General features: G+C 66.7%; 36 protein-coding genes and 2 pseudogenes (1 of these 38 running past the window's edge). 14 read left to right on the top strand and 24 right to left on the bottom strand.

Annotation, left to right across the window (positions count from 1 at the left end; genetic code table 11):
• From AVE30378_RS10710 to AVE30378_RS10685, 6 genes and pseudogenes are all read right to left on the bottom strand, one after another.
• Positions 1–353, bottom strand: a pseudogene (locus tag AVE30378_RS10710) (Vi polysaccharide biosynthesis UDP-N-acetylglucosamine C-6 dehydrogenase TviB); the annotation flags it as partial.
• Between the two features lie 33 nt (positions 354–386).
• Positions 387–1,472, bottom strand: coding sequence for a polysaccharide biosynthesis/export family protein (locus tag AVE30378_RS10705; protein ID WP_129240830.1), 1,086 nt, complete (start codon positions 1,470–1,472; stop codon positions 387–389).
• A gap of 37 nt (positions 1,473–1,509) precedes the next feature.
• Positions 1,510–3,600 carry a glycosyltransferase gene (locus tag AVE30378_RS10700; protein WP_129240829.1) on the bottom strand — a complete coding sequence of 697 codons (2,091 nt, stop codon included), beginning with the start codon at positions 3,598–3,600 and terminating at the stop codon, positions 1,510–1,512.
• Between the two features lie 29 nt (positions 3,601–3,629).
• Positions 3,630–4,802 carry a KpsE/RkpR family capsule polysaccharide export protein gene (locus AVE30378_RS10695; protein ID WP_129240828.1) on the bottom strand — a complete coding sequence of 391 codons (1,173 nt, stop codon included), beginning with the start codon at positions 4,800–4,802 and terminating at the stop codon, positions 3,630–3,632.
• Between the two features lie 49 nt (positions 4,803–4,851).
• Positions 4,852–5,535: an ABC transporter ATP-binding protein gene (locus AVE30378_RS10690; RefSeq protein WP_129240827.1), complete on the bottom strand. Its 684-nt coding sequence runs from the start codon at positions 5,533–5,535 to the stop codon at positions 4,852–4,854.
• Between the two features lie 13 nt (positions 5,536–5,548).
• Positions 5,549–6,322 carry an ABC transporter permease gene (locus tag AVE30378_RS10685; protein WP_129240826.1) on the bottom strand — a complete coding sequence of 258 codons (774 nt, stop codon included), beginning with the start codon at positions 6,320–6,322 and terminating at the stop codon, positions 5,549–5,551.
• A 306-nt stretch (positions 6,323–6,628) separates the two neighbouring features.
• Between AVE30378_RS10685 and AVE30378_RS10680 the strand changes: the two genes are divergently transcribed.
• The 3 genes from AVE30378_RS10680 to AVE30378_RS10670 all read left to right on the top strand — a co-directional run bounded on the left by AVE30378_RS10680 (position 6,629) and on the right by AVE30378_RS10670 (position 12,435).
• Positions 6,629–7,939, top strand: a complete 1,311-nt coding sequence (locus tag AVE30378_RS10680; protein WP_244235015.1) for a glycosyltransferase family 2 protein — start codon at positions 6,629–6,631, stop codon at positions 7,937–7,939.
• A 22-nt stretch (positions 7,940–7,961) separates the two neighbouring features.
• Positions 7,962–10,046, top strand: a complete 2,085-nt coding sequence (locus tag AVE30378_RS10675) for a glycosyltransferase family protein (protein ID WP_129240825.1) — start codon at positions 7,962–7,964, stop codon at positions 10,044–10,046.
• A 223-nt stretch (positions 10,047–10,269) separates the two neighbouring features.
• On the top strand, positions 10,270–12,435 hold the full coding sequence (locus tag AVE30378_RS10670) for a capsular biosynthesis protein (protein ID WP_129240824.1): 2,166 nt from the start codon (positions 10,270–10,272) through the stop codon (positions 12,433–12,435).
• Positions 12,436–12,499: 64 nt separating this feature from the next.
• On the opposite strand, the gene AVE30378_RS10665 is transcribed toward AVE30378_RS10670, so the two are convergent.
• From AVE30378_RS10665 to AVE30378_RS10645, 5 genes are all read right to left on the bottom strand, one after another.
• Positions 12,500–13,000, bottom strand: a complete 501-nt coding sequence (locus AVE30378_RS10665) for a Dps family protein (RefSeq protein WP_129240823.1) — start codon at positions 12,998–13,000, stop codon at positions 12,500–12,502.
• 122 nt (positions 13,001–13,122) lie between these two features.
• A complete protein-coding gene (locus AVE30378_RS10660) occupies positions 13,123–14,073 on the bottom strand; it encodes a LysR substrate-binding domain-containing protein (protein WP_129240822.1) in 951 nt (316 codons plus the stop codon).
• An 80-nt stretch (positions 14,074–14,153) separates the two neighbouring features.
• Positions 14,154–16,244 carry an ATP-dependent DNA helicase RecG gene (gene recG, locus AVE30378_RS10655; protein WP_129240821.1) on the bottom strand — a complete coding sequence of 697 codons (2,091 nt, stop codon included), beginning with the start codon at positions 16,242–16,244 and terminating at the stop codon, positions 14,154–14,156.
• A gap of 40 nt (positions 16,245–16,284) precedes the next feature.
• Positions 16,285–16,671 carry a Rid family detoxifying hydrolase gene (locus AVE30378_RS10650; protein WP_129240820.1) on the bottom strand — a complete coding sequence of 129 codons (387 nt, stop codon included), beginning with the start codon at positions 16,669–16,671 and terminating at the stop codon, positions 16,285–16,287.
• A gap of 193 nt (positions 16,672–16,864) precedes the next feature.
• Positions 16,865–17,641 carry a ferredoxin--NADP reductase gene (locus AVE30378_RS10645; RefSeq protein ID WP_129240819.1) on the bottom strand — a complete coding sequence of 259 codons (777 nt, stop codon included), beginning with the start codon at positions 17,639–17,641 and terminating at the stop codon, positions 16,865–16,867.
• Between the two features lie 353 nt (positions 17,642–17,994).
• On the opposite strand from AVE30378_RS10645, the gene AVE30378_RS10640 reads away from it, so the two are divergent.
• The 3 genes from AVE30378_RS10640 to AVE30378_RS10630 all read left to right on the top strand — a co-directional run bounded on the left by AVE30378_RS10640 (position 17,995) and on the right by AVE30378_RS10630 (position 21,635).
• Positions 17,995–19,038, top strand: coding sequence for a Fe(3+) ABC transporter substrate-binding protein (locus AVE30378_RS10640; RefSeq protein WP_129240818.1), 1,044 nt, complete (start codon positions 17,995–17,997; stop codon positions 19,036–19,038).
• A 147-nt stretch (positions 19,039–19,185) separates the two neighbouring features.
• A complete protein-coding gene (locus AVE30378_RS10635; protein WP_129240817.1) occupies positions 19,186–20,856 on the top strand; it encodes an ABC transporter permease in 1,671 nt (556 codons plus the stop codon).
• Between the two features lie 2 nt (positions 20,857–20,858).
• On the top strand, positions 20,859–21,635 hold the full coding sequence (locus tag AVE30378_RS10630; RefSeq protein ID WP_129240816.1) for an ABC transporter ATP-binding protein: 777 nt from the start codon (positions 20,859–20,861) through the stop codon (positions 21,633–21,635).
• A 117-nt stretch (positions 21,636–21,752) separates the two neighbouring features.
• Here the strand turns inward: AVE30378_RS10630 and AVE30378_RS10625 are convergent, their stop codons facing one another.
• The 3 genes from AVE30378_RS10625 to AVE30378_RS10615 all read right to left on the bottom strand — a co-directional run bounded on the left by AVE30378_RS10625 (position 21,753) and on the right by AVE30378_RS10615 (position 24,487).
• Complete coding sequence (locus tag AVE30378_RS10625) at positions 21,753–22,730, bottom strand: Bug family tripartite tricarboxylate transporter substrate binding protein (RefSeq protein WP_129240815.1); 978 nt, start codon at positions 22,728–22,730, stop codon at positions 21,753–21,755.
• 76 nt (positions 22,731–22,806) lie between these two features.
• Positions 22,807–23,712, bottom strand: coding sequence for a pirin family protein (locus AVE30378_RS10620; RefSeq protein ID WP_129240814.1), 906 nt, complete (start codon positions 23,710–23,712; stop codon positions 22,807–22,809).
• Positions 23,713–23,788: 76 nt separating this feature from the next.
• Positions 23,789–24,487, bottom strand: coding sequence for a pirin family protein (locus AVE30378_RS10615; protein WP_129240813.1), 699 nt, complete (start codon positions 24,485–24,487; stop codon positions 23,789–23,791).
• A 170-nt stretch (positions 24,488–24,657) separates the two neighbouring features.
• On the opposite strand from AVE30378_RS10615, the gene AVE30378_RS10610 reads away from it, so the two are divergent.
• Positions 24,658–25,572: a LysR family transcriptional regulator gene (locus tag AVE30378_RS10610; protein WP_129240812.1), complete on the top strand. Its 915-nt coding sequence runs from the start codon at positions 24,658–24,660 to the stop codon at positions 25,570–25,572.
• A gap of 805 nt (positions 25,573–26,377) precedes the next feature.
• Here AVE30378_RS10610 and ntrC read toward each other — a convergent pair.
• The 5 genes from ntrC to rdgB form a co-directional block, all read right to left on the bottom strand.
• Positions 26,378–27,868, bottom strand: a complete 1,491-nt coding sequence (ntrC, locus tag AVE30378_RS10605) for a nitrogen regulation protein NR(I) (protein ID WP_129240811.1) — start codon at positions 27,866–27,868, stop codon at positions 26,378–26,380.
• The gene (glnL, locus tag AVE30378_RS10600; RefSeq protein WP_129240810.1) at positions 27,868–28,932 is read right to left on the bottom strand and encodes a nitrogen regulation protein NR(II); all 1,065 of its coding nucleotides are present in this window, start codon (positions 28,930–28,932) and stop codon (positions 27,868–27,870) included. The genes ntrC and glnL overlap by 1 nt, the downstream gene beginning before the upstream one ends.
• Before the next feature lie 179 nt (positions 28,933–29,111).
• The gene (gene glnA / locus AVE30378_RS10595; protein ID WP_129240809.1) at positions 29,112–30,524 is read right to left on the bottom strand and encodes a type I glutamate--ammonia ligase; all 1,413 of its coding nucleotides are present in this window, start codon (positions 30,522–30,524) and stop codon (positions 29,112–29,114) included.
• A 184-nt stretch (positions 30,525–30,708) separates the two neighbouring features.
• Positions 30,709–31,932 (bottom strand): radical SAM family heme chaperone HemW, encoded by a 1,224-nt coding sequence (hemW, locus tag AVE30378_RS10590; RefSeq protein ID WP_129240808.1) that lies wholly within the window; start codon positions 31,930–31,932, stop codon positions 30,709–30,711.
• Positions 31,933–31,972: 40 nt separating this feature from the next.
• Entirely contained in the window at positions 31,973–32,596 is a 624-nt protein-coding gene (rdgB, locus tag AVE30378_RS10585) for an RdgB/HAM1 family non-canonical purine NTP pyrophosphatase (RefSeq protein WP_165360146.1), read from the bottom strand.
• Between the two features lie 204 nt (positions 32,597–32,800).
• On the opposite strand from rdgB, the gene AVE30378_RS10580 reads away from it, so the two are divergent.
• Complete coding sequence (locus tag AVE30378_RS10580; RefSeq protein WP_425265780.1) at positions 32,801–34,654, top strand: GGDEF domain-containing protein; 1,854 nt, start codon at positions 32,801–32,803, stop codon at positions 34,652–34,654.
• A gap of 150 nt (positions 34,655–34,804) precedes the next feature.
• Here the strand turns inward: AVE30378_RS10580 and AVE30378_RS10575 are convergent.
• A pseudogene (locus AVE30378_RS10575) lies at positions 34,805–36,238 on the bottom strand (methyl-accepting chemotaxis protein); the annotation flags it as partial.
• Positions 36,239–36,465: 227 nt separating this feature from the next.
• Between AVE30378_RS10575 and AVE30378_RS10570 the strand changes: the two are divergent.
• Complete coding sequence (locus tag AVE30378_RS10570; protein ID WP_129240806.1) at positions 36,466–37,626, top strand: acyl-CoA dehydrogenase family protein; 1,161 nt, start codon at positions 36,466–36,468, stop codon at positions 37,624–37,626.
• A gap of 14 nt (positions 37,627–37,640) precedes the next feature.
• The gene (locus AVE30378_RS10565) at positions 37,641–39,023 is read left to right on the top strand and encodes an MmgE/PrpD family protein (protein ID WP_129240805.1); all 1,383 of its coding nucleotides are present in this window, start codon (positions 37,641–37,643) and stop codon (positions 39,021–39,023) included.
• A 361-nt stretch (positions 39,024–39,384) separates the two neighbouring features.
• Here the strand turns inward: AVE30378_RS10565 and rph are convergent, their stop codons facing one another.
• Complete coding sequence (rph, locus tag AVE30378_RS10560) at positions 39,385–40,119, bottom strand: ribonuclease PH (protein ID WP_129240804.1); 735 nt, start codon at positions 40,117–40,119, stop codon at positions 39,385–39,387.
• A gap of 184 nt (positions 40,120–40,303) precedes the next feature.
• Between rph and AVE30378_RS10555 the strand changes: the two genes are divergently transcribed.
• The 4 genes from AVE30378_RS10555 to AVE30378_RS10540 all read left to right on the top strand — a co-directional run bounded on the left by AVE30378_RS10555 (position 40,304) and on the right by AVE30378_RS10540 (position 43,899).
• Complete coding sequence (locus tag AVE30378_RS10555; protein ID WP_129240803.1) at positions 40,304–41,233, top strand: YicC/YloC family endoribonuclease; 930 nt, start codon at positions 40,304–40,306, stop codon at positions 41,231–41,233.
• Positions 41,234–41,367: 134 nt separating this feature from the next.
• Complete coding sequence (locus AVE30378_RS10550; RefSeq protein ID WP_129240802.1) at positions 41,368–41,619, top strand: type II toxin-antitoxin system Phd/YefM family antitoxin; 252 nt, start codon at positions 41,368–41,370, stop codon at positions 41,617–41,619.
• Positions 41,616–42,029, top strand: coding sequence for a type II toxin-antitoxin system VapC family toxin (locus tag AVE30378_RS10545; RefSeq protein WP_129240801.1), 414 nt, complete (start codon positions 41,616–41,618; stop codon positions 42,027–42,029). Before AVE30378_RS10550 ends, AVE30378_RS10545 begins: the two co-directional genes overlap by 4 nt.
• A gap of 304 nt (positions 42,030–42,333) precedes the next feature.
• A complete protein-coding gene (locus AVE30378_RS10540) occupies positions 42,334–43,899 on the top strand; it encodes a Fic family protein (protein WP_129240800.1) in 1,566 nt (521 codons plus the stop codon).
• Positions 43,900–44,018: 119 nt separating this feature from the next.
• Here the strand turns inward: AVE30378_RS10540 and AVE30378_RS10535 are convergent, their stop codons facing one another.
• The 3 genes in view from AVE30378_RS10535 to AVE30378_RS10525 are tightly spaced (at most 37 nt apart) and all read right to left on the bottom strand, a layout consistent with a single transcriptional unit that may run on beyond the window.
• A complete protein-coding gene (locus AVE30378_RS10535) occupies positions 44,019–44,477 on the bottom strand; it encodes a hypothetical protein (RefSeq protein ID WP_129240799.1) in 459 nt (152 codons plus the stop codon).
• The gene (locus tag AVE30378_RS10530; protein WP_165360145.1) at positions 44,470–45,150 is read right to left on the bottom strand and encodes a S1 family peptidase; all 681 of its coding nucleotides are present in this window, start codon (positions 45,148–45,150) and stop codon (positions 44,470–44,472) included. The genes AVE30378_RS10535 and AVE30378_RS10530 overlap by 8 nt, the downstream gene beginning before the upstream one ends.
• A 37-nt stretch (positions 45,151–45,187) precedes the next feature.
• A protein-coding gene (locus AVE30378_RS10525) for an amino acid permease (RefSeq protein WP_165360148.1) crosses the window boundary here: on the bottom strand, positions 45,188–46,415 show its 3' portion. It continues 260 nt past the right edge of the window; the window shows 1,228 of its 1,488 coding nt (coding positions 261–1,488); its start codon lies off the right edge, out of view — the gene reads right to left on this strand; the stop codon is at positions 45,188–45,190.

The raw sequence follows: 46,415 nt of genomic DNA, 5'->3' as shown, positions 1-46,415 counted from the left end.
TAGATGACGATGTCGCCGCGCTTGAGCACCGCGCCGATGGTTTCGCTGGCCTTGACCAGCGGGGTCAGGTCCGGCTGTTTGTACTCGTCGATGGGAGTCGGCACGGTCACGATGAACACGTTGGCCTTGCCCAGCTCCGCGCGGTCGGCGGTGTACGTCAGTTGGGCGGCTTCGGCCAATTCGGCGGCGCTGACTTCCAGCGTCTGGTCGAAGCCCGATACCAGGCCGTCCACGCGGCGCCGGTTGATGTCGAAGCCGATCACCGGCAAGCGCTTGCCGAACTCCACGGCCAGCGGCAGGCCTACATAGCCCAGGCCGACGACGGCCAGCTTCACGTCCTGCAGGGTCCGCAGTTTCTGATTCACTTCATTTCTCCAGCAAACGAATTAATAAGTACCCACGCGCTGGCCCACGATCAGGACCTGCACGATCGGCGTAATGATCTTTTCCCATTCGTACATCGGCGCGTTGCTGACGTAGACGACGTCCTCGGGCAGCAGCTCGAACTGCTTGGCCAGGAACATGGATTCGGGATTGCGCATGTTCAGGCGGAACACGACGGGCTTGGGCGAGCCGTCCGCGGCCTTGCCGTCCAGGCGGAAGACGAACACTCCGGTGGCGTCGGCCGCGCGGTCGTTCAGGCCCCCGGCCACGCCCAGCGCGTCCAGCAGATTGGTCTGGTTGGACGGCAGCTCATGCAGGCCAGGCTTGCTCAATGCGCCCATGGCGACGAAACGCTTGAGGTTGGGCTCCACCACCAGTTCCGAGCGCGGCTCCACGGCCACGTTCCTGCCGTTGAGCAACTGGTAGTACGGAATCCGCCTCACGCTGCGGCCGTGGCGTATCACCACGTCGGCCTGATAGGACGGCAGCGTCGAGCCGCCGGCCAGCGTAATGGCGTCCAGCGCGGTCAAGGGCGCCTTGATGCCGCCGAAGCGGCCGGGCCGGGGCACGGCGCCCGCCACCAGCACGGAATTGCTGCGGTCGTCGGCCAGGTCCACCATCACCTGCGGTTGCACGGCGGCCGAGTGGCGCAAGCTGCCCTTGACCATCTCCTCGATCGCGGGCAAGGACTTGCCCTGCACCTTCAGCCGGCCGGCGTAGGGCAGCGAGATCGCGCCGTTGGCATCCACCCGCACCGCCTCGAAAACGGTGCCGCCGGCCGCCAGCGGCGCAAACAGGCCGCCTTCGACGCTATCGGCCACCAGGATGCGCAACACGTCGCCCGGCATCACCCGGATGTTGCCGGCATAGCCCTCGGAAGTGCCGCCGTCGTCCTTGCGGTTCTTGTCCAGCAAGTAGGGCGCAATGGTGCCGGCCTGGAGGTCCACCACGTCGTATTGCGCGGCGCTGCCGTCCGACGGCCCGCTGAGGATGGCCGAGCGCGTCGGGCCCGAGCCGGACAGCAGGCTGCAGCCCGACAGGAGGGCCAGCGCGCAGACCGCGGTAAAGCGTAAGACTCGTGTATTCATAACTCCGTTCCAGAATGCAGGCCGGGGCCCGGCGCCCTCAGGCGTTGACATAGCAATTGACGGTGGAGGCGATCATCTGGTCCAGCGAGAAACGCGCCGTCGCCCAGGTGCGCGCCCTGGCCCCGATGTCGGGGTTGTTCCGGCACATCTCGCGTATCGTCTCCATCGCCCGCACCACCTCGGGCGCCTCGATCTCGCCCGAGGGCAGCGTCACGCCGGTCACGCCCTCCTGCACCGCCTCGCCGGCGCCGCCGGCCAGTGTGGTCACCACCGGCACGCCCGAAAACTGCGCCTCGATCAGCACATTGGGCAGGCCCTCGAAACGCGACAGCAGCATGAAGGCGTCGAAATGCGACAGCCAGAAACCCACGCGCCGCGAAATCCCGGTGAACAGGATGCGGCCGTCCATGCCCAGCCGCTGCGCGAACTCCTTGACGGGCTCCAGCAGCGGGCCGCCGCCCACCATGACGAAGCGCGCCTCGGGATTGGCCTGGGCGTAGCGGTGCGCGGCCTCGACCCACAGGAACGGGCGCTTGTTGTCGTCCACCCGCATGACCGTGCCGATGGTGTAGGCGCCGGCGGGCGCCTGCGCCGCGAACGCCTCCCAGGTGCGCCGGCAGTCCTCGTCCTGCGCCGCGGGCAGCGGCGCCAGCCCGTTGTAGACCACCGGAATGCTGCGCTCGTCCAGGCCCAGCCAATCGGAATAGCGCCGGGCGGCGAAGCCGGAATTGGAGCTGAGCGCCACGCCGCGCATGCCCAGGAGCGCCCGGTAGATCGTGTCGTACTCGACGCGGTAGCGGTCCGGACGGTCCACCGGCGGCATGGTGCGCACCGACAGCACGATGCGCGGCACGCCCGCCAGCAGCGCGGCCAGCGCCGTCGCGAAGATCGACCCGTCCTGCCAGATGTGCACCACCGACGGCACCGACACCCGCATCACGTCGGTCAGCTTGGTGGTGCCCTCCACGATCTGCTTGGGCAGGAAGCGCAGGTAATCGCGATAGGGACTGAGCAGCGACGAAACCTCGCAGCCTCCCCATTCCGCCATGTCCGAATAGACCGACACCGGAACGCCGGCCTCCTTCAGCGTCGCGGCGAAGAAATCGGCGCCCTCCCGGCTGCGCAGCGACCGGCACACGACCTGCACCGGACCCAGCACGGGATAGCCCGCGATCGAGCGCCCCTGCTGGATGGCGGACTGCAGGGCGACCGCGGTATTGACGAACTGCCGCTCCGCGCCGCCCGCGCCCAGCGAGCCGTTGATCATCAGCACCGGCCCCACGAAGGACTCGTCGGCGGGTTCGTACTCGGCATTGCGGCGCCGGCCGATTTCCTCGAACAGTTTCTCCAGCACCAGGATGCTGACCGGCGTATCGCTGCCTTCGCCGTCCACGCCCAGGCGCCGCAAGGCGATCAGGTCGCCGTTCAGGTCCGCCAGGCGGCGCGACAGCCTGCGCGCGCCCTCTCCCAGGATTTCGATGCCCTGCTCCAGCACCTGCCGGGCGCGCCATGGGTAGCCGCGCCGCACCAGCGACTGCGACCAGGCCGCGTAGCCCGTCTCGAACTTCGGATGCGTCTGCGCCAGGCGTTCGAAACACGCCGCGCCCCGCTCGGCGTCGCCGAGTTCGTCCCAGCTCTTGGCTTCAAGCAGGATGTCCTTGGCCGCGGCGCTGCCGCCGGAAAAATACAGTTCCATTTCCTTGCGCCCGGCCTCGACGCCCAATTGGCGCTTGACGCCGCGCAGCATGAGAATGAACGCGTCGGACGAATCGGGAAACCGCTGGTGGATGCCCCGCCATACGATCAGGCTGTCGTCGGGGCGGTGGGCGGCTTCCAGGCAACGCGCCACCAGCACCTGGAACAACTCGGTCTGCGGATATTGCTGCACGTAGCCGAGCAGTTCGGGCACCGCGCCCAGCGGGTCGTTGGCCTTGATGCGGGACTCCAGCGCGTGGCGCGCCCGCTGCAGCAGATCGCGTTCGGGCTCCGCGCCCTCGTCGCCGGCCGCGGCCAGCGCCGCCGCCAGCAGCTCCGGCACGGCCGCGCGCTCTCGCGGTTTGCCGCCGGCGGCCTTTTCGCCGGTCTCGGCGCGCCTGGGGCGCCGCAATTTGGAAAGCAGGGAGAACATGGCTCGATTCCTCGTTGTGGCCGCCCCGGTCAGGCGTGATCCTTGATCGCGTAGGTCACCAGCACACCGACGATCCACAGGATGAACAGCGTCAGCACGCCCAGCGCGGTATCCACGAACCGGCGCGGATAGAGCGACTCATCGGCCAATTGCGGCTGCGAGGCGACCACCGTGTACAGCACCTGCCGCGAGGCCAGCGCGCGCGCGTCCTCCAGGGCCTTGAGCGCGCCGGTGTAATAGGCTTCGGCGAACTGCCGCTGCGTCTCGGCGCCTTCGTATTCGCGCAGCAGGCCGGACAGCGCGTTCTTGCCGTTGCGTTCGCCGCCGCCGCTGATCTGGTGATCGTTCAAGTCCGCCAACTGGCGCTTGAGCGCCTCGTGGCGCGCCTGCACCCGCTCATAGGCGGGGCCGCTCGTCAGCCCGCCGCGGCGCAGCGACTCCAGTTGCGCCGCCAGCGTGGCGATGTCGCCGCGCACCTTGGCGGCCAGCGCCAGATTGGCCTCGGCCTCCTTGAACGGATCCTGCACGCCGGTGCGGGCGCGCAGTTCCTGCACGCCCAGGCGGGCCTCGACCAGGCTCTTTTCGGCCAGCTTCACCTCGTCGGCGGCGAAGCGGACACTGTCCTCCCGCGATTTCGCCGACATCCGGTTCACCAGCTTCTCGCTGGAATCCAGGATGGCCTGGGCCAGCGCCAGCGATTCCTCGGGCGAGAACGCCCGCACCTTCAGGATGATGGCGCCCGTGGAAATGTCGAACTGGATGTCCACCATCCGGTTCCACTGCCGCCACAGGCCCTCTTCCGTGTCGTCCTTGTCCATGCCGTACCAGACGTCCAGCGCCGGGCGCGACCACATCTTGCGCAGGTCCAGCGTCTTGTCCAGTTCCTGCACGATCTGGCGCGATTTCACGTAGTCGACCACCGCGAAGGCGTCGACGAACAGCTCCGTGGTCATGCCGGCCGCGCCCGCCATGGGATGGCTTTGCGAACCCGCGCCCGCCACCTGCGTCTGGGAGCCCGCCCGCAGCCCGAACCGGGCCTCCGAGACGTACTGCCCCGCCGCGATGAAAAACAGGTAGATCGCCAGCAGGACCGCCGGCACGCCGATGACCAGGACCGCCGACCAGCGCAGGCGGCTCATCGTGGGCGGCGTGATGTTGTCGGGCAGCCGAGGCCCCGTATAGACTTTCTCCGTACTCGTCATTTCGCTACTCGTAGAATTTCAGCTTGCGGCGCCCGCGGGCGGCGTGGAATCAGGCGACCGCGGCGGTCTTGTCGGCCGTGCCGCTGTAGGCCGCGATGGTGTCGGGCAACGGCTTGAGCTCGCCGAGCTTGCCGTCCTTGAGGATCATGCCGGCGGAGCAGAACCGCGCCGGCGACGTGGTGACGCTGGACACGATCAGCACCGTCGCGTCCTTGGCACGTTCGGCGAACACCTCCAGGCATTTGCGCTTGAATGCCGGGTCGCCCACGGCGACCATCTCGTCGACCACGTACATATCGAACTTCAGCGCCATGGAAATGCCGTACGACAGGCGCGCGCGCATGCTGTTGGCGTAGGTCACCACCGGCAGGTCGTACGCCCTGCCGAGTTCCGAAAATTCATAGACGAACCGTTCCACCTGCCCGACGTCGGCGCCATAGACGCGCGCGACGAAGCGCACGTTGTCGCGCCCCGTCATGTTGGGGCTGATGGCGCCGGCGAAACCCAGCGGAAAGGACACCGTGCCTTCGCGCCGGATGCTGCCGGAGTCGGGCAGTTCCATGCCGCAGATCATCCGCACCAGGGTCGACTTTCCCGAACCGTTGCCGCCCAGGATGGCGATGTTCTCGCCGCGGCGGAACGTGAAGGAAATATCGTCGAGCACGCGTTTGATGCCCTTCTTGGAACGAAAGCCCTTCGAGATATGCCTGAGTTCGAGCAAATGGCCCTCCATGAACCGGCGCAGGTCAACGCGAATGCAGGCGGCGGCGGAACGCCCGCTCCATGCACAGGCCGAGCACCACGCTGGCGATCGACCATTTGATGAGATAGGACCTGTCCAGCGTCAGCGAGCTGAAGTTCGCGAAGTAGCCTTCGCGGAACCATTCGATCGCATGCACCAACGGGTTCCAGACCAGCACGCGCCGCGCCGGATCGGGCAGCGAATCCACCAGGTAGAACACGCCGGACAGCAGGTACAACGGCCGCGTGACCGCGCTGTAGATGCGCTCCCACGACTTGAACATCACGTTCAGCACGGCGTTGTTCAGGCCGAAGCCGAACCCCAGCAGGAACGTGAAGAACGCCGCCGCGCCGCACTCCTCCACGTGCTCGGGCAGCAACAGCTTGCCGCCGAGCATCACGATGAACAGCAGCGTGAAGAAAACGATGATCCAGGTCAGGCCCTGCAGCAGCGCCTTCGCGAACACGATGTCCATGTTCGTGATGGGAGGCAGCCGCAGCAGTTGCGCATTCGAGGAAATGGCCCGGGACAACTGCGAGGACGTGTGGCTGAACAGGAAGAACGGCATGATCCCCGTGATGAAGAACATCTGCAGGTTCCCCATGGGCGCGATGCGGCCCCATACGACGTAGATCGCCGACAGCACCGCGACGTGCAGGATCGGTTCGATCAGCGCCCACAGGTAGCCCAGCCGCGTTCCGCCGAACCGCACCCGCGTCTCGCGGAAGATCAGCGACAGCACGACCCTCAACTGCACTTGCAGCGCCGTCGCGCTCACCCGGCTGCTCCGCCTTGAATCATGTGGTCCTCTCCCGATAATCGGCCATTTTCCGGCCAGGGCCGCGAATATTCCTGGAACCGGACCGTCACAGGCCCGGATAATCGGAACGAATGATACGAGGGAGGCCGCGGGGCGCAGATTTCAATATTTATCAAATCCAATCAAACGTGGCCCGCGTCGGAACTGAAAAATAAATGCGGTATATGCGGTCCTATAATGAATGCGCCTCCTCCCTCAAATCCTGTTTTTTCAGGGACGGACCGGGTGCCGCGCCGCCCGCAGTCCGTCCCGGCGGATCAGCCATTGCTCAAGCACCTGTTCAATCTTTATCAGAAAAAAATACATCGGCTTACTCGCCGCATGCGGGTCGACGAGCTCTATGAAAAAGGGGCTGGCAACGCGGTAATCCTGAACAGGATTGGATTATTTCGGACAAGCCTTGAAACAAAGCCATCCGTTTTCCCCGAATTCGGCCTGGCGCGCCTGCGCGCGCGCCTGGAGCTGCACGGCCCGGAGGCGGCCGCCGATCCCCGGCGCTACCTGGGACGCGTTTCCGACTATGAACGGCGCCAGTACGCCCTGGCGCTCGCGCGCTGGGATCCCCGCGCGGCGGCACAGTGGCTGGCCCCCCGCGAATGGGCACTGAAGGCCGCGTTCGCGCTGGCCGAGGGCGACCTCGGCGCCGGCTTCGAGGCGGCCCGCCGGCTTGCCCAAGAATTTAGGAAATCAAAAGATTTGCATGTAATTCTTGCAGCATTGCACAGCCGGGCCGGCGAATTCGGGCAAGCCAGAAAACTATTGAACGATATTCTGACAAATACTCGCAACCCCGCCATCGACGCCGATGCCCCCCTGCGATTGGCCGATTTCATTGCGGAAAACGGGGACTCCCCGGCCTTTTCCGTTCACGAGCGGCCACTGATTTCGGTAATTATCTGCGCGTACAATGCCGCCCCCTACGTGGGCACCGCCCTGCGCTCCGTGCTGAACCAGACCTATCCTAATATTGAAATTATTTCCATAGATGACGGCTCGCACGATCACACATTCCAACATATGCGGCAGTTGGCGTCGGAAAATCCGCGTATAACTGCACTTCGCTTTCCGAATAATGGGGCCTACGCTTCCAGGAATATAGGTATGCGCCACGCCAAGGGCAGCTTCATAACCTTCCTGGACGCGGACGACATTATGTTGCCGCAGCGCATCGCGTCCCAGTTGCGCGCCCTCGAACGTTCAGGCGCGGCGGCCACGGTCAGCAGACTGATACGCATCTCGGAGGATGGACACCTTGCAGCACCACGGATCTTTCCCTTTGCACGCCACAACCCCTGCTCGCTCATGATGCGGCGCTCGGTCCTGCGCGATGTCGGCGCCTTCGACGAAACCCGCTTCGGCGCCGACGAGGAATACGAGCACCGCATCGCCCTGCGCCTGGGCAGGAACGCCCTGCTGCGCACCGCCGACGTCCAGACCCTGGCGCTGCACCGCGCCGGCTCGCTGACCCAGGCTCCCCAATCGGGCCTCGCGAGCGCCGAAGGCCGGCTTGCGCGCATCGCCTACCGCGAGTCGTGGGTGCGCCGCCACCGCCACGAAGCCGCTCAGGCCCGTTGAACACACACCTTTCAGAAGACTCATGCCTCCCAGCACCGCCATCGCGAACCCCGCCCCCACCGCCGACGCCGCCGCGCGGCGGGCGCCCGCGCAGCCAGACCGGACGCGCCAGCTCGCGCAGGAGAATGAACTGATGTACGCGCGCCTCGAACAGGAGCGCGCGGCGCGGCTCCAGGCCGAAAAGGACCTGGCCGGCGTCAAGGCCCTGCTGCGCGAATCGAACCAGCAACTGGCCCGGCAAGAGCGCACGCTGACCTGGCGCTTCGGCCAGGAAGTGACGCGCGCCCGCAGCCTTGCCGATTACGTCATGCTGCCCCTGCGGCTGTACAAGCTGTCCGGCGCCCACAAGCGCGAGCGGCGCCACGCGCCGCCGGCCAAGCGCCAGGCGCCGGCCGTGCTGCCCGCGGAAACGTCCAGCGCCATCAAGGAAGCGCTGGACTACGCGCGCCGCGTCCGGGACGCCGAGGTCATTCTGTGGATCTCGAAGCAGCCGTGGCCGGCGCAGACCAAGGTCAAGGTCTTCTGCGAAGTCGCCAAATGGGCCCGCAGCAGCTACCCGCATATCTCCGAACAGATCGCCGAGCAGCTCCTGACCCTGGAGCCGGCCGCCCCGCACGTCCGGCAACTGGCTTTCAGCCTTTACGACGCCGGCCTGGTGACCGCGCCGGCCAAGCTGCTCGCGCGCGCCCAGGATACCGGCGTGGAATTCAGCACGGCCGAGCAGCACCGCGCCCGGCGGGTGCGCAACGCGCACGAACTGATGTGCCGCGCCAGGCGCCGCGCGCCGCGGCCTCCGCAGGCGTTCGATTTCAACGCGGCCGGCCCCATCGTGATCGTTTCGCCCGTGTCGCTGCTGCACGGCCGCAATGCCGCCAGCAACGCCCTGCACCGTCACGCGGCGCTGCTGCATCGGCGCTACGGCGCCGTATGCGTGATCAGCCTGGCCACGGACGACGCGGCGCGGGCGGACGCGAACCTGCGCGCGGAATTGCCGCAGACCGATATCGTGCTCGATGGCGTGGTCTACAAGGCCGTGCACGCCGAGCCCGGGCGCACGCAAGCCATCGAGGACGCCGCCGGCGCGCTGTCCGAGGCCGTGCTGGCGACGACGGTCGGCCAACCGCCGCGGGCCGTGCTGGCCTGGAACAGCCTGCGCTGCGCCATCGCCGCCAGCACCGCCGCGCAGACCCTGCGCGTGCCCTACGGCCTGGTCCTCCTCGGCCTCGACTACTTCCAGAAGGCCACCGCCAACCACAAACTGTCGGAACGCGGCCGGCTGGAACTCAAGCTGGTCTCGGAAGCGCTCGTCGACGCCGACCTGGTCGCCCTCGGTTCGCGCGCGATGCACGACGCCGCCCAGCAGTTGCTGGGCGGGACCCAGGAAGCCACCATCCTTCCGCCCCTGCCCTTGCCGCCGGCAAAGGCGCGCAAGGCCGCCGCGCCCGAGATCGAGGCCGCGCTGGCCGCGCTGCAAGGCAAGCGCGTGCTGGCCATGACCGACGATCATCCCGATCCGATAGTGGCGCGCGCGGTCATCGACATTTATGCGGAGATTGCCTTGCGCCGCCCGGATACCGCGCTGCTGGTGCTGAGCGATTCGAAATCCACCGCGCTCATGCACCGCCACGCCGTCTCCATCGGCCTGCACGACGACCAATTGGTTTTCCTGCCCGAAATCGGCGACCTGCCTTCGCGCGAGCAATTGCTGGCCCGCGTGGAGCTGGCGCTGTTTCCTTTCATTCCGACGCGGGCCGAAATCGCGGCGCTGCCGCCGACGGCCAGCCTGCTGGAAAGCATGGCCCAAGGCATCTGCCCGGCGGTCGGCCTTAATCCCGCATATACCGATCTCGTCGAGCCCGGACGCGGCGGCCTGCATGTCGATTATTCACGCCCCCCCGCCGAAATCGCGCATGCCCTGCTGGACGCCCTGGAGGACCAGGAAGCGGTGCGCGCCATGGGGAAACGCGCCCGGGAACGCCTCGCGCATGAATATCCGCCCCTGGAGCAGGCCCTGGACGATTTCCTCATGCAGGCCGCCAAACCCCAGCCCGGCGCGCATTCCGGCGTGCGCGCCGAGCCGCGTCTCCTGCATATGAAAATATCCTGAATAACGCCGCAACAGATATCGGGTTCTAAATAACCTGATGGAAATTGATTATTCCCGGATTTCATTTGCAGCAGTTCTTTTTATATTGTTTCTGCCCGCTCCGCGGCGGCCGTATTTTCCCCCTGAAGCCGGGAAAACAGTTACTCATACTCACTCCCCGCAGCCGGGAAGGCAATTTCTTCCTATATATTTTCGCTCTGATGTAACGAAGGAGTATCGGACAATGATTATCTCAACGATCGGATCCTGCCGTGTGGCAGGCCCCATGACCAAACTCCAGGCGCAGCGGAACTTCGTTCTGGATAATCGCCTTCTTTACGGTTTCACGCACAACACCAAGGAAACCATCCAGGCCATCCGCTACATGCGCGGCGAAACTTCGCTGCCGGAAGGCGCCTGGCCCTTCATTTCCAGCGAGCCGCTGCGCGAGTCCAATCCCGCCAGCCCCCAGCCCGCCGATTCGCGCTACGTGGTCGAGATCAGTTCGACCAAGGTGCTGGAGCTGGACGGGAAGTACCTGCAACTAGTCCGCTTCAAGGAAGCGCTGAACTTCTGCCCCGAACTCCTGAAGATTTTCTTCGACCACGCCTCGCGCGACGCGCTGGCCAAGCGCCGGGCGGCCCTGCAGGAAGCGCCCAGCTTCTCCCACGTGCCCGAACACGTGCAGCATGCCCTGACCCACACGGTCATGCACGTGCAGAACGCGCAGGAGATCCTGGACGACCTGAAAACGATCCAGCAACTGCTGGGCGGCACGTTCGTGCTCGTGACCCACTGCAACGCGATCAACGCCGAGGGCCAGCCCATCGCCGACCGCGCCCAGATGGTCGAGACCGTCAAGCTGGCCGCAAGCACCCTGGGCATCCCCGTGATCGAGCCCGGCGCGCTGCTGGCGCATTTCGGCCAAAGCCGCGGCATGCCCGACGAAGGCCGCGACACGGCGCACTACACGCCGGCCTTCGCCAAGCTGGTGGGCCGCGCCATCTGCGAAAAACTGCTCGGCACCGCCGACCAGAACCCGGTCGCGTCCACCGAGCCGCTGGACTGGAAGCAATGCATCGAGCGCGCCAAGGCTTCGGCCCGCGAACTCGAGTGGGACAACGCCCTGCTGCTGACCAACCGCGCCATCGAACTCAAGAACGGCAGCCCCACCGCCTATGTGCTGCGCGCCCGCGCCGTGACCGCGCTGGACCAGACCGACGATATCCTGGACGCCTGGTCCATCGCCCTGTCCATCGACAGCAACCGCAGCGCCTACATCCTGCGCCAGGCCGCCGAAGGCGCGATGGAAGTCGGCGAGTACGACAAAGCCCGCGATTGGGCCGCCGAATCGCTGGGCAAGGAAAGCGACGAAAAGACCGCCCTGCTGCTGGGCCGCATCCATTCCAAGCTGGGCCAGAATTCGCAGGCCGAGCAGGCCTTCCGCAAGTACGCGGCCGGCGACGCCGTGCGCGCCCTGCGCTTCGCCTCGCGGGCGCATACCCCGCTGGCCGACGCCGCCAACATGGTGAATGCGCTCGCCAGCACGCCGGGCGTGGATCAGGCCGGCCTGGACTCGGCGCGCGCCGCGGTCCTCAAGCGCGCCACGCGCGAAGTCAAGCGCACCGGCCGGGTCGGCGCCCTGCTGCCCACGCTCAGCGCGTTCTATGCGCTGCAGTCGCTGCCGCAGGACACCCAGGAAGACCAGGACGACCAGATCAACCAGGCTTACCGGCGCCTGCTGAAAGCCTATGAAACCTATCCGGAATACCAGAACAGCACCGAGACCGTGGCGCTGCTGGGCCGCCTGGCCCACCTCGCCCCCGTTGACCCGCGCTATGTCCAGCGCGCCGCGAAGCAACTCCAGGCGCAGGGGCATGCGCGCGCCGCCATCGAATGCTGGCAGCGCCTTGCCGGCTCCGCGCTGCCGGCCGAACGCGAGACCGTCGCGCTGGCCGCGGTGAAACTGTCGCAGCTAGGCGCCCACCAGGCCGCCGCGCGCGTCTATGCGCAGTTGTCGCAAAGCGGCGCCATGGACCTGAACACCGCGCACGACCATATCGACAAGTGCCTGCGCGCGCTGGCCCGCAGCTTCCGCAAATGCCTGACGGAAGAGCGCCTGCGGGACGCCGAGGACGCCCTCAACGGCATCCAGTCGATCGATCCGTCGTATCAGGGGCTGATCTCGCTGCAGCGTTCGCTTGCGGATGCGCACAAGCGCGAGTTCCTGGCGCGCCGCTCGAACTCCACCAACGCCGACGACGTCATCGCCAGCGCCCAGCGCGTGATCCAGACCTCGCCGATGGACCGCGAGGCCAATATCGAGCTGGCCATGCACAACCTGAAGAACGGCAACGTCGCGGAAAGCCGCCGCATCCTGGACCGTTTCCTGCAAAGCAACCCGGCCTGATCGGGGACGAAAAAAAAACCGGAACCGCGAGGTTCCGGTTTTTTTCATGCTGCCAGAGCGGCGGTCATTGCAGCAGGCTGCGCAGCATCCAGGCGTTCTTTTCGTGCACGTCCAGGCGCTGGGTCAGCAAGTCAGCCGTGGGCTGGTCGTTGGCGGCATCGGCCTTCTCGAAGGCGGCGCGCGCGGTCTTGGCGACGGATTCGTTCGCGGTCACCAGCAAGCGCACCATTTCCAGGGCTTCCGGCACCGACTCCGGCTCGGAGATCGACGACAGCTTGCCGAATTCGCGATAGGTGCCGGGCGCGTAGTGGCCCAGGGCGCGGATGCGTTCCGCGATGCTGTCCAGCGCGTTCCACTCTTCCGTGTACTGCGTCATGAACATCAAATGCAGGGTGTTGAACATGGGCCCCGTGACGTTCCAGTGGAAGTTGTGCGTCATCAGGTACAGCGTGTACGAGTCGGCCAGCAGCTTGGACAATTCGCCCGCGACGGCGGCGCGGTCCTTGTCCGAGATACCGATATTGATGCGCGGAACGCTTGAGGTCTTCTTGGTGGACTTGGCCATTGCTAGCTCCTATGGATGAAAGTGCAAAACAAGGATACCACTGCGGACTTGGGGAATTGAGGCGCCGCCCCAGGTTCGCGTCAACAAGGGCGCGGGTTGTTGACGGCGCTCAAATGTCGGTATCAGTCCTGCACCGCCGCCACTTCGTCCGTCAGCATCTTTACGCCCGGCAGCTCGCACGCGTAGACCGCCTGCGCCAGCGCCTCGATGGCCGCCAGGCGCGGGAAACTGCGGCGCCAGGCCAGGACCACGCGGCGTTCCGGCACGTGGCCCTCGAACGGCAGGTAGTGCAGCAGACTGTTGGCGGGCGGGTGCTCGGGCACGGCGGTCACGGGCAGGACGGTGACGCCGATGCCGGCCGCGACCATGTGGCGGATGGTTTCGAGCGAGGAACCCTCGAAGGTGCGCTGGATGCCGTCGCTGGCGGCCGAGAAGCGCGACAGTTCGGGACAGACCTCCAGCACCTGGTCGCGGAAGCAATGGCCGCTGCCCAGCAGCAGCATGGTCTGCTGCTTCAGGTCCTGCGCGTCGATCGCTTTGCGGCGCGCCAGTTCGTGGTCGTTGGGCACGGCCACGACGAAGGGTTCGTCGTACAGCGGCTGCATGACCAGGCCGGCCTCGGGCAGCGGCAAGGCCATGATGGCGCAGTCGATCTCGCCCTGGCGCAGCAGTTCGACCAGGCGGACGGTGAAGTTCTCCTGCAGCAGCAGGGGCATCTGCGGCGTGCGCCCGATCTGCACCGGCACCAGGCGCGGCAGCAGATAGGGGCCGATGGTGTGGATGACGCCGACGCGCAGGGGCCCGGCCAGCGGATCGTGCCCCTGCCGCGCGATTTCCTTGATGCTGGCGCTTTCTTCCAGCACCTTCTGCGCCTGCGCGACGATGCGCTGGCCGATGGGAGTGACGCCCACCTCGGCGCCGCCCCGTTCGAACAGCGTCACGCCCAGTTCGTCTTCCAGCTTGCGTATCGCGACGGAGAGCGTGGGCTGGCTGACGAAACAGGCCTCGGCCGCCCGGCCGAAATGCCGTTCCCGCGCTACCGCGACGATGTACTTGAGTTCGGTGAGAGTCATGGTGGACTACGCCCCCGGGGGTTGCGCGCCGGCGGCATCGCCGGCGCTCGATAGATGAAGGTTCATGGCTGGCGGCGGGTTCATGTGCGCAGGAAATCCTCGCGCCCGCGCATCCAGCGCGCCAGGTGGGCTTCGACGGCCGCCGGATGTTCGGCGCGCAGCCAGACGGCGGCGTCGCGCGCGTCCTCCGCGATGGCGGCGTCGGTTTCCAGGTCGGCGAAACGCAAGAGCGCCATGCCGGACTGGCGCGTGCCCAGGAATTCTCCCGGGCCGCGCTGTTCCAGGTCCCGCCGGGCGATCTCGAAGCCGTCCGACGTTTCGAACATGGCCCGCAGGCGTTCGCGGGCAACCTGCGACAGCGGCGTCTGGTACAGCAGCACGCAGACCGATTCGGCGGTGCCCCGCCCCACCCGCCCGCGCAATTGGTGCAACTGGGCCAGGCCGAAGCGCTCGGCGTGCTCGATCACCATGAGCGAGGCGTTCGGCACGTCGACGCCGACTTCGATGACGGTGGTGGCCACCAGCAGGTCCACTTCGCCGTCGCGGAACGCCTGCATCACGGCGGCCTTTTCGGCCTGCGGCAGCCGGCCGTGCACCAGTCCGATGCGCAGGTCCGGCAAGTCCACCCGCATGCCCTCGTAGGTGTCCACCGCCGTCTGGAGTTCAAGGGCCTCGCTCTCCTCGACCAGCGGACAGACCCAGTAGGCCTGCTGCCCGCCGCGCGCGGCCTGCGCGATATGGGCGATGACTTCTTCGCGCCGCGCGTCCGAGACCAGCTTGGTCAGGACCGGCGTGCGTCCCGGCGGCAGTTCGTCGATGACGGACACGTCCAGGTCGGCGAAAAAGGTCATGGCCAGGGTGCGGGGAATCGGCGTGGCGCTCATGTTGAGCTGGTGCGGCACGATGCGGCCGCGCACGGTTTCGCCCTTGCGGGTGAGCGCCAGGCGCTGCCCGACGCCGAAGCGGTGCTGCTCGTCGACGATGGACAGGCCCAGGCGGTGGAATTCGACGTGGTCCTGGATCAGCGCCTGCGTGCCCACGACCAGTTGCACGCTGCCGTCGGCGGCGGCGGCAGCGGCCGCGCGGCGCGCCTTGGCGGTGAGGCTGCCGCTCAGCCAAGTCACGTTCACGCCCAGCGGCTGGAGCCACGACACCAGCTTGCGGAAGTGCTGCTCGGCCAGGATTTCGGTGGGCGCCATCAGCGCGACCTGCGCGCCGCCGGCGATGGCCTGCGCCGCGGCGATGGCCGCCACCACGGTCTTGCCACTGCCCACGTCGCCCTGCAACAGGCGATGCATGGGGTACGGCTTGGCCAGGTCGGCGGATATCTCTTCGACCACTCTCTGCTGCGCGCCGGTCAGCTTGAACGGCAGGGCTTCATACAGCCGGGCGACCAGGCCGCCGGATTCGGCGCGCGCCGGCAGCGGTTCGGCTTCCTTGATGCGCCGCGCCGCCCGTGCCGCCGCCAGCGACAGTTGCTGCGCCAGCAGCTCGTCGAATTTGATGCGCCGCCACGCCGGATGCACGCGGTCCAGCAGGGCCGCTTCGGATTCGCCCTGCGCCGGCGTATGCAGGGCGCGGATGGCCGGCTCGAAAGGCGGCAGATCGTAGCGGGCGCGCGCCTCGTCGGGCAAGGTGTCGGACAGGTCGGTGCGGTCCAGCGCCTGCGCGATGGCGCGGCGCAGGGTCAGTTGCGGCAGCCCTTCGGTGCTGGGATAGACGGGCGTCAGCGCGGTGGGCAGCGGAGCGTCCGCGTTCGTCATGCGGGGATGGACCATTTCGCGGCCGAAGAGGCCGCCGCGGACCTCGCCGCGCGCCCGCAGGCGCTTGCCCACGCTGACCTGCTTCTGCTGGCTGGGGTAGAAATTCAGCCAGCGCAAATGGAGTTCGCCGCTGTCGTCCGCCAGGGTGGCGGTGAGCTGGCGCCGAGGCCGGTACAGCACCTCGGATTTGGTGATCTCGCCTTCGACCTGGGCCGGGAAGCCCGGCCGCAGCGCGGCGATGGGGACGACGCGGGTTTCGTCTTCGTAGCGCAGCGGCAGGTGCAGCACGAAATCCTCGGGCAGCACCAAGCCCAGGTTACGAAGCTTGCGCTCCGTATCCGTCATGGACTTGCCGGCGCCTTTGGGGTCGGCGCCGGGTCGCTTGGAAGCCGCGGCCGCGGCCGGCATGAAGGAACGAGCCCCTTGTTCGAAACGTCCCGGGCGCGCCCTAGAGGACCAGGATGGCCTCGACCTCGAACTGCGCGCCCTTGGGCAGGCTGGCCACGCCGATGGTGGAGCGCGCCGGGAACGGCTGGGGAATGATCTCGGCCATGATCGCGTTGGCGGCCGTGAACTTGCCCAGGTCGGTCAGGAACAGCGTCAGCTTGACCACGTTGTCCAGCGTGCCGCCCGCGGCGGCGATGACTTCCTGCATGTTGGCGAACGCCTGGCGCACCTGGGCGTCGAAGTTCTCGGAAACCAGGTCGCCGGTGCCCGGTTCCAGGCCGATCTGGCCCGAAAGGTAGACAGTCTTGGTGCCGCTTACGGCAACCGCTTGCGAGTAAGGGCCGACCGCGGCGGGCGCGGCGTCGGTATGGATGATTTGCTTGCTCATGGGCGGAATCCTTCAGATGACGGATAGAAGCTACAACTATCGAAGTTTAAACAGCAATAGACATTTGCGAAAGGGGCGGAATGCCGTAGGGCGGATGCGGAAAAGCGCGCCCGGTCATCGAATGCCCCGGCGCGCGCAAAAAAAAATCCACCGCGCACCCGCGGTGGATTCTTCTGCGCGGGAACGCAGCGCCTTATTTGTCGACGAACGCCCGTTCCACGACGTAGTCGCCCGGCTGGCCGACGCCCGGCGACACGGTGAAGCCGCGCTTGTCCAGCATGGCGCTGATGTCGGCCAGCATATGCGGGCTGCCGCAGATCATGGCGCGATCGGTCTCGGGGTTGATCTGGGGAATGCCGATGTCGGCGCACAGCTTGCCGTTTTCCATCAGCTCCGTGATGCGGCCCTGGTTGCGGAAGGGTTCGCGCGTGACCGTCGGGTAGTACACCAGCTTCTCGCGGACCACGTCGCCGAAGAACTCGTTGTTCGGCAGTTCCTTTTCGATGAAGTCGGCGTAGGCCAGTTCGCTGACCCAGCGCACGCCGTGCACCAGGATGACCTTTTCGAAGCGTTCGTAGACGTCCGGGTCCTTGATGATGCTCATGAACGGCGCCAGGCCGGTGCCCGTGCCGAACAGGAACAGGTGCTTGCCGGGCCGCAGGTCGTCCACGACCAGCGTGCCCACCGGCTTGCGGCTGACCAGGATGGTGTCGCCCTCTTTCAGGTGCTGCAGGCGCGACGTGAGCGGGCCGTTCTGCACCTTGATGCTGAGGAATTCGAGATTCTCTTCGTAGTTCGCGCTGGCGATGCTGTAGGCCCGCAGCAGGGGCTTGCCTTCGACTTCCAGGCCGATCATCACGAAGTGGCCGTTGTGGAACCGCAAGGCCGCGTCACGCGTGGTGGTAAAGGAAAACAGGGTGTCGTTCCAGTGGTGCACGCTCAATACGCGCTCAGTGTTGAAAGCAGCCATGTCGTATGAAGTAAGGGCGAGACAAAGTCGGGCGAGTCTGGTTTCCAGGCGGGCCCGGCCTCGCATCGCGAGGTCGTTCCGCACCGCAGAAAAGGCGCGGGCGGCATTAGGGTTGACCCTATTCTACAGGGTCTTGATGATAACTGCTCTCATTATTCCGTAATACCCTTATGCCGTATTGATGGGGATCAAGCGCCCGCGCCGCACGCTTACGAATAGTTGAACGCTGCAAAGCTTCCTGTTATTGTGCCGTTCTCAGTTGATAATCATTTTCGTTAGCAGACCGCTTTTCGAGCAGCGGAACAGCCGCCACCCGGCGCTTCCCGCTGTAGCCCTAGCCGGAGCACTTCGCCATGACCAAGCGTCCCCAATTGAATTCGCTGCTACGCGCCCTGGCGCTGGCCGGCGCCGCCGCCTTCGCCGTGCAGGCCAACGCCGCCGAGGAAGTCAGCCTGTACACCACCCGCGAGCCCAAGCTGATCCAGCCCCTGCTGGACGCCTTCGCCAAGGAAAGCGGCATCAAGGTCAACACCGTGTTCGTCAAGGACGGCCTGCTGGAGCGCGTCAAGGCCGAAGGCGCCAAGTCGCCCGCCGACGTGCTGATGACCGTGGACATCGGCAACCTGCTGGACCTGGTCGACGGCGGCGTGACCCAGTCCGTCAAGTCCGAGGCCCTGGAATCGGTCATTCCCGCCAACCTGCGCGGCGCCGACGGCAAGTGGTACGCCCTGTCGCTGCGCGATCGCGTGCTGTACGTGGAAAAGGACCTGAAGCTCGAGAGCTTCCGCTACGAAGACCTGGCCGATCCCAAGTGGAAGGGCAAGGTCTGCATCCGTTCGGGCCAGCATCCCTACAACACTGCCCTGGTCGCCTCCATGATCGCGCACGACGGCGCCGAAGCCACCGAAAAATGGCTGCGCGGCGTCAAGGCCAACCTGGCCCGCAAGGCCGCCGGCGGCGACCGCGACGTGGCGCGCGACATCCTGGGCGGCATCTGCGACATCGGCCTGGCCAACGCCTATTACGTGGGCCAGATGAAGAACGCGGAACCCGGCACGGACGCCCGCAAGTGGGGCGACGCCATCAAGGTCATCCGCCCGACCTTCGCCAACGCCAAGAGCGGCGGCACCCACGTGAACGTCAGCGGCGCCGCCGTGGCCGCCCACGCGCCCAACAAGGCCAACGCCATCAAGCTGCTGGACTTCCTGGTGTCCGAACCGGCCCAGGCCCTGTACGCGCAGGCCAACTATGAATACCCCGTCCGCAAGGGCGTGAAGCTGGACCCCGTGATCGCCAGCTTCGGCGAACTGAAGGTGGACCCGCTGCCCCTGACCGAGATCGCCAAGTATCGCAAGCAAGCCAGCGAACTGGTGGACAAGGTCGGTTTCGACAACTGATAAGCCCATGGGCCGCCACGCCTCGCGGCGCGGCTCCTCCCTGCGGCAGTGACAGACGCGCGGACCGTTTTGCGGCCCGCGCGCAGGGCCTGCTCCCTTCTTTCCGGGGGGAGCAGGCCTTGCCATTGATGCCATCGACGTTGAAGCATGCACACAGATTCCTTGCCCCGGCCGCTGCGTTTGCGCTGGACTGAACGCGGGGCCGGCTGGCTGGCCGGCGCCGCCCTGATCGCGCTGGCCGTATTGGCGCCCGTCCTCACGCTGGGCTGGTGGGCGCTGGGCGGCGAACTCGCCCACTGGCAGCATCTCGCCAGCTACGTGCTGCCGCAGGCGCTGGCGAACACCGCCATGCTGCTGGCCGGCGTCGGGGTGCTGGTCACGCTGCTGGGCACGGGCGCGGCGTGGCTGGTGACGGCCTACGACTTCCCTACCCGCCGCGTCCTGACCTGGGCGCTGCTGCTGCCGCTGGCGGTGCCCACCTACATCATCGCGTTCGCCTACCTGGACCTGCTGCACCCCATCGGCCCGATACAGACGGCGATCCGCGCGCTGCTGGGCTACGACAGCCCGCGCCAGTTCCACCTGCCCGACCTGCGCTCCATCCACGGCGCGATCTTCGTGCTGGGCTTCGTGCTGTATCCCTATGTCTACCTGAGCACCCGCGTCATGTTCATGACGCAGGCCGCCAGCCTGCTCGAAGCCGCCCGGACGCTGGGCGCGGGCCGCGTCGCGGTGTTCTTCCGCGTCGCCCTGCCGCTCGCCCGCCCCGCCATCGTGGTCGGCGTCAGCCTGGCGCTGCTGGAAACGCTGAACGATATCGGCGCGTCCGAATTCCTGGGCGTGCAGACGCTGACGGTCTCGGTCTACACCACCTGGGTCACGCGCTCGGACCTGGCCGGCGCGGCCCAGATCGCGCTCACCATGCTGGCGATCGTGATCGGGCTGATCCTGCTGGAGCGGCACGGGCGCAAGCGCCAGCGCTACGCCAACACGCAGCGCATGCGCCCCATGCAGCCGCGCCGCCTGCACGGCCCGGCCGCGGCGGTGGCGGCGGCGCTGGGCTGGATCCCCGTGCTGCTGGGCTTCGCCGCGCCCGCGCTGTACCTCGTCGTCGAGACCTACAAGCGCCTGCACCTGGTGGGCGGCGTCTCCGACCAGTTGATCGGGGGCTTGAGCAATACGCTGATCGTGGCGTTCAGCGCCACCGTGGTCACCTTGCTGTGCGGCCTCATCGTGGCCTGGGCCGGGCGCACCCTGCGCGAAAGCGCCGGCTTCAATCCCGGACGCGCCTGCGCCCGCATCGCCAGCCTGGGCTACGCGGTGCCCGGCACGGTGCTGGCCATCGGGCTGCTGACGCCGTTCGTCTGGATCGACAACGCGGTTGCCAAGGTGTTCGGCGGCGGCGGCCTGTTCCTGATGGGCTCGATGGGCGCGCTGGTGTGCGCCTACGCCATCCGCTTCCTGGCGATTTCCACCGGCGCGCTGGAAGCCGGCCTGGCGCGCATCCCGCCTTCGCTGGAACAGGCGTCGCGCCTGCTGGGCGAAAGCTCCGCGGGCACGCTGCGCCGCGTGCACCTGCCGCTGCTGCGCCCGGCGCTGGCGGCCAGCGCGCTGCTGGTGTTCGTGGACGCGATGAAGGAACTGCCCGCCACGCTGCTGCTGCGGCCCATGAATTTCGACACCCTCGCCACCTGGCTCTATGCGGAAGCCGCCCGCGGCACGTATGAGGAAGGCGCCGTGGCGGCGCTGGCCATCGTGCTGGCCGGCCTGTTTCCCGTCATCCTGCTGGCGCGGACCAATCTGAAAATGGGACATTGATCGTGCCCGATCTGTTAGAACTCGAACACCTTTCCCTGGCCTACGACACCCCCAAGGGCCTCAAGCCCGTGGTGCAGGACCTGACGCTGGGACTGCCCGTCGGGCACATCGGCTGCCTGCTGGGGGAATCCGGCTGCGGCAAGACCACCGTGCTGCGCGCCATCGCCGGCTTCGAGCCGGTGCGCGCCGGCCGCATCCTGCTGGACGGCACGGTCATTTCCTCGCCCACCGTGCAGGTGGCCCCGGAGCTGCGCCGCGTCGGCATGATGTTCCAGGACTACGCGCTGTTCCCCCACCTGACGGTGGCGCAGAACGTGGCCTTCGGCCTGCGCAAAATGGCGCGCGCCGACCGCGCCCGGCGCGTCGAGGAAATGCTGGAACTGGTGGGCCTGGCGCATGCCGCCAACAGCTACCCGCACGAGATCTCCGGCGGCCAGCAGCAGCGCGTGGCGCTGGCGCGCGCGCTGGCACCCTCGCCCGACCTGCTGCTTCTGGACGAGCCGTTCTCCAACCTGGACGTGGATACGCGTGAACGGCTGGCCTTCGAAGTCCGCGACATCCTGAAGACCACGGGCCACACGGCCATCCTGGTCACGCACAACCAGGCCGAGGCCTTCGCCATCGCCGACCGCATCGGCGTCATGTCCCAGGGGCGCATCGCGCAGTGGGACACGCCCTATAACCTGCACCACCACCCCGCCGACGCCTTCGTGCGCGACTTCATCCGGCGCGAGGCGCTCGAAGAGCGGCGCGAGCAGGCCTTCGCCCGCGGGCGGTAGCCTTGTCGGGAGTGGGTGTCTGACACTTGGAAGCTGTGCCAGTGTCTGACACCCCTACGAGACAGCCTTCGACCAAGGCTGCCGCCACCCGGGTGTCAGACACCCGCAATAAGCCGCTCAATCCGCCGCCAGCTTCACCTTCTGCGACAAGGCCTTGAACGCCTCGTGCTGGCTTTGGGTCAGGCGTTCCACTTCATCGGGCGAAGACCCGTAGGGCATGAAGCCGGCCTGTTCCAGCTTGTCCTTCACCTCGGGCAGGGCCAGGGCCCACTGGAACGCTTCGCTCAGCGCCTTGGTCGCCTCGGGCGACATCTTCGCCGGGCCGTAGACCGCGAACCACGGGTCCACCACCGCGGCCTCGTAGCCCAGTTCGGCCAGCGTGGGAACGTCCGGCAGCGCCGGCGCGCGCTTGCTGCCCGTGACCGCCAGCGCATGCACCTTGCCCGCCTTGATGTGCGGCAGCGACGCCGGCAGGTTGTCGAACATCACCGGCAGGTGCCCGCCCAGCAGGTCGTTCAGGCCCTGCGCGCTGCCCTTGTACGGAATGTGCTGCATGCCCGCGCCGGTCAACTGGTCGAACATCACGCCGGCCAGATGCATGGACGTGCCGGTGCCCGGCGTGCCGAACGACGTGCCCGGATGCTGCTTCGCGTACGCGACCAGTTCCTTGACGCTGCCGACCTTCAGGGCCGGCCCGGTTTCCAGCACCACGGTGGACGCGCCCAGCATGCTGACGCCGGTGAAATCCTTGGTGGGGTCGAAGGGCATGGACGGGTAGACGAACGGGTTCAGCGCGTTCGTGGAGATCGCGCCGAAGCCGATGGTGTAGCCGTCGGGCGCGGCCTTGGCCACGGCATCCATGCCGATGTTGCCGCCCGCGCCCGGACGATTCTCGACGATGACCGGCTGGCCGAGCTTCTCGGCCACCTTCTGGCCGGCGGTCCGCGCCACCAGGTCGGTGGTGCCGCCCGCGGTGTAGGGAACGATGAAGGTGATGGGCTTGGCCGGATAGCCGGCGGCGAGCGCCGAGGAGGCGCCGTGGATCAGCGCCAGCGCGGCCAGGCCGCGCAGCGCGTTGAAGGTAGAGCGATGCATAGTGTCTCCATCCCGGATTGTTGTTGGGGTCGGGACGCGCATCATACCGCCGCGCGGCGGGCCTTGCGGTTGCGCGCTAGGCGCGCGGCTCGGGCAGCGGGATGTACTCGGTTTCGTCGCCCGGCACGATCTGGCCGAAGCGGTTGCGCTGCCAGTCCTGCTTCGCCGTTTCGATGCGGTCCTTGCTGCTGGAGACGAAGTTCCACCAGATAAAGCGCGGCCCGTCCAGCGGCTCGCCGCCCAGCACCGCGAAGCGCGCCGCGGTCCGGGCGCGGATCTGCACGGGGCGGCCCGGCGCGAACACGATCAGGCGGCCGCTTTCGAATTCCTGCCCGTCCACCTCGACGCTGCCCTGCGCCAGATAGGCCGCGCGCTCTTCGTGCTCGGCCGGCAGGACCACCGTCGCGCCCGCCTGCAATTGCATGTCGCCATAGAACAGCGGCGACAGCGTCTTCACGCCGGACGTCTTGCCGAAGAGCGTGCCGGCCACCACCTGCGCGCGCACGCCCTCGCCTTCGACGACCGGCTGGACGTCCAGCCCGTAGTGCGTGAAGCCCGGGTCGGTTTCCTCGTGCGTCTTGGGCAGGCCCACCCAGATCTGCAGGCCACAGAGGCGCTGCGCGGCCTGGCGGCTTTCCGGCGACGAGCGCTCGGAATGCACGATCCCCCTGCCCGCCGTCATCCAGTTGACCTCGCCGGGCAGAATGGTCTGGGTGTGGCCCGCGCCGTCGCGGTGCACCATCGACCCTTCGTACAGGTAGGTCACGGTGGACAGGCCGATGTGCGGGTGCGGCCGCACGTCGATGCCGGAACCCGGGGCGAACTCGACCGGGCCCATGTGGTCGAGAAAAACGAACGGCCCGACGGTGCGGCGCTGCGCCGACGGGATGGCCCGCCGGACGGAAAAGCCGCCCAGGTCGCTCGTGCGCGGCACCACGACGGTTTCAATCTGGCTTTCGCCGGCTTCGGACAAGGTGGACATAATGAAACTCTCCGGATGTAGGGGCCAAAGGCCATCTTAAGGCCAGCCGGGCGGAAAATTCCGCCCGGCGCAAGCGTCATGCCAGGTCGAACACCAGCACTTCGGCGTTCTTGCCGCCCGACAGCTCGACACGGCTTTCGTCCGTGATGGCGGCGGCGTCGCCGGCCGACAGTTCGGTGCCGTTGACGAGCACGCTGCCGCGCGCCACATGGACCCAGGCGCGGCGGCCGGCGGCCAGGTCCAGCGCGGCGGATTCCGCTCCGTCGAACAGGCCGGAGTACAGGCGCGCGTCCTGGTGGATCTTCATCGAACCGTCGATGCCATCGGCCGACACCAGGGCTTGCAGGCGGCCGCGCTTTTGCGCGTCGCTGAAGCCGCGCTCTTCGTACTCGGGCGCGATGCCGGCGACGTCGGGCTCGATCCAGATCTGCAGCATGTGCGTTTCGGTATCCGGCAGCGGGTTGAACTCGGAATGCATCACGCCGCGGCCGGCGCTCATGCGCTGCACGTTGCCGGGCAGGATGGTCGAGCCGCTGCCCATGCTGTCCTTGTGCGCGATCGCGCCGTCCAGTACGTAGGTGATGATCTCCATGTCGCGGTGCCCGTGCGTCCCGAAGCCGCGGCCGGCGGCGATGCGGTCGTCGTTGATCACGCGCAGCGCGCCGAAGCCCATGTGGGCCGGGTCGTAATAGTTGGCGAAGGAAAAGGTGTGGAACGAATCCAGCCAGCCGTGGTTGGCGTGGCCCCGTTCGGCGGCGCGGCGAATCGTAAGCATTGCGGACTCCTGTTTCAATAATGTGAATGGTGGTTCGGCCCTGCGTATCGCTCCCGATCCGGGAGATTCCGCCGCAGCACCGGCATGAGTGATATTGTGCGCGTGCCATGTCCGCGGTTTGGCGCTATATTTTGACGGAACCATTCAATCAATTTGAACGATAGATCCCCATGCAGCCCATCACCCCCGAACTGCTGATCCTGGTGGACGCGATCGCGCGCCACGGCAGCTTCGCCAAGGCCGCGCGCGAGCTGGGCAAGGTGCCCTCCGCCGTCACCTACTCCATCCGCAAGCTCGAGGACGGCCTGGACGTGCTGCTGTTCGACCGGTCGGGCCACCGGGCCCTGCTGACCCCGGCGGGCGAGACGCTGTTGCGGGACGGGCGCCACGTCCTGCAATCGCTGGACGACCTGGCCTGCCGCGTCAAGCGCATCGCCACGGGCTGGGAGGTGGAGCTGCGCATCGCCGTCAGCGCGGTGCTGCCCTGGCGTCCGCTCTACGACCTGATCGAGGAATTCCAGGCGCTGGGCAGCGCCACCACCCTGCGCTTCTCCAGCGAGGTGCTGAGCGGCAACTGGGACGCCCTGACCGCGGGCCGCGCGGACCTGGTCATCGGCGCGGGCGCGGCGGGCGAGCCCACCGGCCCGTACCGCTCGCAAGCCATGGGGCAGACGCAATTCGCCTTCTGCGTGGCCGCCCACCATCCGCTGGCCTCGCTGCCTCAGCCGCTCAGCCGCGCCGACATTACCCGCTACTGCGCGGTGGTGGTGGCCGACACGTCCCGGAACCTGGCGCCGCAGACGCGCGGCATCCTGGCGGACCAGCCCACGCTGGTCATGCCCACCATGCAGGCCAAGATCGACGCCCAGGTCCGCGGCCTGGGCTGCGGCTACCTGCCGCTGACGCTGGCCGCGCCGTACCTGGCGCAGGGCCTGCTGGCGGTGTGCGAGACGGACGAAGGCATGTCCCTGACGGAACACGTGGCCTACGCCTGGCGGGCCGAGCCGCCGGGCGAGGCGCTGAAGTGGTGGTTGCAGAAACTGAAGTCCCCGCGGTTGTGCGAGAGCCTGCTGGGGCTGGGGTAGTCGCGACAGGGGCCAGTGTCTGACACCCATACGCGATGGCCGTCGGCCTGCCGCGGTGTTTCCCGGGTGTCTGACACGCATCAGATGTCGGTGTCAGACACCCGGGAAGGCTTGCCTCAACCCGAAAGGGCATCTCATACGGGTGTCAGACACTGAGACACCCTGCCCCGCCGCATCACTCGTCTTCGACGCACAGCTTGCGCGTGGTAGTCGCAACGGCCCAGTGTCTGACACCCGTACGCGATGGCCGTCGGTCTGCCACGGTGTTTCCCGGGTGTCTGACACACATCAGATGTTGGTGTCAGACACCCGGGAAGGCTTGCCTTAACCCGGAAGGGCATCTCGTATGGGTGTCAGACACTGAGACACCCTGCCCCGCGGACTCATTCGTCCTCGATGCCCAGCTTGCGCGTGGTAGTCGCAACAGGCGCAGTGTCTGACACCCATACGCGATGGCCGTCGGCCTGCCCGGGTGTTTCCCAGGTGTCTGACACGCATCAGATGTTGGTGTCAGACACCCGGGGAGGCCTGCCTTGATCCGGAAGGGCATCTCATACGGGTGTCAGACACTGAGACACCCTGCCCTGCCGCATCACTCGTCTTCGACGCGCAGCTTGCGCGTGGTAGTCGCAACGGCCCAGTGTCTGACACCCCTACGCGATGGCCGTCGGCCTGCCGCGGTGTTTCCCGGGTGTCTGACACGCATCAGATGTTGGTGTCAGACACCCGGGAAGGCTTGCCTTGATCCGGAAGGGGGCATCTCGTACGGGTGTCAGACACTGAGACACAACCCTGCCCCGCCGCATCACTCGTCCTCGATGCCCAGCTCGCGCAGCTTGCGCGTGATGGTGTTGCGGCCGATGCCCAGCCGCGACGCGGCTTCCACGCGCCGGCCGCGGCTGGCGTCCAGCGCGCTTTGCAGCAGGATCTTTTCGAACTGGCGCGTCAGCGTGGCCATGACCGCGGGTTCGCCGCGTTCCAGGCGGTACTGCGCGTCGCGCAGCAGAGAATCCTGCCAGTTGCGCGGCGAGCCCTCGTCCATGGGCGCGGACGCCTGCACCACAGTGCCCGCGCCGGCCACCGGGACGGCCGGACGTACCGCCGGACTCATGATCCGCTGGTGCTCCATGGCGCGGATCTCCGGCGGCAGGTCCGCCGGCTCCACCGTCTGGCCCGGCGCCATCACCGTCAGCCAATGGCAGAAGTTCTCCAGTTGGCGCACGTTGCCTGGAAAATCGAACTTGGTCAGCACGGCCAGCGCCTCGGGCGTGAGGCGCTTGACCGGCACGCCCAGGGCGCGGGCGCTGGCGGTCAGGAAGTGGCTCGCCAGGGCCGGGATGTCTTCGACGCGTTCGCGCAGCGGCGGCAGCCGCAGCCGGATCACGTTCAGGCGATGGAACAGGTCTTCCCGGAACAGGCCCTGTTCGACGCGCTGCTCCAGCGGCTGGTGCGTGGCGGCCACGATGCGCACGTCCACCCGCACCGGCTGCGCGCCGCCCACGCGATAGAAGCTGCCTTCGGCCAGCACGCGCAGCAGGCGCGTCTGCAGTTCGATCGGCATGTCGCCGATTTCATCCAGGAACAGCGTGCCGCCGTGCGCTTCCTCGAAACGCCCGCGGCGCAGATTGTTGGCGCCCGTGAAGGCGCCGCGCTCGTGGCCGAACAGTTCGGCTTCGAGCAGGTCGCGCGGAATGGCCGCCGCGTTCAGCGCCACGAAGGGGCCGCCGGCGCGCACGCCGTGCCCATGCAGGGCGCGGGCCACCAGTTCCTTGCCGGTGCCGGATTCGCCCGTGATCAATACCGTGACCTTGGACTGCGCCAGCCGGCCGATGGCGCGGAACACTTCCTGCATGGCGGTGGACGAGGACTGCGTCATCATCCAGCGTTCATTGTTCTGCGCGGACTCGCCCTGCCCCTCGGGGGTTTCGGGCTGCGCCGACTCCTGCATGGCGCGCTGGATCAGCGCGACCGCCTCGTTCACGTCGAACGGCTTGGCCAGATAATCGAAGGCCCCGCCCTGGAAGGCGGACACGGTGCTGTCCAGGTCGGCGAACGCGGTCATCACGATCACCGGCAGGCCGGGATGGCGCTCCTTGAGCTGGCGCAGCAGCTCCAGGCCGTTGCCGCCGGGCATGCGGATATCGGACACCAGGGCGACCGGGGTTTCGCGCGACAGCGCCTCCAGCACGTCGGCCGCCTGGGAAAAACTGCGGGTGGGGACGCCGGCACGGGCCAGCGCCTTTTCCAGGACCCAGCGGATGGCCTGGTCATCATCGACGATCCATACGGGTTTCATCAGTGTGCAGGCTCCATCGGAAGGACCAGGCGAAACTCGGTGCGCCCGGGTCGGGATTCGAATTCGATGATGCCGCCATGCTGCTGCACGAAGTCCTGGGCCAGGCTCAGCCCCAGCCCGGTGCCGCCGGCCCGGGCCGTGACCAGCGGATGGAAGATGCGGTCGCGGATGTGGTCCGGCACGCCGGGACCGTTGTCGATGATGGACAGCACCAGCGCCAGGCGGTGCTGCTTGTGGGCCAGCATGACCTGCCGCGCCACGCGCGTGCGCAGGGTGACGACACCGGGTTCGGTTTGCGGCCCCTGGGGCCGCGCGACCAGTTCCTGGGCGGCGTTGCGCGCCACGTTCAGGACGGCCTGCATCAGGCGGGCGGCATCGCCCTTCAGGTCGGGCACCGACGCATCGTAGTCGCGCAGCAGCGTGACGTCGTTGCGGAACTCGGCCTGGATCAGCGCGCAGACGCGCTCGCAGATTTCATGGATGTTCACCGGACGCGCGTTCAGCGGCACACGTTGCGGGCCGCTCAGGCGGTCCACCAGCGCCTGCAGGCGGTCGGCTTCGGAAATAATGACCTGGGTGTACTCGGCCAGCGCCGCGCTCGGCAGCTCGGCCTCGAGCAATTGCGCGGCGCCGCGCAAGCCGCCCAGGGGATTCTTGACTTCATGCGCCAGGTTGCGCAGCAGTTCGCGGTGCGCCTCGATCTCGTCGACCAGCCGGTGGTTGCGGTCGGCCAGCACGCGCTGTTCGATCTCGCGCGTTTCGATCAGCACGGGCCAGCGCTGGCCCGTCAGCCCCACCGTCGTCACCGAGACTTCCACGGATTCCGTGGCGCGGCGCAACGAGGCCAGTTGCCTGACGTCGGCATAGCGCCCGGCGGCGGCGCGGTCGATCGAGGATTGGATGTTTTCCGGACTGTCGAACAGCGTGGCGGCGGAGTGCCCGCCCAGTTGCTTGCGCGAGCGGCCGAACAGGTCTTCGGCGGCCGCGTTGGCGTATTCGATATGACCGCGTTCGTTGACCAGGAAAACGGACGTGGCTAGCAGATCGAGAGCTTCTACATTCATTTTTCAACATACCCGAATGTGAGGGGAAAGCGGAACGCGACGGCGCCGGCATCCGGCCGCCGCCCGCCGGGCCGGGGCCTGGCGGACGATCCGTCGAACCGCGTCCTGGCGGTGCGCGTGGCGTGGGCCCTGGTTTCTGCCTACATCATCGCGCTCCCGCCAGGTACAGCCTCAAAGCATCAGAGGCTGTAGTACATGTCGAATTCGACCGGGTGCGTGGTCATGCGCAGGCGGTTCACATCGCCCATCTTCAGGTCGATGTAGGCCGACAGCATGTCGTTGCTGAACACGCCGCCGCGGGTCAGGAACTCGCGGTCGCTGTCCAGGGCTTCCAGCGCCTGCTCCAGCGAGGAGCACACGGTCGGGATCTTGGCGTCTTCTTCCGGCGGCAGGTCGTACAGGTTCTTGTCGGCCGGATCGCCCGGGTGGATCTTGTTCTGCACGCCGTCCAGGCCGGCCATCATCAGGGCCGAGAAGGCCAGGTACGGGTTGGCCAGGGGGTCCGGGAAGCGCGCTTCGACGCGGCGGCCCTTCGGGTTGCCGACGTACGGAATGCGGATCGAGGCCGAGCGGTTGCGGGCCGAGTAGGCCAGCTTGACCGGGGCTTCGTAGTGCGGGACCAGGCGCTTGTACGAGTTGGTGCCGGGGTTTGTGATGGCGTTCAGCGCGCGGGCGTGCTTGATGATGCCGCCGATGTAATACAGCGCGAATTCCGACAGGCCGGCGTAGCCGTTGCCCGCGAACAGGTTCTGGCCGTCCTTCCAGATCGACTGGTGCACGTGCATGCCCGAACCGTTGTCGCCGACGATGGGCTTGGGCATGAAGGTGGCGGTCTTGCCGTAGGCGTGGGCCACGTTGTGAATGATGTACTTGACGATCTGCGTCCAGTCGGCGCGCTGCACCAGCGTGCTGAACTTGGTGCCGATTTCCAGTTGGCCGGCGCCGGCCACTTCATGGTGGTGCACTTCGACCGGCACGCCCATCTGTTCCATCAGCAGGCACATTTCCGAGCGCATGTCCTGGAAGGAATCGACCGGGGGCACGGGGAAGTAGCCGCCCTTCACGGCGGGACGGTGGCCGGTGTTGCCGCCTTCGAAATCCAGGCCGGTGGACCAGGAGGCCTCTTCCGACTTGATCTTGACGAAGGTGCCCGACATGTCGGTGTTCCAGGTCACGCCGTCGAACACGAAGAATTCGGGTTCCGGGCCGAAGTAGGCGGTGTCGCCCAGGCCGGAGGACTTCAGGTAGGCTTCAGCGCGCTTGGCCAGCGAGCGCGGATCGCGGTCATAGCCCTTCAGGTCCGAGGGTTCGACGACGTCGCAAGACAGGATCAGGGTCGGCTCTTCGCGGAACGGATCCAGGTTGGCCGTCGCCAGGTCGGGGATGAGCAGCATGTCGGAAGCTTCGATGCCCTTCCAGCCCGGGATCGAGGAACCGTCGAAAGCCTGCCCGCTTTCCAGCTTGTCTTCATCGATCGCGGAGGTGGGCACGGAAACGTGGTGCTCACGGCCGACCGTGTCGGTAAAGCGGAAATCCACGAATTTCACTTCGTTGTCGGCGATCTGTTTCAGGACGTCTTTCGGGCTTGCCATGTCATCTCCATTAGATAAAAGGGTCGAGGGCCTTGCCCTTCGACTGGCATAAACCAAATAAGCAATATGCGTGCCAGGTTTCTCCCCAGGGATTCCCGGGGAGTGGCGGCACGGTCAGGGGAAAACAAGGCACCACTATGGTGCACATTATGGGGCACGAATGCCCCACTGTGGTGCCTGAACGCTACAGGAACATTTCCTGGAGGTCATTGAGGAACCGCCAGCCCAGCGGCGTCGCCCGCAGGCGGGTGGGATCGGCGTCCAGCAGGCCCCGTTCCGAGGCTGCCTCCAATTGGTGCGCGATGACGGCAAGCGACAGGCCGGTGCGCTCGCCGAAGCTCGTAGCGGCCACTCCGTCCTTCAGGCGCAGCGCGTTCAGCATGAATTCGAACGGCAGTTCGTCCGGCCCGACCTGCCGGCTTTCCGCGATATGGCTGCCGTCCCGGGCCATCGCGGCCTGCATCCAGGAATCCGGGCCGCGCAGCCGGGCTTCGCGCACGATCCGATCATGGAAGGACAGCTTGCCGTGGGCGCCCGGGCCGATGCCCAGGTAGTCGCCGAATTCCCAGTAGTTCAGGTTGTGCCGGCAGCGGGCGCCCGGCCTGGCATAGGCCGACACTTCGTAACGGGCCAGGCCGGCGGCCGCGAGTTCCGCCTCCACCGCGTCCTGCATGGCCGCGCTGGTGTCGTCGTCGGGCAGGTCCTCGGGCGGGAACTTCGCGAACACGGTGTTGGGCTCCATCGTCAGGTGATAGAGCGACAGGTGTTCGGTGCCGAACGCCACCGCCTGCCGCAAATCGGTCAGACAGGCCTCCAGCGTCTGGCCGGGCAAGGCGAACATCATGTCCAGGTTCACCCGCGGCGCGGCGCGCTGCGCCATTTCAATGGCCGCCCTGGCCTGCGCGGCATCATGGATGCGCCCCAGCTTCTTGAGCTGGGCGTCGTCGAAACTCTGGATGCCCAGCGAAAACCGCGTGACGCCGCTGGCGGCGTAGTCCCGGAAGCGGCCGGCTTCCGCGGTGCCCGGATTGGCCTCCATGGTGATCTCGGCGTCGGGCCAGAGGTTCAGATAGGCGCGCAGCATGGCCAGCAGCTCGTCGAGCCCGGCCGAAGACAGCAGGCTGGGCGTGCCGCCGCCAAGGAAGACCGACACCACCTGGCGCCCCCAGATGGACGGCAGCGCCTGCTCCAGGTCGCTGCGCAGCGCGTCCAGGTAGGCGCGTTCGGGGATCTCGCCCCCTGGCGCCGCATGCGAATTGAAGTCGCAATACGGGCATTTGCGCACGCACCAGGGCACGTGCACGTAGATCGACAGCGGCGGCAGGCTGGTGAGCGCGGCGCCGGACGGCGGCTTCGGGCGCGACGGCGACGCGCCCATGTCGTTGCGGATGGGAATGATGATGGACATGCGTGGTTCCTGGACCGGGCGCCGCGCGCGGCGCGCGGCCTCAAGCCTGGCTCAGCTTGCCGAGCAATTCGCGCAGCGCGCGGGCGCGGTGGCTGAGCCGGTTCTTTTCCTCCGGGTCGAGGCTGGCGGCGGTGAGCGCCAGGTCGGGCAGGTAGAAATGCGGATCGTAGCCAAAGCCGTTGGCGCCTTCGGGCTGGTCGATGATCTCGCCGTGCCACAGGCCTTCGCCGATGAGCGGCCGGGGATCGTTCTCCGAACGCACCAGGGCCAGCACCGCCACGTACCAGGCGCCGCGGTCCGCCACGCCCTCCAGCTTGCGCACCAGCAGCGCATTGTTGGCCTGGTCGGACTTTTCGCCGCCGTGCATCTTGGCGTAGCGCGCGGAGTACACGCCCGGCCCGCCGTCCAGCGCGGCCACGCATAGCCCCGAATCGTCCGCCAGGGCCGGCAGGCCGGTCAGGCGGCTGGCATGGCGGGCCTTGGCCAGCGCATTTTCGACAAAGGTGACGTGGGGCTCTTCGGCCTCGGGCACGCCCAGCTCGCCTTGCGGGACCAGTTCGATGCCCAGGGGCGCGAACAGGGCGGAAAATTCGCGCAGCTTGCCGGCGTTGTTGGACGCCAGCACGACGCGGCGCAGGGATTCGGGAATCTTGGGAGCAGTCATGGGGCAAATTGTATAGGCCGCGGCCTGCGCGCGCCGCCGGCGCGCGCAATACCCCTGCGGGGCGGATGGGCAAGATCGAAATCGCTGTTGACAGGCGTATGTCGACGCCGGAAGATGGCGCGCCAGTCGTCGGCGCAACAACGCAGACATATTTTGTTGTCAATATGGCCAACTTGTCACTGATCGTATCTGAACGCACCGGCGATGGACCCTATTCACGCTTTGCCCCGGCCGGCTGCGGCCCGCGCTCTCTCCTCCAACCGGAAGTGCGCGCCCGCGCACGTGAACCTCGCCGGGATACTGCGCGAACGGCTGCTGCGCCCGCGCTTCCAACCCGTCGTTGACCTGTCCCACAGCCGCGTCTACGGCCACGAAAGCCTGATCCGGGGGCCCGACGACACGGCGCTGCATTTTCCCGACGCGCTGTTCGCGGAAGCCCGGCGCCAGGGCCTGCATCCCCAACTGGAACTGGCCAGCTTCCGCGCCGGCGCCCAGGGCTTCCAGAGGCACGACGCCGCCGGCATGCTGTTCCTGAACCTGTCCGGTTCGGCGCTGCTTCATTACTGGACCCTGTGGGGCGAGGAAATGCCCCGGCGCCTGCTGAAGGATTGCGCGCTCGCGCCGTCCAGCATCATCGTCGAACTGACCGAGCAGGACCCGCTGTCCGAACACATGGCCGAACTGGCCGACGCCTTCGCCTGCCTGCGCGAGTCCGGCATGCGCGTGGCGCTGGACGACTATGGCGTGGGCAATTCCAACCTCCAGTTGTGGTCCGAGATGCAGCCGGACCTGGTCAAGATCGACCGCTATTTCTTCGACGGCATCGGGCAGGACGAGCGCAAGCAGAACATGGTGCGCGCCATCCTGAAGGTGGCGCAGCATCTGGGCACCGCGGTCGTGGCCGAAGGCATCGAGACCGCCGAGGACCTGGCCGTGGTGCGCGACCTGGACATCCGCTACGCCCAGGGCTGGTTCCTGGGCCGGCCGGAAGAAATGCTGCTGACCGAACTGGCCCCGCCCCTGCGCGACTCGCTGCGCGTGCGGACGCCGGCATCCCAACCGCAGCGCGCCGTCGGCGGCACCGCCGCCAGCCTGCGCGTCGAGGCGCCGGCCGCCCTGCTGCCCGAACACACCAACGACGACGTGCACCGGCTCTTCATCGAGAACAAGAACATGCATGCCGTGGCGGTCGTGGATGCCGACAACCGGCCGGTGGGCATCGTCAACCGGCGCGACTTCCTGGAACACTACGCGCAGCGCTATACCCGCGAGCTGTTCGGCCGCGACGCGTGCTCGACCTTCATGAACGCCGAACCGGTGCTGGTGGACCTGAACGTATCCATCGACCAGCTAAGCCACGTGCTGATCTCCGAAGACCAGCGCTACCTGATGGACGGCCTGATCATCACCCGCGACGGCCGCTACGACGGCCTGGCCACCGGCGAAACGCTGGTGCGCTCGGTGACGGAAATGCGCATCGAGGCGGCGCGCTACGCCAATCCGCTGACCTCGCTGCCCGGCAACATCCCCATCAGCCGGCACATCGCCACGCTGCTGGAGGACGCGGACGACTTCACGGTCTGCTACGGCGACCTGAACAATTTCAAGCCCTTCAACGACGTCTACGGCTATTGGCGCGGCGACGACATGATCAGGCTGACCGCGGAAGTCATCAAGCGCCACTGCGATCCGCAGCGGGACTTCGTCGGCCACGTCGGCGGAGACGATTTCGTGGTGCTGCTGCGCAGCCCCGACTGGATGGAGCGCGCCCGCCGCATCATCGCGGAATTCAACGAGCGCGCCATGGACCTGTATGACGACGAAGGCCGCCGCAACGGCGGCATCGAAGCCGAAGACCGCTACGGCGTGCCCCGCTTCTTCCCGTTCGTGACGCTGGGGGTGGGCGCCCTCACCGTCACGCCCTCGCTATGCGAGCGCATCCGCCCGGAGGACATCGCCTCGGCCGCCGCCCACGTCAAGCACAAGGTCAAGCACGGGAACCTGTCGCTGGTGACCGAGCGCTACGCCGGCGCCCCGCTGCCGCGGTTCGACAGCTAAAGCCTGCCCCGCGCCGGCCTGGCCCGGCGCGGCGATCCGGAACACCGCCACCGCCCGGCGCAGGCCCTGCGCCTGGGCCTCCAGGGCCGCGGCGGCCGCCGCAGTCTGCTCCACCATGGCGGCGTTCTCCTGCGTGGACCGCTCGATGTCGGCCACCGCGTCGTTCACCGAGGCGATGCCGGCCGCCTGTTCCGCCGTGGCGCTGGAAATCTCGGCCACGATCTGCGTCACGCGGTCCACCGACACGACCATGTCGCGCATGGTGTCGCCGGCCAGGCCGACCTGCCGCACGCCGGCCTCCACCCGCGCGGCGGAGTCTTCGATCAGGCCCTTGATCTCCCTGGCCGCCTGCGCGCTGCGCTGGGCCAGCGAGCGCACCTCGCCCGCCACCACCGCAAAGCCCTTGCCCTGCTCGCCCGCCCGCGCCGCTTCCACGGCGGCGTTCAACGCCAGGATATTGGTCTGGAAGGCGATGCTGTCCACCACCCCGACGATCTCGCCGATGCGGCGCGCGCTGTCGGCGATGTCCCGCATGCTCTGCACCACCTCCTCGACGGCCTGCCCGCCGCGCTGCGCCAGTTGCGTGGCGCCCAGCGCCTGCCGGTTGGCCTGGTCGGCGTTGCCGGCCGTCAACTGCACGGTATGCGCGAGCTGCATCAGATTGGCGGCGGCCTCTTGCAGCGAACCGGCCTGGCGGGCGCTGCGGTCCGACATATCGGCGCCGCCGGCGGCGATCTCGCCGGAGCCGGTATGGATTTCCTCCACCCCGCGCCGCACCGACGCCACCGCAGCCGACAGGCCGGTCTGCATGCGCCGCATGGCGGAATACAGCACGCCGATCTCGTTGTCGCCGCGCAGGGCGATGGCGCCCGTCAGGTCGCCGTCCGCGATGCGGTCGAAGTGCGCGCCGGCCTCGTTCAGCGGACGCAGGATGCCGCGGCGGAACGCCAGCCGGATCGCCACGGCCAGGAGCAGCACCGCCGCCAGCACGCCGGCCGCCACCGCGATCACGCGTTCCAGCATGAGGCTGGCGCCGGCCACCGCGGCCTGCCCCTGTTCCCGCGCGTAGGCCTGGTAGGCGTCCGCCTGCTTGACGTAGCCCGCGCCGCTGCCCGGCAGCACCTTGTCGGCCAGCCGGTTGACCTCGATCCCGTTCCAGCCCTTGATGGCCGCCAGCATGGGCGCCAGCGTCCTGTCCGCGAAAGCGGCGTGGGCGGCCAGCACCTCGCCGAACAGGGGCGCGCCCCGCGCGCTGGCGTCCGGGTTGGCGCGCAGGCGCGCCAGGCTGGCCGCGGCCTGCTTGAGCAGCGTGTCGGCATGCGCCAGCGACGCGTCGCGCGCCTCTTCCAGCCCGCCTTCCATCGCCGTCTTGGCGTCCGTCAGCGCGGCGCGGGCCTGGAACAGCCGGCTCGTCATGTCCGCCAGATCGCTGGCCCGTTCGATGCTGCCCCGGCCCAGCGCCTCGATCGCCGCGCGGTTGTCGCGCAATACGGCGATGCCGGCTGCCGCCGCGGCGGCGAACAGCAACACAAACAACGCAAGAATGGCCGACAACGCCGTCGTGACCCTGATGTTTTTCCGCATATCCGTCCGTGTGTTACCTCGCCGCCCGCGGCGGCCTCGGCGGAATTATGGACACCCAGTTTGGCAATTTCTTGACACAACCCCGCGGCGGAGCTGACAAACTCCCGTCATCAAACCGCGCTTTTGCGAACAGGAACCCCGTATTAACCAATTGTGAATTGGCACGGACGGCGCCTTGCGGCACATTCAACCCTGTACCGAACCCTTCCTCATCCAGAAACAGTCTCATGACCAACGCCTCCCACGCCTACCAGGACATCCGCGAAGCCGTGCGCGATCTCTGCGCCCAATTCCCCTCCGAATATTTCCGCAAGGTCGACGAAGAACGCGGCTACCCCGAAGCGTTCGTCCGCGCGCTGACCGAAGCGGGCTGGCTGGCGGCCCTGATCCCGCAGGAATACGGCGGCTCCGGCCTGGGCCTGACCGAAGCGTCGGTCATCATGGAGGAAATCAACCGCAGCGGCGGCAACTCCGGCGCCTGCCACGGCCAGATGTACAACATGGGCACGCTGCTGCGCCATGGTTCGGAAGCCCAGAAGCGCGAATACCTGCCGCGCATCGCCGCCGGCGAACTGCGCCTGCAATCGATGGGCGTCACCGAACCCACCACCGGCACCGACACCACCAAGATCAAGACCACCGCGGTCAAGCGCGACGACCGCTACGTCATCAACGGCCAGAAGGTCTGGATCTCGCGAGTGCAGCACTCGGACCTGATGATCCTGCTGGCCCGCACCACCCCGCTGGAGCAGGTCACCCGCAAGTCGGAAGGCATGTCGATCTTCCTGGTGGACCTGCATCACGCCGTGAAGCACGGCATGACCATCCGGCCCATCCCGAACATGGTCAACCACGAGACCAACGAACTCTTCTTCGACAACCTCGAAATCCCCGAAGAGAACCTGATCGGCGAAGAAGGCAAGGGTTTCAAGTACATCCTGGACGGCCTGAACGCCGAACGCACCCTGATCGCCGCCGAATGCATCGGCGACGGCTACTGGTTCGTGGACAAGGTCACCGCCTACGCCAAGGAACGCATGGTGTTCGGCCGCCCCATCGGCCAGAACCAGGGCGTGCAGTTCCCCATCGCGCGCGCCCACATCAACGTGGAAGCGGCCAGCCTGATGCGCTATGAAGCCTGCCGCCTGTTCGACGCGCACCAACCCTGCGGCGCGCAGGCCAACATGGCCAAGCTGCTGGCGGCCGACGCCTCCTGGGAAGCGGCCAACGCCTGCCTGCAATTCCACGGCGGCTTCGGCTTCGCCAACGAATACGACGTCGAGCGCAAGTTCCGCGAAACCCGCCTCTACCAGGTCGCGCCCATCTCGACGAACCTGATCCTGTCCTACGTCGCCGAACACATCCTGGGCCTGCCCCGTTCCTTCTGAGCCGCCAGCCATCCATGACCGCAGCCAAAGACACCCCCCACCTGAGCGCCGAACTCGCGGCCTTTGCCGCCAACCTGCGCTACGAAGACATCCCCGCGCCGGTCCTTCGCCGCGCCGAAGACCTGCTGCTGGACTGCCTGGCCTCCATCCTGGCGGGCGCCTCGGCGCGCGCCGTGCAGGCCATCGACCGCTACGCCGCCGCCATGGGCCCGGCCGACGGCGCCAGCGAAGTCCTGATCACCCGCCGCCGCACCACGCCGCTGTTCGCCGCCATGGTGAACGCGGCGGCCGCCCACGTGGTCGAACAGGACGACGTGCACAACGGTTCCGTGTTCCACCCCGCCGCGGTCGTGTTCCCGCCCGCGCTGGCCGTGGCGCAGGCGCTGGGCCGCTCCGGCCGCGACCTGCTGGTCGCCGCCGTCGCCGGCTATGAAGTGGGCATCCGCGTGGGCGAATTCCTGGGCCGCTCGCACTACAAGATCTTCCATACTACCGGCACCGCCGGCACCCTGGCCGCCGCCGTCACCACCGGCCGCCTGCTCAACCTGTCTCCCGAAGCGATGCTGAACGCGCTGGGCTCCGCCGGCACCCAGGCCGCGGGCCTGTGGGAATTCCTGCGCGACGCCGCCGACTCCAAGCAACTGCACACGGCCAAGGCCGCCGCCGACGGCATCACCGCCGCCTACCTGGCGCAAGACGGCTTCACCGGCGCGCGCCACATCCTGGAAGGCCCGCAAGGCATGGCCGCCGGCATGTCCACCGACGCCGACCCCAGCCGCCTCTGCGACCGCCTGGGCGAGCGCTGGGCGCTGGCCGAAACCTCGTTCAAATTCCACGCGTCCTGCCGCCACACCCACCCGGCCGCGGACGCGCTGCAGCAGGCGCTGCGCGACAACAACCTGGCCGAGGCCGACATCGAACGCGTCGTCGCCCACGTCCACCAGGGCGCCATCGACGTGCTCGGCCCCGTCGTCAATCCCCAGACCGTGCACCAGTCCAAGTTCTCGATGGGCACCGTCCTGGCCCTGATCGCCCGCCAGGGCCGCGCGGGCCTGGCCGAATTCGACGCCGGCCTGGACGACCCCGGCGTCACCGCTTTCCGCGGCAAGGTCGAAATGGAACTGGATCCGGAAGTCGACGGCGCCTATCCGCAACGCTGGATCGGCAAGGTCACCGTCTACACCCGCGACGGCCGCAAGCTGCACAGCCGCGTGGACGAGCCCAAGGGCGACCCCGGCAACACCTTGAGCCGCGCCGAAATCGAGGACAAGACGCTCAGCCTCGGCCGCTACGCCGGCGCCGCCACCGAACCGGAACTGCGCGGCCTGATCGACGCGATCTGGAACCTGGAAAGCATGGACAAGGTGGACGCGCTGCTGCCCAGGAAAGCAGGCTGACGCGGCTGCGGATGTGTGCACGGCCGATGCCAGATCAGTGTCAGACACCCGTACGAGACGTTCTTACGGCCCGAAGCAGAGCCTCCCGGGTGTCTGACACCCACGCACATGGACGTGTCAGACACCCGGGAAGCGACGCGGCAATCCGAAGATCAACGCATACGGGTGTCAGACACCGAAAAGGACGCTCTTCAGATCAGTGTCAGACACCCGTACGAGACGTTCTTACGGCCTGAAGCAGAGCCTCCCGGGTGTCTGACACCCACGCACATGGACATGTCAGACACCCGGGAAGCGACGCGGCAATCCGAAGATCAACGCATACGGGTGTCAGACACCGACAAGGATGCTATGCGCGATGTCAGGCCAGCGCCGCTCTCTGCGCGCGCACCAGGCCGGTGATGCCGCCTTCGGCCAGCACCAACATCGTATCCAGTTCGGCGCGGGTGAAGGTCGCGCCTTCGCCCGTGCCCTGCACTTCGACGAAAGCGCCGCTGCCCGTCATGATGACGTTCACGTCGGCGTCGCAGGCTGAATCCTCCTGGTAGTCCAGGTCCAGCACCGCGCGGCCTTCCACCAGGCCGACCGACACGGCGGCCACCGCGTCGCGGATCGGATTGGCGGCGAGATCGCCGCGCTTCATCAGCAGGGCCACCGCGTCGGCGGCCGCCACCCAGGCGCCGGTGATGCTGGCGCAGCGCGTCCCGCCGTCGGCCTGCAGCACGTCGCAATCCAGGTGCAGGGTGCGCTCGCCCAGCGCCTTCATATCGAACACCGCGCGCAGGCTGCGTCCGATCAGGCGCTGGATCTCCTGCGTGCGGCCGCTTTGCTTGCCGCGCGCCGCCTCGCGGTCGCCGCGCGTGTGCGTGGCCCGCGGCAACATGCCGTATTCAGCGGTTACCCAGCCTTCCCCCTTGCCCTTCAGGAAAGGCGGTACCTTTTCCAGTACGCTGGCCGTGCACAGCACGTGGGTATTGCCGGCCTTCACCAGCACCGAACCTTCGGCGTAGCGCGTAAATCCGCGTTCGAGGCTGAACGGCCGCAATTCGTCGACGGCGCGGCCCGAAGGACGGGCGATGGAAGGGGCAATGGTCACAGGCAGGCTCCAGACAGGGCTTCGATTGGCCGCATTGTACGGGCTGCCGCCACAGGAAACCGCCGCTTGGAGTATCCTGCCGCGATATATCCGGTTCAGCGCCCCCGCCCGTCCCAGCACGCGCGGGATGGCGGGCATCGGCGCCACCGGTCCCCAATACAAGCATCACCAGGACACGCACATCATGATTCGCAGCATGACCGCCTTCGGCAACGCCCGAGCAGACCTGGAACAAGGCACGCTGGCGCTCGAATTGCGCAGCGTCAACAGCCGGTTCCTCGATCTGTACTTCCGCTTGCCCGACGAATTGCGCCACGTCGAAACGCCGCTGCGCGAACTCCTGACCGCCAACCTCGGGCGCGGCAAGGTCGAAATCCGCGTTTCCTACACGCGCAACGCCAGCACCGACCTGTCCAAGCTGGACCCCGCCTGGCTGGAAAGCCTGGCCGAGCAACTACAGGCCGCCCGCCGCATCGTGCCCGACATCGCCCCGCCCCGCCTGGTCGAACTGTTCAACTGGCCCGGCCAGCGCGCCAACGACGCGCTGGATCCGCAGGCCTGGGGCGCGGCCTGCATGCAGGCCGCCCAGCAGGCGCTGACCCAGCTCCAGGAAGGCCGCGCGCGCGAAGGCGAGCGCCTGGCCGGCATGATGCGCGAATGCGCCGACGGCGTGGCGCGCATCGTCGACACGGTGCAAACCCACCTGCCACAACTGCTGGCCGACCATCGCGACAAATTGGCGGCCAAGCTGCGCGAAAGCGTCGAATCCGCCTTTCCCGGCGGCTTCACCCACATCTCCGGCGCCGAGCTTTCGGAACGGCTGTCGCAGGAAGCGAACCTGTTCGCGCTGCGCATCGACGTGGCGGAAGAACTGTCGCGCCTGCGCTCGCACCTGGAAGAACTGCGCCACCTGCTCACCGACGGCGGCGGCAAGCCATCGGGCAAAAAGCAGGCCGGCAGCGCGGGCAAGCGCCTGGACTTCCTGTTCCAGGAAATGAACCGCGAGGCCAACACCCTGGGCTCCAAGGCCGGCAGCATGGACGTCACCCGCGCCGCCATGGATTTGAAGCTGCTGATCGAACAGATGCGGGAGCAGGCACAGAATATTGAGTAGTGCCTGAGCCTTCTCGAAAAGCCAGGCTCTTGCTTTTTTTATCCCCCAGCCAGGCCTGCGTCGTTCATCCCATTGCCACCGCCAAGGCTATCTCGTAAAATCTGACTATTCTGGTCAGAATTGGGAGAAGCAACATGCACGCCTGGCAAATGCAAGAAGCCAAAGCCCGCTTGTCCGAAGTCGTCAAGGCGGCCGGAACCCAAGGTCCGCAGGAAATCACCGTGCACGGCCGTTCTGTGGCTGTCGTGCTCTCTCGGGCGGACTTCGACAAACTTTCAGGCTCGGGAGAATCTCTGGTCGCCTTCATGCGCCGCTCTCCGCTGGCCGGAGATGAAGACCTCGCCTTTCCCCGTGACGACAGCCCGACGCGCGAGGAAGGACTTTGAGCTATCTCGTGGATACCAATGTCCTATCGGAGTTGCGTCGAAAGCAACCGGACGGCAACGTGGTCAGGTGGTTGGAGCAGCGCCCCGCCACAACACTATTCCTATCCGCACTGACGATGGGCGAGCTTCGCAAAGGCATCGAACTGATGCCGGAGGGCGAACGAAAACGCAGTTATCTGGACTGGCTGGAAGTCGAGCTTCCCCGGTTCTTCAGCGGCCGCGTGCTGGCCATCGACGAACCCGTCGCGGATTGCTGGGGACGCTTGGTGGCTCAAGCCGGGCGCGCGTTGCCGGCCATCGACAGTTTGCTGGCGGCCACGGCCCTCGCGCACGGACTGACACTGGTCACGCGCAACGAACGGGATTTCCAACATCCGGGCCTAGATGTCATCAATCCCTGGGCAGTCTGAGTCGATACCACCGCGCTGACCTCATGCCGCTGTATCTGCGGACGCGCTTGGCCAAGGACGATAACGGCAATCCCAGCAAAAGCCGAGCGTAACGATTCGGCCGCCCTTTACAAAATCTCGTCGAAACAGGTAACCCGAAGCGGAGGATAGACCTCTCCCGTTTCTCAGTTTGCTGTAGAGGAAAGCCGCCCATTTTGGGTGGACAACAGAAAATTAGTGTACAAACAAGTCGTAAAACTAGTGTAGTTACACAGCATAATAATAGTGAAATGATAAAACTTAAAATTAGTGTAACCCTCGAACCATGGCGACTTCCAACGAAAAACTTGCCGCATCCCTCGAACAGCTCAAAGCTATCCAGGACAGCGGCCAGCGCGTCGTTCGAGGCTCCGCCTTGTCGCGGACCCATCGGGAGCGTCTGAGCAAGGCAGGATACCTACAGGAGGTCATCAAAGGCTGGTATCTACCCGCCCGGCCGGACCTCTCCACCGTTAGCGTCGAAGGCAGCACCGCCGCATGGTTCGCCGGGATGCGCGACTTCGTCGCCGGCTATTGTGACTCCCGTTTCGGGGAGAATTGGCACCTCGGGCCCGAGACCTCCCTGTTGCTGCGTTCAGGCGAGCGCACCCTTCCCCGGCAGCTACAGGTCTGGTCCATCTCGGGCAATAACCAGTTGGTGCAGTTGCCCCACGGTTGTTCCTTGTTCATCTATCGCGCGCCCGGGCTGCTGCCTGCCGAGCCCCACGCGGAGAATCAAGGTATCCGTCTCGTGACTCTCACGGATGCGCTCGTTGCCGTGTCTTCCGCATTCTTCGTGCAACAGCCATTGGCCGCGCGCATCGCGCTGGGGATGTTCGACGACACCTCGCCACTGCTGCTGCGGCTACTCGACGGTTCCCACTCCGTCATCGGCGGACGGCTGGCGGGCGCGTTTCGAGCGGTGGGCCGGGCCGATTTCGCGAACAACATTGCTGATACCCTGCGCGGGGCCGGCTACACGGTTCAAGAGGCCTCGCCGTTCGATGCGCCGCCAGCGCCACTGATCGCGGACCGTCCCGTCTCGCCCCATGTGCAACGCCTGCGCCTGAATTGGGCGGCCATGCGTGAATCCGTGATCGCCGCTTTCCCTGCCCCTGCACCCTTGCCCACCGATCAGGCCCGGATTATCAAGGACATCGAAGCACGCTACGTGGCGGACGCCTATCACTCGCTGTCCATCGAGGGCTACCACGTCACGGCGGACTTGATCGAGAAGGTCCGCAACGGCGCCTGGGATCCGGAAGGCTCGGATCGTCAACAACGCGACGCCATGGCGGCCAAGGGATATTTCGAGGCCTACAAACTCGTCAAGGACTTCATATCCCGGACACTGCAACAGCAGGCGAATCAGGCCCGCCCTCAAGGCCTGCGCGAAGCGCTGGGCGCTTGGTACCTGGCGCTCTTCAGCCCCAGCGTGCAAGCCGGCCTGCTCAAGCCTTCGGATCTTGCTGGATGGCGCAATAACCAGGTATTCATTCGCGGCGCTTTGCACGTCCCCCTTGCCAAGGAAGCGGTGCGCGAATGCATGCCCGTGCTGTTCGAACTTATCGAAAACGAATCGCATCCGGCCGTCCGGGCCATTCTTGGGCATTTCCTGTTCGTCTTCATCCACCCCTACATGGACGGCAACGGCCGGCTGGCCCGATTCCTGATGAATGCCCTGCTCGCCACCGGCGGCTACGTCTGGACCGTCATCCCCGTACAACAGCGGCAGGCCTACATGCAGGCGTTGGAGCGCGCAAGCTCCTACGGCGAGATTGAACCGTTCGCGAGCTTTGTCGCGCAATTGACTCGACAGCAGGCACTGCACCCCTTGCCGCGGCCCGGCTGATCTGCTCAATTGCAGCCGCCGGCCCCGCCTGTGCGGCCGCCCCAACTATTTGCGCCCAAGCCTTGCTAAAGCCGTTGATGCAGAAATACATGCAAGAGCGGAATATGTCGCGCTTGGCTTCACTGTTTTGCTGGGCGATTGACCTCGCACCACGCATTTCTTGTGATCTTGAGAGCCCCCATTACTGCGACCGTTACAGCGCCAACGACCACACCGACAGCCACGTGGAATTGTGCAGCCACTGCTGTAGCAATGATCAACACCACATGCTTGATCGTTGCGATCCCGTCCTTGCGCTCATTGGAGTACTTCTTGGACGCAGTGCAAAAAAGATCGAATAATTCCGCTTTGATCGCACCCCACATGCTCTGACGATTTTCCCTTGAGCCAGTTCCTGTCAGGAGCATAAGACCGGCATCGACTTGCTCTCCGGTAAGGCCAAGGCCGATCGCATCAAAATCCTTATCGCTGTCCGCCGCGGACTCAAGTGCGGAAAGAATGATAGACCGCTGATATCCGGGGACCAACTCGTCGACGATTTCTCGAAACGCTCCCGCGTCGTACTGGAAGTCAAACATGGAGCCCCTCCGCTGTAAGCAATGCCAGCGCATGGCTCACGGCAGTGGCATACGAAATCATGCTTTCAGTACCCAGTGCGTGATTGCCAATGCGTATTGATGCACCGGTACCAGTCGGGCTAAAGCGCCGACTGATGATGCCGATGATTCGGTTACTTGCCAGATCGATCAGCGGCCCCCCGCTGCTCCCTGCCTCTGCCATCGAATCAAGAAGGAGCTGCCTGGAGCCATTGGAAGCAAGCACTTTCGAACCTAGAATTGTTCCCGACACCTTCAACGCGTGCTGACCATTTTGGACATGCGGAAATCCGAGATAACAAACACTGGCCCCTACGGGCGCCAGGTCATCGGAGCCAAAACCATCGGGCGGAACCCTTACCCCCACCGCGACTTCCATCTTGAGCAAGGCGACGTCGTTCGCAGCATCGAACTGGGCAACCGTGACCGGCGAGAACGTGCAGCTTTCCAACACGCTGCGATTGAACTGATCCACTGGCGCCGGCATCACGAAGCCCAGCTCGTCCGTCAAGGAAAACGTATGTGCGGCGGTCAGCAGATACCCCTTTTCGTGGCAAAGAAATGCCGTGCCCAGCATGCCGATCGTCTTGTCATCGATCCGACGGGCAAGCATGACACAACCGCCACCGTGGCGTTTTGCAATCCCTCTGAACATTTCCCCTCCTTCCCTGACGTTTCCCAACAGCCCTCGCTCAGCGCGCCTCGCCCGCCGCGGGTTCGCCGCGCAGCGCCGAGTCCAGGTATTGGCTGCGCGCCCGCGCATCGGGGAAGCGCATGTCGCGGTAGCTCACGAAGCGCGAGCCGCGCGCCAGCCGGTAGCCCGCCCAGATCAGCAGGAACAGCGGAATGCCGATATAGGTCGCCACCGCGCCTCCCCAATCGATCCTGTCCTGCAGGAAAGCCTGGTAGTTCTGGCCCAGCGTGATGACCAGGCACAGCACGAAGGCGAAGATCGGGCCGAACGGGAAGAACGGCGACACATAGGGCAGATCGGCCAGGTTGTGGCCCTGCTTGAGGTAGCCGCGGCGGAACCGGTAGTGGCTGATCGCGATGCCCAGCCACGCGATGAAGCCCGTCATCCCGGACGTGTTGAGCAGCCAGATGTAGACGGCGTTGGGGCTGAAAACGAAGGTGAAGAAGCACAGGGCCGCCACTGCGGTCGTGGCCAGCAGCGCCCACAGCGGCACGCCGTTGCGCGAAATGCGGCCGAAGATGCGCGGCGCCTTGCCATCGCGGGCCAGGCTGTAGAGCATGCGCGTGGCCGCGTACATGCCCGAGTTGCCCGCCGACAGCACGGAGGTCAGCACCACCGCGTTCATGACCGAAGCCGCCCCCAGCAGGCCCGCGCGTTCGAAGATCAGGGCGAACGGGCTGACGCTGATGTCCTCGACCTCGTTGCGCAGCAGGTGCGGATCGGTATAGGGAATCAGCAGGCCGATCACCAGGATCGCCATCACGTAGAACAGCAGGATGCGCCAGAACACCTGCCGCACCGCGCGCGGCAGGTTGCGGGCCGGGTCCTTGGATTCGCCCGCGGCGATGCCGATGAGTTCGGTGCCCTGGAACGAAAAGCCCACCACCATCGCCACGCCGATCAGCGCGGCGAAGCCGCCCGCGAAAGGCGCGTCGCCCACCGTCCAGTTGGCCAGGCCGCCGGCTTCCCCGCCGCGGATGATGCCCAGCAGCATCATCACGCCCATGGCCACGAAACCCAGCACCGCGACCACCTTGATCAGCGCGAACCAGAATTCCGCCTCGCCGAAGCCGCGCGCCGACATCGCGTTCAGCCCGAAGGTGACCGCCAGGAACAGTGCGCTCCAGTAGAACCCCGGCACGTCGGGGAACCAGTACGCCATGACGAGCTGCGCGGCCACCAGGTCCACCGCCACCGTCACCGCCCAGTTGTACCAATAGTTCCAG

Origin of the sequence: Achromobacter veterisilvae (assembly GCF_900496975.1) — a bacterium.
Taxonomy (GTDB): Bacteria; Pseudomonadota; Gammaproteobacteria; order Burkholderiales; family Burkholderiaceae_B; genus Achromobacter; species Achromobacter veterisilvae.
This window is presented reverse-complemented; position numbering and strand designations above follow the sequence as displayed.

What these genes read in the sequence shown, in the direction of transcription:
- rdgB (WP_165360146.1), bottom strand. Translation starts at nt 32,596, where the DNA reads ATGACTGCTCCCAAGATTCCCGAATCCCTGCGCCGCGTCGTGCTGGCG.
- AVE30378_RS10580 (WP_425265780.1), top strand. Translation starts at nt 32,801, where the DNA reads ATGGACCCTATTCACGCTTTGCCCCGGCCGGCTGCGGCCCGCGCTCTC.
- ntrC (WP_129240811.1), bottom strand. Translation starts at nt 27,868, where the DNA reads ATGAAACCCGTATGGATCGTCGATGATGACCAGGCCATCCGCTGGGTC.
- AVE30378_RS10700 (WP_129240829.1), bottom strand. Translation starts at nt 3,600, where the DNA reads ATGTTCTCCCTGCTTTCCAAATTGCGGCGCCCCAGGCGCGCCGAGACC.
- AVE30378_RS10660 (WP_129240822.1), bottom strand. Translation starts at nt 14,073, where the DNA reads ATGACTCTCACCGAACTCAAGTACATCGTCGCGGTAGCGCGGGAACGG.
- AVE30378_RS10675 (WP_129240825.1), top strand. Translation starts at nt 7,962, where the DNA reads ATGCCTCCCAGCACCGCCATCGCGAACCCCGCCCCCACCGCCGACGCC.
- glnA (WP_129240809.1), bottom strand. Translation starts at nt 30,524, where the DNA reads ATGGCAAGCCCGAAAGACGTCCTGAAACAGATCGCCGACAACGAAGTG.
- AVE30378_RS10640 (WP_129240818.1), top strand. Translation starts at nt 17,995, where the DNA reads ATGACCAAGCGTCCCCAATTGAATTCGCTGCTACGCGCCCTGGCGCTG.
- AVE30378_RS10570 (WP_129240806.1), top strand. Translation starts at nt 36,466, where the DNA reads ATGACCAACGCCTCCCACGCCTACCAGGACATCCGCGAAGCCGTGCGC.
- AVE30378_RS10670 (WP_129240824.1), top strand. Translation starts at nt 10,270, where the DNA reads ATGATTATCTCAACGATCGGATCCTGCCGTGTGGCAGGCCCCATGACC.
- AVE30378_RS10705 (WP_129240830.1), bottom strand. Translation starts at nt 1,472, where the DNA reads ATGAATACACGAGTCTTACGCTTTACCGCGGTCTGCGCGCTGGCCCTC.
- AVE30378_RS10555 (WP_129240803.1), top strand. Translation starts at nt 40,304, where the DNA reads ATGATTCGCAGCATGACCGCCTTCGGCAACGCCCGAGCAGACCTGGAA.
- AVE30378_RS10540 (WP_129240800.1), top strand. Translation starts at nt 42,334, where the DNA reads ATGGCGACTTCCAACGAAAAACTTGCCGCATCCCTCGAACAGCTCAAA.
- hemW (WP_129240808.1), bottom strand. Translation starts at nt 31,932, where the DNA reads ATGTCCATCATCATTCCCATCCGCAACGACATGGGCGCGTCGCCGTCG.
- AVE30378_RS10650 (WP_129240820.1), bottom strand. Translation starts at nt 16,671, where the DNA reads ATGAGCAAGCAAATCATCCATACCGACGCCGCGCCCGCCGCGGTCGGC.
- AVE30378_RS10695 (WP_129240828.1), bottom strand. Translation starts at nt 4,802, where the DNA reads ATGACGAGTACGGAGAAAGTCTATACGGGGCCTCGGCTGCCCGACAAC.
- AVE30378_RS10550 (WP_129240802.1), top strand. Translation starts at nt 41,368, where the DNA reads ATGCACGCCTGGCAAATGCAAGAAGCCAAAGCCCGCTTGTCCGAAGTC.
- AVE30378_RS10610 (WP_129240812.1), top strand. Translation starts at nt 24,658, where the DNA reads ATGCAGCCCATCACCCCCGAACTGCTGATCCTGGTGGACGCGATCGCG.
- AVE30378_RS10565 (WP_129240805.1), top strand. Translation starts at nt 37,641, where the DNA reads ATGACCGCAGCCAAAGACACCCCCCACCTGAGCGCCGAACTCGCGGCC.
- AVE30378_RS10645 (WP_129240819.1), bottom strand. Translation starts at nt 17,641, where the DNA reads ATGGCTGCTTTCAACACTGAGCGCGTATTGAGCGTGCACCACTGGAAC.
- AVE30378_RS10635 (WP_129240817.1), top strand. Translation starts at nt 19,186, where the DNA reads ATGCACACAGATTCCTTGCCCCGGCCGCTGCGTTTGCGCTGGACTGAA.
- AVE30378_RS10530 (WP_165360145.1), bottom strand. Translation starts at nt 45,150, where the DNA reads ATGTTCAGAGGGATTGCAAAACGCCACGGTGGCGGTTGTGTCATGCTT.
- AVE30378_RS10665 (WP_129240823.1), bottom strand. Translation starts at nt 13,000, where the DNA reads ATGGCCAAGTCCACCAAGAAGACCTCAAGCGTTCCGCGCATCAATATC.
- recG (WP_129240821.1), bottom strand. Translation starts at nt 16,244, where the DNA reads ATGCCGGCCGCGGCCGCGGCTTCCAAGCGACCCGGCGCCGACCCCAAA.
- AVE30378_RS10625 (WP_129240815.1), bottom strand. Translation starts at nt 22,730, where the DNA reads ATGCATCGCTCTACCTTCAACGCGCTGCGCGGCCTGGCCGCGCTGGCG.
- glnL (WP_129240810.1), bottom strand. Translation starts at nt 28,932, where the DNA reads ATGAATGTAGAAGCTCTCGATCTGCTAGCCACGTCCGTTTTCCTGGTC.
- AVE30378_RS10620 (WP_129240814.1), bottom strand. Translation starts at nt 23,712, where the DNA reads ATGTCCACCTTGTCCGAAGCCGGCGAAAGCCAGATTGAAACCGTCGTG.
- AVE30378_RS10535 (WP_129240799.1), bottom strand. Translation starts at nt 44,477, where the DNA reads ATGTTTGACTTCCAGTACGACGCGGGAGCGTTTCGAGAAATCGTCGAC.
- AVE30378_RS10690 (WP_129240827.1), bottom strand. Translation starts at nt 5,535, where the DNA reads ATGGAGGGCCATTTGCTCGAACTCAGGCATATCTCGAAGGGCTTTCGT.
- AVE30378_RS10615 (WP_129240813.1), bottom strand. Translation starts at nt 24,487, where the DNA reads ATGCTTACGATTCGCCGCGCCGCCGAACGGGGCCACGCCAACCACGGC.